This window comes from Lysinibacillus sp. NPDC048646 (assembly GCF_050272295.1).
GTDB lineage: Bacteria > Bacillota > Bacilli > Bacillales_A > Planococcaceae > Lysinibacillus.
This window is the reverse complement of the sequence record NZ_JBNNLZ010000006.1, coordinates 4317-61987: the sequence shown is the minus strand read 5'-3', so window position 1 is coordinate 61987 and position 57671 is coordinate 4317. Positions and strand designations below refer to the sequence as shown.

Genomic DNA, 57671 nt, shown 5'->3' with positions numbered 1-57671 from the left:
ATTTCGATGATACATAAGTTTTTGTACCCAACACATCGGCTCGATACCGTCCGCTGCCTCTCGAATAGTTTCAAGCCAAGCATCTACCGTAGCATGTTCAAATAAGGCTTCTGCCTGTTCATCAACATTTTTCAAATGCAATTCTACTACAGATGCACCGTATTCTTGACGATTTAGAGCTAGTGCCGCCTCACATTTTGCAAGTAATTCATTTGCATGAAAAACCCCATTACAGTCAACCTCTACTGTGTTATAGACAACTGCAGAAGTTGGCACAAACGTCAATTCAGCCGAAACTTGTGATAATGTCACATCATAAAAACCCTTGAATCCTTGCTCCTTTCGATGGCGACTTTGAATATTCCCTGGATATACGATTGGCGGCTCTTTGTGTAAAAGCTGACGCTTATGAATATGACCAAGCGCCCAGTAATGATAGTTTTTTTCTAGAAGTTGTTCTTTTTTAAATGGGGCATACACAGCATGTGTTGTATCACTAGATTCACTGCCATGCAACATGCCGATATGAATAGCATGTTGATCATTTGCATTGGGGTAACTGTCAATCATCGATTCCTTTATATGTCGTTCACCATAGCTAAAACCATATATATTGACCTGTTGACCACGTATTTTTAATTGTACAACACTCGTTTCAGCTGGTAATTCATACACATTGCTAGGTAATACGAAGCGTGTCCATGAGCCATTTAAGTGATCGTGATTACCATAGCTTAAAATAACCGGTATGTTGTGTTGAAATAGTACTTCCATCCCCTCTTGAAAACGTCTTTGTGCTTGTAAGCTGCGATGTTCCCCATCATAGAGATCACCAACAATTAGTAAAAAGTCAGGCTTCTCATCGATTGCCTTATGAATAATTTTCTCGAAAGCCTCAAATGTACTTGTACGTATTTTTTTTAGATTTTGCTCTGGTAAACCAAATAAACCCTTAAACGGGCTATCCAAATGTAAATCTGCCATATGGAAAAAACGAATTGCTGTCATCCAATCACCTCAAGTAATAGATAAATTACGCCTTGGCGCAATTATGTAAGTACAAATTAAGTAGAACTTATTATGAATATTGCCAAAAGCGAATATTTGTTCTATTTTATCATAATTCATGCTAGATGAAAAAGAATACAATGATATTTCTTCTTACTTTTATAACAATATTTCCACATTTTTTATAAATTATCAAAATATTCGCTAGTTATACCGTGAAGTTTATAATTCTTCTATGTATAATAGAAATATCTTCAAATAAAGGGTGGGGTTGAGTATGGAGAATTACCGTTTTACAGCTTTTGAAAAAACAGGGCAAACATTATTTGATGAAACGTGGACATTTGAAAACGATGAAACCGCAAAAATAAGCGGTCAACTGCAAATCGAAGAAAAAGGCGTTGCTGAAAAAACACATCGACTGGTTAATGCATCTGGTAAATTAATCTTATTCCATGTTTAAATTGGAATAAGGAAAGGCACGTAGCAAACAATGCTATGTGCCTTTTAATATTTATCATTAAAACTAAAAGTGAAGCATTAGTAAAAGATACAATTATACCACGGCATAATTGCTATTTATTTGCCTACAAAGACAGGCATTCTTTTTTCCACAAACGCATGGACTCCTTCAAGGTGATCGACTGTTTTGCGCATAGCGGATTGCCCTTCTGCTTCCATCTCTAAAATACGCTCCAATTGCGATAAATTTTGCGCATGTAGTATTTTTTTTGTAGTGATCATAGATACAATTGGAGACGCAAGCATTTTACCTACAAGTTGGTCAGCCATTGCAAAAACAGTACCCTCTGGGGCAACATAATCAATTAGGCTCGCTTCTTGGGCTTCCTTTGCTGATAGCACTTTGCCTTCCCATATCAGTTGTTTTGCCTTCACATTGCCGACACGTTCCTTCATGAAGAAATGACCACCACCATCAGGAATTAACCCAATTCCAATAAAATTCATAGCAAGTTTGCTTTTTTCGCATGCAACAACTATATCTGCTCCAAGCGCTAAGCTAAAACCTAAACCTGCCGATGCGCCATGAACTGCCGCAATCACAAGCATAGGCAGTTGGTAATAAGCCTTCACAATCCGTGTTAAATATACCATCGCTTCATTAATATCAAGTGGCTTATTTGGGTCTACCATGGCCTTTATATCACCACCAGCGGAAAAGACTTTCCCTTCACCACGAATAACTAAAACCTGTATTTCTTGCTCTTGTTGAAGTGCTTCAAAACATTCTGCTAATTCCCGCATCATTACATCATCCATCGCATTCATGGCCTGCGGTCGATTTAGCGTTAACGTAGCGCGACGCTCTAATTTTTCTAATGTAATTGTTGTAAATCCCATGTTCTACACCCCCGAATATGAATAGTCATTCACTATGTACTATTCGTGTTTTTTTTGAAAAATCCTTCTACCCTACGCAAAATAGCACTTGTTATGCTATATTTAATGACGAATAATGGATTAAAGGTGGTAAATCGTTGTGACTCAAAAGGACTATCGTGTATTACTTTTTTATAAATATATAGCAATCGAAGACCCAGTAGCATTTGCAGCAGAGCATTTAGCTTTATGCAAAGAAATCGGACTGCTCGGTCGTATTTTAGTTGGCATAGAAGGCATTAATGGCACTGTTTCTGGTACTGTAGAGCAAACAGCGGCCTACATGAATCATATGAAAGCAGATGCTCGTTTTAGCGATATTATGTGGAAGATTGATGAAGCAGAAGGACATACCTTTAAAAAAATGCATGTCCGTCATCGTCATGAAATTGTACATTTGGGCTTAGAAAATGACATTAATCCGTTAGAAATAACAGGAGATTATTTAACGCCAATGGAATTCATGACACGTATACAAGAGGACAATACAGTTGTTATTGATGCACGCAATGATTATGAGTTTGACTTAGGGCATTTCCGTGGAGCAGTGCGCCCTGATATTGAGAACTTCCGTGATTTACCTGCTTGGATGGAGGAACACAAGGAAGATTTTGCTGGCAAGAAAATATTAACTTATTGTACAGGTGGTATTCGTTGTGAAAAGTTTTCTGGCTGGTTGAAACGCGAAGGATATGGAGAAAGTGTCGGCCAATTACATGGGGGTATCGCAACTTATGCGAAAGATTCTGAGGTAAAAGGACGGCTATGGGATGGGCAAATGTTTGTCTTTGATCGCCGTCGCAGTGTACCAATTAATCAGGTAGAGCATGTAGTTGTCGGAAAAGATTACTTCACGGGCGAGCCGACAGAGCGCTATACAAACTGCGCTAACCCTGATTGCCATAGATTAATGCTGTGCGAAGAAAAACACGAAGCATTTTATATGCGTAGCTGTTCAGACAATTGCCGTCGTGCTGAACGTAACTTCTTCGTTGAGGAAAACGGATGGACAAAAGAGCAAGTTGAAGATCAGATTGCAAAGATTTCATCTACAAAATAATTGCTCACTGAGTGCAGTCTGATGATTAATAAGAAAAAGCATCTTCCTGGCGGAGATGCTTTTTTGCACTGTATATGACAACATTTGTGACAAGTATTCTATATTAGATTTAGAGCGACATACGCATCCAATTGAACTTTCAATTACTCCTTAAGAGAGAAATGGGGCGGGGCTCGGCTTACCTGAGCGATAACTTAACTTAGCTTACCTGAGCGTTACTCACCTTCACCTGAGCGGGAAACCGGCTTACCTGAGCGTTACTCACCTTCACCCGAGCGAAAACTCGGCTTACCTGAGCGTTACTCACTTTCACCCGAGCGATAACTCGGCTCACCTGAGCGGTAATCCTCTCCACCCGAGCGATAACTCGGCTCACCTGAGCGTTACTCACTTTCACCTGAGCGATAACTCGGCTCACCTGAGCGGTAATCATCTCCACCCGAGCGGGAAACTGGCTTACCTGAGCGTTACTCACTTTCACCCGAGCGATAAGATACCGCCTGCTATTACAGTTTTTATTTATCAGATGCTAAATATCGGCCAACTTGTCGGCCACTAAATAGGCATCCCCCAACAAATGTACCTTCTAACGCGCGATAGCCATGCACACCGCCCCCACCAAAGCCACTGACTTCTCCAGCTGCGTATAATCCTGGTACAGGCTCACCATCCATGCCGATTACAGCACCATCTAAATTCGTCTGTAAACCGCCTAATGTCTTACGCGTCAATATATTTAACCTCACTGCAATAAGAGGCCAATTATTGGTATCTAAAAATTTATGTGGTTTCGCAACACGAATAAATTTATCTCCTACATAATTTCTTGCACCTTGAATGGCAGTTAGCTGTAAATCCTTCGTGAACTTATTGTCCATTTCTCGGTCTCTGGCTAAAATTTGCTCCTTTATTTTCATAAAATCGAGGAGCTCATTGCCGGCAAGCTTATTCATCCCATCGACTAGTTCCTTTAAATCGTAGGCAATAACAAAATCCTCACCATGATTCTTGAAGGCTTGAATCGACTTAGGTGGGCCAGGCAATATACGTTTTAATACTTCACGAATACTTTTATTTGTTAAATCAGGATTTTGCTCAGATCCCGATAATGCAAACTCTTTTTCTATAATTTTTTCTGTCAATATAAACCACGAATAATCATAACCTATCTTCTGAATAGCTTCTAACGTACTTAACGTATCAAATCCTGGAAAATTCGGAGCCCCAAAGCGATTCCCCTCTGCATCAAACCATAAAGAAGAAGGCCCTGGCAAAATACGAATACCATGATTTGGCCAAATAGGATCCCAATTTTTCAAGCCCTCTGTATAATGCCACATGCGGTCACGATTGACGATGCGTCCACCTGCATGCTCGGTAATCTCTAACATTCGGCCATCTACATATGCAGGCACTCCACAAACCATATTTTTCGGAGGTGTGCCGAGACGCTCTGGCCAATTTTTCCGTACTAAATCTATATTTGCACCAATGCCACCACTCGCGACAATAACTGCAGTTGCTTCATACGAGAATTCACCAATACCAAGCCGGGAGCTCTTCTCTCCGCGCTGCGCAAAACTTTCGGCCAATATTGTACCACAAATGCCTGTAATTCGATTATCCTGTTGTATAAACTCATCTACACGATGTCTTGGCTTAAAGTCTAGAAGACCTGCTTTCATCGCCTTTTTTACCTTCTCAACGAAAGGCTTTACAATGCCGGGTCCAGTACCCCAAACAATATGAAACCGAGGAACCGAATTACCATGCCCCCCTGCTAATGAGCCCCCCCGTTCAGCCCAACCAACAACAGGGAAAAATTTAATGCCCAACGACTTGAGCCATTCATATTTTTCAACTGCAGCAAAATCGACATAAGCCCTCGCCCATTTCTTTGCCCATGAATCTTCATCTTCCAAACGGTCGAAGCCAGCCGTCCCTAACCAATCCTGCCATGCAAGCTCCTTACTATCCTTAATACCAAGCCTTCTTTGCTCAGGCGTATTCACCAAAAATACGCCACCAAATGACCAAAAAGCCTGACCTCCCATTGAATTTTCAGGCTCTTGATCTACTAACAGCACTTTTTTGTTCGCATCCACTAATTCACAAGCGGCAACTAGCCCCGCCAGCCCTGCACCGACAATTGCTACATCGTATTTCATGTTACACCCCCAAAAATCTAACTTTATTTACATACATTCTTCTCCTATCGTTGCTTTCCCTCCTATTTATTTCGAAAAAATGACAAAGGTGTGACAACATTAAAATGTTCGCGTTCCTAACCAAAAGAAAGTGAGTTTTATTCAGATAAACTATTTTATCCCAATTCAACCCTATGTTATTTTTATCATTCAAGTGTCGGTAAACGCCCATGCTAACCGCCTTACTAAATTTCGATAGCGCTTTCATTGTCCTCTCCCAAAAGACGAACTATTTTAATTCAATGACTAAAAATCGTTCGTGATTGGTTAATTTTCAGACTTTTGAAGTGAATTTTTTTAATCTTTTTCAGAAATATTGTTGACAAAGGTGAACAATAGGGATTATGATGTTATCAAATTTAATCACACAAAAATATAACGACGGAGACACGCTAGTCGCAAGAAAATCCAAAGAGAGCTGATGGTTGGTGTAAATCAGTGATTTCTACGATATAGTTCCACTCCTGAATAGATAAGCCGAACATCCAAAGTAAGCTTGTCCGTCACATGCACGTTACGCATATAGCTAAGACTGCAAGAAAGTGTCAAACATTTTCGGCAGTAATTAAGGGTGGTACCGCGAACCAATGTTTTTTCAGCCTTTCGCCCCTTACGACACAATGGGTGTGTTTGTAAGGCGCGGAAGGCTTTTATATTGTTTTCGAATAAGAAAGGAGATTGTTTGCATGCTATAAGATGTATCAATTTCGCAAATTTCAGACTGTCGTATATAGAAACCACCACTATCAATTTTATTTAAAAGGAGCTAATTACAATGACTACTGCTACAAAAACTATTAACGTATTTATCGCTGATCCACTAAGTGAAGATGGTATTTTCCCTCTACGCCAAGAAAAAGATTTAGATTTAAATGTTATTATCGACACAGGCCTTGCACCAGAGGAATTAATCGCAAAGATTGGTGATGTAGACGTATTACTAGTACGTTCTCAAACAACTGTGACACGTGAAGTCATCGAAGCGGCCAAGAATTTAAAATTAATCGGTCGTGCGGGTGTAGGTGTAGATAACATCGACCTTGCTGCTGCAACTGAACACGGTATTATTGTTGTCAATGCACCAGATGGTAACACAAACTCTGCTGCTGAACACACAATTGCGATGATGACTTCTCTTGCTCGTCACATTCCACAAGCGTTCAACACTCTTAAAAACGGAAAATGGGATCGCAAATCTTACGTTGGTGTTGAACTTAAAAACAAAACATTAGGTGTTGTCGGCTTCGGTCGTATCGGCGTAGAAGTAGCTTATCGTGCTAAAGGTCAACGTATGAATATTATGGCATACGATCCATTCTTAACAGATGAACGTGCAAAAGAGCTTGGTGTTACAAAGTCTACTGTTGAAGAAATTTGTGCTGCTGCTGATTTCATTACAGTACACACACCATTACTTCCTGAAACACGTAATCTCATCAATAAAGAGAAATTCGCTATGATGAAAGATGGCGTTCGCATCATTAACTGTGCACGTGGCGGTATCATCAACGAAGACGATTTATATGATGCAATCGTAGAAGGTAAAGTGGCAGGTGCAGCGCTTGACGTATTCGTTTCTGAGCCAGCAACAGATCATAAACTGCTTACTTTACCACAAGTAATTGCAACACCTCACTTAGGTGCATCAACGATTGAAGCACAAGAGTCTGTAGCAGTTGACGTATCAAATGACATCATTAAATTCTATAAAACAGGTACTGTAACAAACCCAGTAAACATGCCTTCAATTCCGAAAGAACTACTTGCACAGGTTGAACCTTTCTTCGAATTAGCAGAAAAACTTGGTTCATTCTTATCTCAAATAACGGCTGAACCAGTTAAAGAAATTAACTTATCATATGCTGGTGAAGTAGCGAACTATGATGTGCGTCCATTAACATCAAACGCATTAAAAGGTCTACTTTCTAAAAATCATGGTAATCATGTAAATGACGTAAATGCTCGTTACCTATCTGAACGTATCGGCATGAAAATTAACGAACACAAAACAACAACTGCTAAAGGCTTCACTAGCTTAATTACAATTGAAGTAAAAACAGCAAATGAAACACATACAGTTGCTGGTACATTATTAAACGGTCTTGGCGCACGTATTGTCAAAGTAGAAGATTATGTTGTTGACGTTGTACCACAAGGTCATCTTCTATATATTAAAAACACAGACAAACCAGGCGCAATTGGTCGCGTAGCAACAAAGCTTGCTGAAAAAGACATCAACATCGCAACCATGCAAGTTGGTCGTGCACAAGTTGGCGGAACAGCTGTTATGATGCTAACAGTCGATAATGTTGTTACAGAAGAAGATTTAACATTCGTTTCACAACTTGAAAACATCGACGAAGTAAAAGCGATTAACCTATAATTAATTTTAATTATTTCAGCAGAGAGTTTAGTACTCTCTGCTTTTTATTTTTGCTTAAAACTTCAAATATGAACAAACAATTAAAGAAGGTGCAGAACTCGCTTGGCTACGGCGAACTGCACGTAACCTTGCCTACGACCATTCACCAGCTTTTTTTCTATAGTAAATTTGCATGGCAGAGTACAGAGTAAATAAGCTAAAAATAATTGACGCATGTACGGTATTATTCATCAGGTAGATAAGCTTTTTTCTACATCTAATTGCAAGTACGATCGTCCAACTATGTATTGGACTTGGTTTTACTTTTCTATACATTTCGTTTAATGTACATTCTTGAATAACTGATGCTGTCCAATAACAATAATTTATTGGATGGCATTTTTGTTATGCCATAAAAAAAAGTATCCCAGAAAGTCTTCTGAGATACACCTACCGAAGTGAATGTTTGCCTCTCACTTCAATGCTATACAAATATTTTTTGCTTCCGTGAAAAATTCCAAGCTATGGTGGCCGCCTTCACGTCCTACTCCACTCTTTTTGAAACCTCCAAACGGAGCACGTAAGTCACGCACAAACCAGCAGTTTACCCAAATTGTACCTGCACGTACACCATGTGAAATGCGATGTGCACGCTGTAAATTTTCTGTCCACACTACTGCATTTAAACCGTACTCTGTACCGTTTGCAATTGCAAGTGCCTCTTCCTCTATATCAAACGGGATAATCGTAACGATCGGACCGAAAATTTCCTCTTGGCAAATGCGAGCTTGTGGATTTTCTTGTAAATAGATTGTCGGTTGCAAGTAATAACCTGTACTTAAATGTACGGGTAACTCAGGACGTTCGCCCCCGTAAATAAGTGTAGAATTTTCATATTCAGCGATGCTTAAATAGCTGGTCACCTTATTATAATGTGCTTCACTTACGACTGGTCCCATATTCGTTTTGGAGTCCTGGGGATCGCCAACAACTAATGCCGCAGCCGCTTCTTTAAAACGTGTAAGGAATTCATCTAAAATGGTACGTTGCACTAAAATACGTGACCCAGCTAGACAAACTTGACCGGAATTCATAAAGGCTGCCTGAATCGATACAGGGATGGCTTTGTCTAAATTCGCATCTTCAAAAATTATATTTGCTGCCTTACCGCCTAATTCAAACGAAACTTTTTTCAACGAATCAGCACCATTTTTCATAATCGCTTTCCCTGTCGTTGTTTCTCCCGTAAAGGAGATTAAATCGACTTCAGGATGTGTCGTCATAAATTCTCCGGCTGATTGTACCCCAAAACCATGAACAACATTGACAACGCCGTCGGGAATACCCGCCTGCTTTGCAATTTCACCAAGTAACGATACAGTTAATGGTGTAATTTCTGCCGGTTTTATTATTGCTGTGTTCCCTGAAGCTAAACATGGCCCAAGCTTCCACGTTGTTAGCATAAACGGTAAATTCCATGGTGTAATTAATGCGGCAACCCCAACTGGCTCATAGCGCGTGTAATTTAAATAAGCATCATCCATTGGGTATACCTCGCCACCTTGGTGTTCCATAAAGTCAGCAAAAAATTTCAAATTTTCTGCGGCGCGAGGAATTTCCCGTTCTAATGCTACCTGATAGGGTTTACCTACATCCAATGCCTCTAAGCGCGCTAACTCTTCCTTGCGTTCAAGGATAATCTCTGCCATTCGACGAATTTTCGCACAACGCTCAGATAATGGCATTGTACGCCAGGGTCCTCCTTCGAAAGCTTGCCGCGCTGCTTCACACGCACGATCTACATCTTCAAAGCTTGCTTCATGAACCTTTGCAATTATTTCCTGAGTTGCAGGATTTTTCACCTCGAACATTGTTTGAGAAGAAGATTCTACATATTCCCCATTTATAAATAGCTTTACTTCCCTCAATTTCGTTTGTGTATTCCCCATGATAGACCACTCCTTATTCTTCATTTTGTCGACGTTGTATGGACCTTCCTGCAATTCCCCAATGTGAACTTGGGATTTCATTTAAGCACACACGAACCGTCTCAAGTGGTGCCTCTAAGACCGATGAAACTGTTTTACTTACTTCTTCAATTAACCGTTCCTTTTGTTCAGATGTACGGCCTTCAATGAACGTTACTTGGATAAATGGCATCTCGACTTCCTCCTTATCTATGGCTCTACTTGAACTGATAATGATTCCATTCCGTCAAAGCTTACAGTAAAGCTGTCTCCTGCACGCATTGTTGCAGAGCCTGTTAACGCGCCACTTAGCACTACATCCCCCGCTTGAATGTGTTGTCCACGGGCGATTAATTTATTTGCCATCCACGCAATGGCACGTGCTGGATGCCCCATAACCGAACCAGCTGTACTCGTCGCAAATATTTCATCATTTTGCGTGAAAATACAGCCCATATTCACAAGATCCACTTCATTTACCGCATATTTTTGCGAACTCACTATGTAACGCGAGGAAGAAGAGTTATCAGCAATCACATCCGGTAAAGTAAAATTGAAATTCAAATAGCGACTATCGATAATTTCCATTGCAGGTGCAATATACTCAGTTGCTGCCAGCACCTGCGCAACAGTTACTACTGGACCAAGTAAATCCTGCTTAAATACAAAGGCAATCTCTGGCTCAATTTTTGGATGAATGAAGGATTTTAATGAGATTGGCTGTTGTGCGTCTAATGCCATGTTCGCCAATAGTACACCGTAGGAAGGCTCATGCACACCCATCATCTGCTGTTTAGCCTTACTCGTTAAGCCTAGCTTTATTCCTGAAATTTCTGTTTGCTCTTGCTTACACTTTAAGTCAATTAATTTATCTTGAATATCGTAGGCTGTTTCCACTGTTAACGTTGGATATTGATCGACAAACTTTGTGACCTCATATACATCCCGCTCTGCTTGATACAACTCATACGCAATTTGGTCCAGCGTATCGGTTTTCATCATCGCTCGTTCCCTCCATCTCTACTAGCAATATCACGAGCAATTTCTGCGATCAAATCCTCTTGCCCACCTACTGCTTTCATTTTGCCAAGCTCCACTAAAATTTCACGTTCCTCTACGTTATATTTTTTCGCTGCTTCCTGCGTAAATAATAAAAAGCTTGAATAGACACCTGCGTAGCCCATCATTAAACTAGAGCCTGTTATTTCCTGTGGGCGTGGCATAAATCGAGCAACTACGTCATTGGCAACATCTATTGTGCGATATAGATCAATCCCCGTTTCATAGCCAAGACGATTAAAAACAGCCACCATTACTTCCGTTTGTGTATTACCACTGCCAGCACCCAAACAGCGTAAACTACCGTCCACATACGTAGCACCTGCTTCGACCGCAGCCATCGTATTTGCCATGGCAAGTGATAAATTATTATGCGCATGGAAGCCAATTTCACAGGAAACATGTGATTTTAGCGCAGCTACTCGTTCCTTGACCTCATGAGGCAGCATGGCACCTGCTGAGTCCGTCACATAAATGATTTCAGCACCGTAGCTTTCAAATAATTTCGCCTGTTCTACTATGACAGACGTTGGCGCCATATGTGCCATCATTAAAAAGCCAACTGTTTTCAACCCTAACTCTCGACTTAAGTAAATATGTTGACCAGCAACATTAGCCTCGGTCACATGAGTTGCCACACGCGCCATTTTAGCCCCAGCCTTCACTGCATTTTTCAAATCTTCCTTGATGCCAATACCAGGTAAAATTAAGATCGATATAGCCGAGTCACCACACTCTTCTCGCGCCGCTTCGATTAACTTCAGTTCATCCACTTTCGAAAAGCCATATTGTAAAGAAGAACCACCTAATCCATCCCCATGTGAAACTTCGAAGTACTTCACCTTTGCTTTCCCTAAACCTCGAGCTACATCTCGTACTTGCTGCTCTGTAAATGCATGGCGCATTGAATGACTGCCATCCCGCAATGTCACATCTAAAACTGTTAGTTGTTTTGTCAAATTACTCACCTCTGTTTAGTTTGACTTTACTGTTTCTTGTAGCTGCTTCGCAATTTCATTCCCTACTTGTAGCGCTGCTGCCGTCATAATATCAAGATTTCCTGAATACGTAGGAAAGAAATCCCCTGCCCCTTCCACTTCTAAAAAGACAGTTACCTGCTTGCCATCAAAAATCGGGGCACTTGTCATGCGATATCCAGGTACATATTGTTGGACAGCCCGCACAATCTCTTCAATAGCTTCAATAATTTCTTGTTCCTTATTACCTTCATTCACTAAAACATGCACAGTATCACGCATTATAATAGGTGGCTCAGCGGGATTTAAAATAATGATGGCTTTTCCCTTTTTCGCCCCTCCTAGTTCCTCTATTGCTTTTGCGGTTGTTCGTGTAAATTCATCAATATTAGCGCGTGTGCCAGGTCCTGCACTTTTACTTGCTACTGTTGCAACTATTTCTGCATATTCAACATTAGCGACTTGATTAATGGCATAGACAATTGGAATTGTCGCTTGACCACCGCATGTCACCATATTGACATTATCGATCGTCGCATATTTTTCTAAATTGGCACATGGCACAACAAATGGGCCAATAGCAGCTGGGGTTAAATCGACCATCTTTTTGCCAAGAGCAAGCACCTTCTCACTATGCATAGCATGTGCCTTGGCAGTTGTCGCATCGAACACAATATCAAAGAGCTCCGGACATGTAACTAAACCATCGATTCCATTGGTGATAGTAGGATAACCACGATCCTTAGCACGTTGAATCCCTTCTGAAGCAGGGTCAATTCCTACCATGACACTCATGGTTAAATAATCACTGCGCTCGATTTTATACATTAAATCCGTACCAATATTACCGGAGCCTAAAATCGCAACTTTCAATTTCGCCATCTTCATTTCTCCTCCTTCAGCCTAAACGTAGCGGACACAGCACCGAGATGAGCAAACTCTGCTGTAAACGTATCTCCATCCTCAATTGTTACAGCAGCTGTTAGTGCTCCCGCCAACACAAACTCACCAGCCTGCAAACCAATATGATATTTACTAAGCTTATTGGCTAACCACGCTACTGCATGTAATGGATTGCCCATTACAGCAGCGGCAGCCGCACTATCAAACAATTCGCCATTACGATAAACATTCATGCCAATATGCGGTAAATTGACATTTGCTAATTTCGTAGGCGTTCCACCAATAATCACCATGGCAGAGGAACCATTATCTGCAACCGTATCTTCAAAACGAATTTTCCAATCGGCTATGCGACTATCAATCACTTCTAGTGCAGGGACAATATAATCTGTCGCCTCAATAACATCCTCAACTGTAATATTTGGTCCTAATAAGTCCTTCTTTAAGACAAACGCAATTTCAAATTCCAACTTTGGCTCAATGAAATGATTGAGTGAGATTGTTGCACCATCAACCTCCACCATATCCGATAAAATATGACCATAGTCTGGCTCTGTTACATTAAATTGCTGCTGCATCGCCTTACTCGTTAAGCCAATTTTCTTACCAACAATTTTCTTACCCGCTTGTTGCTTTGTAGCAATTTGATGGAGTTGAATAGCATAAGCATCATCCACAGTTATTTCTGGCACAGTCGATGTAAGTGGCTCAATAGGTCGTTTCGTTTCCTCCGCTTCCTGTAATTTCTCTGCATATAGTTGTGTATCCATAGCCTACCTCCTAGATTTGCAATGTTGTCCCTACTGCCAGTGCACCGTATTGTCCATTAAAGAATAGTAATGGCTCACCGTCTTCTATATGAACGTTCTTCACGCGACCGATAAATAATGTATGATCCCCTTCAATATACATGCTTGCTACCTCACAGCTTACCTGTGCAATAGCACCTTCGATCGTCGGCGCACCTTGTAAATCCCCGAACTTCACATGACGTTTGTCTTTGATTTGGCCGGCAAATAACATGGATAGTTCTTGCTGTTGTGCAGATAAAATATTGACAGTAAATGTTCCACTTTGCTGAATATGCTCCAGCATAGAAGCTTTCTCACCAACCGAGATGACAACTAATTTAGGAGCAAGTGAAACAGACATGAACGCATTTGCCGTCATGCCATGAATATTACCATTGCTATTTGTGGTAATTACCGTAACACCTGTTGCAAATTTCCCCATCGCATTTCTGAATAGACGATCCTCCATTACATGACCTCCTTATGATATAAAGTGAAACTTCAATCAGTGGGGGTTTTCTTCATCCCCCACTGATTGTTAGTTGAACCAATCGGGCTTTTACGGTCAGTTGATCGACCACCTAGTAAACCTCGTTCTCATCTTTCCACTTGAGGTGGGCGTTTTACTGACCGTTAATGCGGGAGAAAGCTGTCTCAAATACTCTGAAAACGTATTTCAGACAGCATTGTAGAAACTTTCATCTTATTAATTGATTTTGCTACAATCGTTACACTATTTCACAGGCACTTTTACAGCTCGATCAGGTGTACCGTATAAGAAATATTCATTCGGTAGTGGTGAGCCATACCAAATAATTGCTTCGTCAAGCTCATCCTCACGCCATGTAATCGGCTTCCAGTCAGGATCAAAAATTAGATAGCCTGAATCACCAAATAATTCAACTCGGTTTCCACCAGGCTCCATTACATACATGAAGTACGCTTGACTCACACCATGTTTACCTGGCCCTGCTTCAATTTGAATACCATTTTCCACAAAAATATCTGCTGTATCCATTAAGTGCTGCGGATAGCCATACCAAAATGCAATATGATGGAAGCGGCCACTATTGCCCGTTTGATCGTTCATTAACGCTACCTCATGTACAAGTGGACTAACACTCATCCAGGCACCAATTTCTTCGTTATTGTTCAAAACAATTTGTTCACGTAACTTGAAGCCTAAATGCTCAGACATAAACTCGCGGTTTTTTGCTACGTCTCTACACATTAAATTGATGTGGTCTAAACGACGTGCAGGAACTCCCGTTAATGGACGTTTTTGTGGACGGCTTTTTAATAATGTTTTTTGATCTTCTGCTGGTTGGAAATAATCCACTTCCCATAAAATTTCTTGATTGTGACCATCTGGTGTGACAAATTGATAGGCACGCCCATGACCTAAATCGCCATCGATCCAGCCTTTTCCGAAGCCACTCTTTTCTAAAGATGCGACCCGACGCTCCAACGCCTCTGGTGAACTTGCACGCCATGCGGAATGGCCAAGACCCGCTTCTTTACCTTCTGTAAGCTTTAATGTGTGATGATAGAAATCCTCATAACCTCGTAAATATACGGATTGCCCTTCACGTGCTGTAATTTGAAGCCCCATATAATCGGTGAAAAACTTTAAGGATTCCTCTGGCTTTGGTGTAAAAAGTTCCACATGCGCTAATTGTGCTACATCAAAATTTGACATCAAATATTCCCCCTAATTGTTTGTATTATTTATTTGTGAAATAATTCACATCGTCTGGATTAACCCAAGTTGGGTCTGTCCAACCTGTTAAATCGTAATCTGCCATACATTGCTCAGCAAACGCTATAAACTCATCTGTTTTACCGCTTCCTTGTGCACCAAACAATGTTTGTAAGCGAATATCTTCATGATTTCCTGCATAATTACGTTCATATAATTCACTACGACCACCAAATTCAGTGCCAATCGCATCCCACAAAAGTTTTATTGTTTTAATTTTTTCGAGTGCCTCGATTCCATTTGAACCACGGTAGAGCTTATCTAATGTCGGACGGAATTCCTCATTTAAGAAATCTCTTGCACTAGATGGCTGTACGATTAAGTTGCCTGCTACAATCTGTTGAATAATGCCTTTAATCTTCGGCCAGCCTTCCTGCAAAAATACGCGATAGGCTAATCCACCACTTAAATTCGGAATAACGATGCCATTTTCTTTTTTCTCAGGATTCAATGCCATCGCATCACTTAATGACCAGAACATATGACGCCAAGCGATAATTTCCCCGATATGCACCTGTACACCGCGAAATTGATCCGTGCCCGCTGTCTTTAATGCCTTCAGCAATACACCAATAATAAAATCTAATTTTACTGCTAAGCGTGTAACACCTTGGAAAGTAAATCGATTAATGAAACCGCTTTCTACAAAGAATGAAGTTGTCTTTTGCATATCTTCATAAATTAAAATATTTTCCCACGGAATCAGTGCTTGCTCGAAGACAAGTACTGCATCATTTTCATCAAAGCGGCTACTTAGCGGATAATCAAATGGAGTGCCCATAACTGCAGACGTCATTTCATAGGATGCACGGCTTATTAGCTTTACGCCGGGTGCATCCATAGGTGCGATAAAAACAACAGCAAACTTTTTATCTTTAATCGGTAGACCATACGTTCCAACAAAATTGTAATTGGTGATAGCAGAACCTGTAGCGACCATTTTTGAACCACTAACGATTAAGCCTTCGTCTGTTTCACGTTCTACTTGAATAAAAACATCACCAACTTCATGAACATCTTTATGACGATCTACAGGTGGATTCACAATTGCATGATTAAAGAACCAATTGCGTTCTTGTGACTCTTTGTACCAACGCTTTGCATTTTCTTGAAAAGGTGAATAGTATTCAGGATTCCCTCCAAGGGTCGCAAGGAATGACGCTTTATAATCGGGTGTCCGCCCCATTTGCCCATATGTAAGGCGGGCCCAAGCAACAATAGCGTCTCGTCCTTGAATTAAATCATCCGCGCTACGTGCTGCACGGAAATACTTATGTGTATAACCTCCACTGCCTGTATCTGTTTCACAAGTTAAAATATCTTTGTATTGTGGGTCATGCATGGCATCATATAAACGTGAAATCGAACGTGCAGAATTCCGAAAAGCTGGATGTGTCGTGACATCCTTTACACGTTCACCATGTAACCAAATCTCTCGATTATCCTTTAAACTTTCTAAATATTCCTGCCCTGTCAATGGCTTCGTGACTTGCTGAACTACCATTCTCTTCCCCCCTCAATTATTTTTTCTTGTTTGACATGTCTATTTAAATTTAATACTTTTAGAATTTTTAGATAATTAACAAAAAGTATAGTATTCTCTTTGTTTTCTTTAAAATTTGAAAGGAATATATGCAAAAAACAGAAAAAAGCCAGCGAATTCGCTGACTTTTTCACTTTTTATTTTCTAGTGTTTTAATTGCATAATAGATTTTCAAAGCTAATTGACATCGGAAACGTCCATCCCCTGTACGCATATCTTCTTGCAATAATGATTCAATTTTTTCCATCCGGTATCGAAAACCTGGAATAGATAAATTTAGTGCCTTCGCTGTTTTATTGACATTTCCACTATGGTTTAAAAAGACCTCTAACGTATGGACCAGTGATGCATGATTTTGTTCATCATATGTTAATAACTGACCTAACACCTCTTCATAAAACTGTAAAAGCTCTCTAGGGTTTGTCGTTTTTAAAAAAAGCATGATATGTTGAAAGTTTTCATAAATAGCAGATTGGGTCTGTCGTGGTGCCGCATATTGTAAAAATTTACAAATTAGTCTTGCCTCGTTATAACTGTTTCCGATTTCTTCGAGCTTCTCAGCATTTTTCCCTACACCAATTTGGAATATAGATTGTTTAAATCGCTCTTTTAATCGTTTCGATAATATGTTGACAAAGTCCGACATATACTCGATATTCCGCTCACAATCTTCAAGAATAAGCAGGACTTCTTGATTTTTTATAAAGCATTCTACATTTAAATACTCTGTCATTAAAAAGCTATGCAAAGTTTCCTGCTCTTCGTGCTCAGACGTTATGACAATGACACGATTGTTTTTACTTGGGTCAAAATAAAAAATATTGCGAGCTTTTTTAATGAGTGCTTCTGTGGAAGATTGTCGACTCATGACTTCATCTAGAAAATCAGATTTTCTTTTCCACTGTGATTGAGCAATCTGTATTTGAGTATATAAATAAATTGAGAAAACCGTCACAGCGCGTTCAATAATCATTTCCTGTTCGCGTTTTAAATTATTATGGCAAAGAATCACTAACGTCCCAAGTTGTTTTTTCATGGTCATTATCTCGTATTCATGTCGGAACTCTTTTTTCTTACGACTTGCTTCTATATATAGTCGCTCATCATCCTCATGCATAAAATAATAGCCTATTGGCTTCATTAAGTATCTACGTTCTATTGTTACACTGCATTGAATCGCATCACTTAACAGATGTAAGAGTTGATTTAACGTATATCCTTCTAGCATTGCATGGGTCATTTGCTTATGAATGGTATCAGAATGTACGATAGAATTATTCAGCGTTTTTAACTCATTATACGTGGCATCTAATTCGTCCGCTAAGGAAGTATCTTGAAAATATCGTAGTATATCCAATTGCTCTGGTGTGGCATGTTCCTTCGTACGAACAACAAACTTACAATAATCATCGCATTTCCCACGACACTTTTCTTCAAAAACGACAATCTCTTTAGGATAGGTTTTTGCTAAAAAACCCGCTACATAACCGATTAATGTCCAGCATACACTTTCGTCACTAAAACCAAAATGTCGGACATGCTCCTCAGCCTCATAAGAATGGAACCACTTACCTTCCATTTCGAATTTATCGTCACTTATTTCCAATACATCAATTTGTACACTTACAACTCCCTCTAAAGTATGGATAGCTGCGCCAGCCCTTATCAACTCTTTTAACTCTTTCCAATTGTACATCTTTTCAATAGAGCCACCTGCACTGTAGCCGCATGCCCAACCATAGCGTAACAAAAAACCTTTTGCTCGCTCCATATTCAATGTTTGAATAATATCACGCCTAAAAAACCCAAGTGCCTCAGCTGATTTTAAAATCATCCGATTCCCATTGAACTTTATGATGCCTGAGCGTGGATTAATATCAATAGCATTTTCAAACACTAATCGGTTTGCCTTCATCCTATACACCCCCATAAACATGCATAATCATCGCTATGTTTCAAATAGTTCTTACCTTTCTATCTTTACAACGACAACATTTGTTCATTTTTTCTAAGTCAAATAAAAGCAGAGCGTGGACATGGAATAATATAAACATCCAAAATTATCACTAGATTCAAAGTGTTTACTTTTATTATCAATAGTAGTATACATTTATTTTTCAGACAATTCTTTTTATTGAAACGGACGTACTACACTCGGGCATATTTTGATAAAAATCTAAAATATTATAATAATTTTCTAAAAAAAAATGTACTAACCCTTTTCGAATTAGTACATTTCTCTGTAATATTTTGTTATAGCTTTTTTACAAGCTCTAATAACGCTGATAAAGATTCAACTTCATAAGTCGGTGTCACAACACCGTTCAACACATCGTTTTCACGGTTAATCCAAACATTGCGCATGCCAACACGAGAGGAACCTAAAATATCAGTATTTAAGTTATCACCAACCATTATTGCCTCGTCCGCTGTGATACCAGCCTTCTCAATCACATGCTCGAAGATAGATGCATCTGGTTTACCTTTACCAAAGTCGCCTGAAATAATGACATGGTCGAAGTATGGTGCGATTTCCGGTGTAATTTCTAGCTTTAAGTTTTGTAGGCTTGGTGCACCATTTGTTAGTAAGATGAGTTGATACTTTCCTTTCAGCTCATCTAAAACTGCAAAAGTATCTTCATATAAAAAAGGTGACACTTTACGCTCTGCTACAAAACGTTCCCCTAGTTCAGCTCCTAGCTTTGGATCGTCGATACCAAGAGCCGCTAGACCCTTTGTCCATGCCTCTGTACGATAACCTGGCACGATACCTTTCATTTTTTGGAAAGAGTCAGTTGCATCATCAAATGTTCCCCAAAGGCCTTCGAATGGGTTAATGCCGATTAACACCGTATAATCATATGTTTCATAGCCTTCATAAAGCGCACGTGCTTCTTTACGCACGGCTTCTTCTAAGTCAGTTGGATTTACCGTATGTACTGTTGTTGCATACTCGCACGTTTTTTCAAATGCTGTTTTTACAGATTTTTTGTCCCATAATAACGTATCGTCTAAATCGAAAATAATTGTATTAATTGACATTGTGTCAGCTCCTAGCTTCTTTTCTACTTGAACAAAAGGCATTCATACCGCTTATTTTAGCATATTTTCAGAATTGTTAGCATGGCATTTTGTGCACATTCCTGTTCCATCAAATGTTTTGTCTTTTCAAACTGTATCTTTAAATACAAAAAATGCGAGTAAAACAGTGTAGTGTTTTACTCGCATAACATAATGCTTTAACGAGATTGATCGTAGCAGGACAAACTTGATAGAATCTCGTACTTTGCAGGAAAAGTTCTTCAACTATCATGGTGATTATTTTTTCTGCGTAATCTTTCCATCAAACTTTGAATTTCAGCCTTTTTTTGCACTGTTTCTTCTTTTAAAATTTCGATATGGAATGCGTCACCAATTTCCTCTATAAGCACTCGGTCACCAGCTTGGATTGGCTTATCAATTGCAGCGACCGAAATACTAACTTGTTCTAATTCATCTGGATATTTTATAAAAATAGCATAACCATCCTCAATTCGGTCTAAAGTGTATTTAGTCGAGCTCACTAACAATATCCCCTTTCGCATTACGTAATTGTGCAGCATCTCCATCATTTAACCAAATTTGTCTCGTCGTCCATTTTAAATAATTTTGGCCCTCACGTGCATCAGTACCACTTGTTATATAAATTGTCTTACCAGGCTGTAATGTCACATTAGGAAAATTAAAAATTTGGTTGCCCTCAATTGAAACGAGCTGCCAATCTTTCAGTGCAACCGCTTCTGTACCGCTATTTTGAATAGCTACAATTTCATTTACTAAATCTTTGCTAATCAATTCTACTTCACCATTTTGAGTTGCCGATGTTGTGGCAACTGTTCCCGACCACTCTTTCGCACTTACATCATAGTTTACCCCATCTGTTGACACGATAACGGACCCAGTCTCAGCAGTGGCATAAATTTTACTACCAATCCCTTGTAAACGCTCTACAACCTCATCATGTGGGTGCCCATATTTATTGTCCTTGCCATAGCTCAAAACAGTTACTGCTGGATGCACTGCTTGAATAAAGCTTTGCGAGCTACTCGTATTGGAGCCATGGTGTCCTGCCTTTAACACTGTCGCTTTAACAGCCTGCGCTAGCATTTCCCTTTCTAAAGCGACACCCGCATCGCCCGTCAATAAAAATGATATATCTCCATAAATAAGTTTTAATACAATGGACGCATCGTTATTATCTGATGCCGATTCATCGGCGTTTAGCACGTTTATTGCTATTTTCTCATCAAGGGCAATATGGTCGCCTGTTTTCGGCACAGTATATGGAATATTTTTCGTATCAATAAGCGTTAGCATTTCTTCAAACGTTTGTGATGTATGTATTTTGCCTGAATCGTAAAATTGCTCAATTTCAAGCGCATTCAACACAGGGATCAATCCACCAATATGGTCAGCATCTGGATGTGTCGCCACCACAATATCGAGTTTTTTCACTCCCTGCTCCTTTAAATACGAAACAACCTGCGGACCAGCACCCTTGACACCCCCGTCAACAAGCATTGTTTTGCCATTTGGTGATTCAATAAAAATCGAGTCTCCCTGACCCACATCAATAAAATGCACCCGCATTTCATGTCCTGCTATTACTGGTTTTTTCTCCGTTTCCACCGGCATCGTACAACCAGATAATAATAGAATACAAAATAACCCTAAAATAAATTTTTTCATCTACTAACTTCCCTTCTATCATTCTATTATACAAAAAGTGCCGGTTTTCTTTTTGGTATCCCCCTTATTTTTCATTTACTAGCTTCAAGATAGGTTTCAAATTCACCGCAAATATTGTTGTAGCTCCCTTGGTTTTCCAAGCCAAATAAACCCTTGCTATATTGTAGCCATGCGGATTTTTCAACTCACTATTCTTCGATTTAATTTTATAGCGCTTTTTCGCTAAGTCTTTGAACCTTTCCATTTCTCAAAAGAATGAAAAACGATAAAATTAGTTGATTGGCGTGTAGGCGGCTACTCCTTGGAGGACTAGCGAATAGCTTGAGACCCCGCAGGAGCGTTAGCGACGAGGAGGCTCAAGATTCGCCACCAGGAAAGCGTCCGCCGAAACGGCAATCAACGGCACTGAAGGCAGCTCTCTTTCCTTATTAAACTAAATATCCACCATAAAATCATCGTGACAATAATTGTTACAAGCCCTTATAGTGATGTCCCCTATTAAAATAATGCTGAACAACATTTACTCATCCTCCATTTGTGAGTAATGTTCAAATATCTTTTTTGTTTTCATGCGAATGAAGTGATACGGCTCTTGCATTGCTTGCTGCACAGTAATGCTATTATCGACTAAAGATTCGACTATAGCGAAATGCTCATGCAATGCCACTCTATCGTTTTCTTCAATAGTTCCCGACAATAAAACTGTCTGCACACCTGTTGCTTTTGCAACATTCGCCACTCCGAATGGCGCCTTTCCATGTAATGTTTGGCGATCGGATTTACCTTCACCTGTTATAACAAAGTGTGCGTCTACTAAATGCCTTTTTAACTGCACAGCATCTATGACAATATCAATTCCTGCATGAAAAGTACCATGTAAAAAAGCTATTAATGCACCACCTAGTCCCCCAGCTGCACCTGCCCCCTTATAATCATGTAAACGAATCTGATACTGTTTTTCAACAATGTCAGCAAAATGCTTTAAACAACTATCGTAATAGCTAATTTGTTGTTTCTTTACCCCTTTTTGTGGACCAAAAACTGCCGTAGCCCCATGCTCACCAATCAATGGATTATCTACATCACATGCAATAACAAAATTTGCATCAGCCAAACGCGCATCCAAGTGACTTGCATCAATTGACTTTAAATCTAATAACGCAGATACCCCATCAGCAATTGGTGTACCATCTTCTTTCTTCAATTGCAGTCCGAGCGCCTTTAACATCCCAATACCCGCATCATTCGTTGCACTGCCGCCAATGCAGATAATAAACTGTCTAAATCCTTCATCAAGAGCAGCCTTTATTAATTGACCTGTTCCAAAAGTTGTGGCTAGTTCAGGATTTTTCTCACTGTCCTGCAACAGCATAATACCGGAGGCCTGTGCCATCTCAATTACACATGTTTTATGATCACCAAGCACACCATACTGAGCTTCAATCATTCTTCCTAATGGATCAACCACATATTCCGCAATATACCGTCCTTCCGTTGCGGTAACGAGAGAAGCTAGCGTACCTTCCCCACCATCTGCTACGGGTAGAATGACTGTTTCAATCGATTGATTAACGTCAAGAATGCCTGCTTGCATCGCATTCGCAACTTCTATTGCAGATAAAGTGCCTTTATAGGAATCCGGACTTATAATGACTTTCATTTTATACCTCCATTATTTTAAAGATGCTTATTTACTTACCTGTTCCTTACGATAAACATAAAGAGCTATCGAAAAAGTAATAAACTACTTTCAGATAGCTCTTTATGTTTAAGCTTTATATAAATCATTTAACAGTTCAATCTTTTTTGCTGTTGCTTCTTCAAATGTCATTATATAGGCTGCAGGGTCCTTAGGATTATGGAACTGTGTAATCTTCCCCGTTTCGGGATGAACAAATTTCGAAGATGCCCCACAACCAATCCCTAAAATTGTCTGTACTTCCTCCATAATAACAATATTATAGATACTTTCCTCTCCCGCTTTACTGTAGCCGACATTTTCCAAATTTCCTAATATATTTTTTTGCCGATATAAATAGTACGGTACATACGCATTATCCTTCGTCCACACTTGCGCCATATGCATCATTTCTGCAACAGTATCTCGGTCAGCTACCTTGTATTTATCTTTATTGCGGGTCATTTCTGATGCTCGCTTGAATGATAGCGTATGAACAGTTAGCGACTCTGGTTGCATTTTTTCTGATTCATTCAATGAATGCTGGAATTCATAAGTTCCTTCATTAGGCAAGCCAATAATTAAATCCATATTAATGTTATTCATACCTGATTCACGTGCGAGCCAAAACGTATCAATGGTTTCTTGCACCGTATGATGTCGACCAATTGCCTTTAACGTTTCATCCGTATACGACTGAGGATTGACACTTATCCGATCAATGCCCCATTTTTTCAGCACAGCTAATTTTTCAGGTGTAATTGTATCAGGACGCCCTGCTTCAACCGTCACCTCACGAATGGTTTCAGGATGAGGGAAAGATTCATACATCGTTTGATATAATGCATCCATTTCATCTGCTTCAATAGAAGTTGGGGTACCTCCCCCCCAATAAATCGAAGTAATTTTCATATTATTTTCCGTTAGCCATTTCCCCATTTCACGCAATTCAATATGTAGCCCCTCTAAAAATGTAGCTACACGACCTTGCTTGCGGTTACTACCAATTGCATAGGCTGGGAATGTACAATACGCACATTTTGTCGGGCAAAATGGGATACCTATATAGACGCTAATCTCTTTACCGATGTTGTCTAAGTCTGGAATTGTCACTAACTGACGATCCACAATTTCCTTTAGGAGCTCAACCTTTTCCTGTGACAGACGGAAATCCCGTACAAGTACCTCCGCAATTTCTGCATTGTTCATGCCAGTCTTACGGAATTTATGGTACAGTTTCGTTGGTCGTACACCTGTTAATATCCCCCATTGTTGATGCATCCCCGAATGCTGTTCCAACACATCTAAAAATACATGTGATAATGCACGCTTCATGCGAATATTTAGTTCACGCCCCACTGCTTCAGTATCATATTTAATAGTGTAGTTATTCGTATAACGTTTGCCGTCTACCTCTAGAACAGCATTCGTATACACAGAAAAATCTGCTTCAACGCGGTACTTAAAAGAAACCGCCATATCGGCGCCATCTGCTTCAACTTTCAATTTGGAATCCTCAAAAAACAAATTCGCAATATGATTTAAAACACGAATCCAATCCTCAGGATATTTTTGATCTATGTGAATAATTTTCATCTTTTTCGCTCTCTTCTTTCAATATTCCATTTTTCAACTAAAAGACCATCATGGTATCGGTGCCATCCAGGCCGTATCACAATTAATAAATACTTACAGTCATAACGCCGAGACGTATTTCATAGCAATATTAGTTTAACAAACTTTTATAAGCTTAGGCAAAGCTACTATGTAACAACATTGCAATAACAGAATATTCTGTTATTTATAGACAAATAAACTACTTACAACTATAATTTCTATTAAAGGTGGTGTTGATAATTGATAGTGGTCCTTAAGACAAATAATTATTTTTCTTCCGTACCAAGCTTTATTCAAAAATTAGAAGTAGCTCCCCATCATTTTGATTTACAACGTTGTGATGAAAAAACACTATATATTAAAGTAGTACTGAAGTACCGTGCTCATCAAGTTCTCTGTGATTTTATTTATATTATGGATCAACAAGAGGTTTACGGAGCCATCTCTATCAATGAACATTATGCAAATGCAAAAAAGTTCATCAAACAGCATTTTGGCCATACCCTAATATATTCTGATGAATTACTATTAGCTAAAAACTTTATGGGTACAACGTTTTTTTTTAAAAGCGTCAGACAATTTGCGAAGCAATATCCAAAGTTTATAAGCAAACCATAAAAAACCATACAACATCTCAAACTTTTATATAAATCACTGGATTTTCGCCGAAAAAATAAAAAAGCACACTACTAAACTTAATTAGTAATGTGCTTTGACTCAAATATTGAACACTCTAAACAGACGTTATGCTAACTTGCATACTTTCAGATATAACTAAATAATCAGTCTGTATTTATTACTCGTAAAGCGTAAGCAAAGATTGAAATTATTTCAAATAATTCTTTACAAATTCAACAGGTACATATGTTTTTTGAGCTTCTAACAATGCTGGTGCTGCTTCTAAAGGACGTAACGCTTTATTTAAACCAAACATTTTTTCTCCACGAGTAATTGTGTATGATAAATTATCTTTCGACACAATTGCGCCATTCCCTGTAGACTCTACTGTATAGCCAAGCTTTTCTGCAATCACTCGTAATGGAACCATCTTCGTTCCATCTACTTCATAATAATCAGTCGCTATTATTTCTTCAATTTCTGCCTCTACGTTTGTCGTTTCCGTAGCATTTTGTGTCTCATTATCAAGAATAATTACTTTCGAAGGCGTTGTTTGAGCCGGGATACTTTTTGTTGAAACAGTATAGAAAACAACTAAATGTTTCTCTGCTAATTCTTTCTCTGTTACTTTCTCTCCTTTGATGTTTAAAAGCTCAGTATTTTCACCTATATTTAATTTTAAAATATCATAAGTATTTGTTAAGTCTTCAAAGAAATAATCGACTTCAACTAATCCTGCTGTCTCTGTTTCAACTATTACAACATCCGGATTCAGTTGTGGTGGATAAATTGCTTTTTGCGGCTTATTTGCAAATGTGTAAGCCACTACTTTATCGCCTTTTTTAAGCTCCACTTTTTTACCTGTATTATCAAAAACAAGTGTTTCTTTTGTTACCTCAAGAATATTCGAGTATTCCCCATCTTTTATCGTGTAATATGTAGTGTTTTCTGCAACATTCACATGATCAACTGTGCCATACGTGTTGTTAAAAATATGGACTGGATCAATTTGAATTTGTGGAACTTGCTGTTCTCCTTTTGTCGAATTACCTTCATTTGCTGAAGCAACGGGTGATACTGCTAAGCTGCTTCCAAATAATAATGCTGTCATAGCTACCGGTACAAATTTTTTCATTTTCATAAAAATCTCTCCTCATCTTAAAGTTCATGGAAGTAGTAGCTTCAAATAGGAAAAAGTTACAGATAATACAGGAAAATTTATGATGAAAAGAGCAAAATACCAATTCCCTCAGATAAATGCATTTTTGTAGGTGCATGCACGTAAAAAGGAGACCACTCACATTTTGAGAAGTCTCCGATTACTTTTAAAGTATAATGGACTGGTTCTGGCATTTTATTCACTCACTATTTCACTTAACCCTGTAATATCAATGCCTTTTAAAGCTTGCGTTGCCAGTCGATCTGCTTCTGAATTTTCTTTCCGCGATACTGGCTTGTACTCCGGCTGGATACTAAGTTCGTTTAACTTTGCGTCAATTTTATCTGCCCAATTTGATAGGTCTTTTTCTAGTGCCGGCCATTCTCCACTTAGCTGATTGATAACAACTTGGGAATCACCCACAAAGCAAATCGGTAGATGATGGACATTTAATAATTCTAGCTCCACTAAACCTAAATAAAGAGCTGCATATTCTGCCTCATTATTTGACTTGAGTTCAGTGGAATAGGCATTTCTTCTTAACCTGTACGGCTTACCATTCTGCTCGTAATAAATGACACAGCCTAAACCTGACTGTTTTGTTGTACGGTCAAAACCTCCATCAAAATAGACCGTAATATTATGTGGCTCCGTATCAACTTCTTTTAAGTAGGCCTTAAGCTCCTTAAACGACCAGTTTGTATCTTGGCGATCTATGAATTGTAGTGACTTTACACGACCTGTACGCTCCATATCCTCTGCTAATAATAAGGCTTGTGCTGCTGGCATTTCATCAGAGTGCAAAACTGTCCCCGCACCCTTTGGCGTTTTATAGACCCATTCAATTGATACATGCATGACATTCCCTCCACTATTTTGGATAACTAACTACTACCATTCATGTGACTAATTTTGCTACATTTACACTTTAGTTTTAATTACTCAAGACAACTACTGAATAAAGTTAAAACGCGCCTCAATTTACTGAGACACGTTTTATCTACTTACCTGTTATATGTGCAAATATCCGTATAATTATTCCTATAGAAGCTATTTAGCTAAATACGAAGTTAAAAATGCCTTCGCTGATAAATTTCACACTATCACCGGAAGAGCCATTACTTCCGCCGATAGATAGACAAGTTAGTTACCTTATTGAATGTCTTCATACAATGTCTGTATTGGTTTTAATAAAATGCGATTTACCTCTTCGATAACTTTGCTTACCTTCATCTCTGCCTCAAGCATAGCGGAGATTTTCTCATTTTGTTGTGCAAGCTGCGCCGTTTTTTGCGCATAGACAAGCTCATCTTCCAGTAAATCCTCACCAGCTAATTGCTTTTTCTGTAATTCAATTTGAATCTTACGGAAGTTTTTAAATACATTTAATGCTTCTTCATCTGCCTTTACGACTTCTACAGCTTCTTTTAATGTCTCAAATTCAGCTGTCTTACGGAAAGACCCCTCTAAGGCATTAATTTCATTGTAAATATTAATCATCAACATAATCCCCTTTTTAAATAAGATAGACAATTAAACCTTGCACAATCCCAATTAAACCACCAAGTACTGCACCAAGAACCGTAATCATTTTAAATTCTCGCTTTGAAATACCTAATACAAGCTCTTCTAGCTTAGATACAGGGAAAGTATCTACTTGCTCACGGACAACTTCCTGTAAATTTAAACGTTTCAGCACATCTTCTAATTTGTCTTCAGCCTGAATAAAAGCTTTTTCGATGAAACGTGGAACAACATTTTCTTTCATCCATGAACTACCATCAGGCCAATAATACGATATTGGATGATTTAAACGTTCTGCAACTGCTAATTGCTCTTTTACATAACTTTGTAAATTCGCTAAAATCGGCTCAAAGTTAATATCCTCTAGATAGTCCATAGCTGGACGATCCTTTAGTTTTTCCCATTCCTGCAGGAAAATTTTAGTTAGCAGCGAATTCGTTCCTGGAGCCTGTAAAAATTTCACAAGTTCACGTTGGACTTTGCTTACTAGTGATGAGGAGTCCCCCAAAAACATATTAATCATGCCACCTAGAGATCCTTTAGACGATAAGAAGTCATCGATCATTGCCTTTATGGTCAATTCTCCTTCTGCAGATAAAAAATAATCCTCGCCTTTTTCTAAAATATGTCCAACTGCTACTGGAATTTTTGCATCAATTGTATTTTGAATGTCCGCTGATAACAGTGTACGAATAGACCTCGTTGATAATGTATTCTTTATTGATTCAAATTGTCCCGCAACAATTGTCTCTACTTTCTGTTCAATTGTTGCTGGCATGTTTGAAAAACCAGCTAAATTCAACCAATCCTGAATCGATTTATCATCCGTAAATATAGTTTCTTCTACTTTTGATTGGACTAACTGTTCTACCTTGTCTTGAATATCCTTCGAGAAAAATTTTTTTCTAAAGGTTTCGGGCGTTAATAAATAATTTACAACTGTTAATCCAAGCTGCTTTGCTAATTCATCACGTCTTTTCGGAATAAGACCTGGTGTAAACGGCACACGCCAATTTTTAATATATATAGCTTCATGTGGTCTAAAAAGCATTTTTATAGCTAGATGATTTGTTACGCCACCAATTGCTGCCCCAATGATTGCCATAAATAATAATGTCCCTAGTAAATTGTCCATTAGCATCCTCTCATTTCAATCGTATTCACTTTAGCGTAATTTGTCGCCTTCTGCACTTATTATAGCAGAGCAATGAAAATCCACGAAAGAAATACCTCCATAAAAGTGAATAGTTGCAAAATAACCACTATCCTTGAATAATGATAACTAAATACAGATGGAAATGAGGATGTCTATGATTCAGCATTTTAGCTTTAAGCCTCTTTATGAAAACACACAACTCCCAGGCTGGGCAATATCGTTTTTCTATCAACGAGAACGCTACGCTGCAGAGTATTTAAAAGATGGTGAAATCCAATGGATTGGACCTATACCACCAAACGAAGACGATATTAAAAAAATGATTCATGAGCTAATGCTTTACCATGTTTATGATTAATAAAACAACGTTTTTTTACTCTTACATCTTTTAAATACGGATGAATTTACCTATTACCCAGACTCTAATTTTGCAAATATTGCTTATTTATATTGATATTCCTGTATGATTCTTATACATTTATTAAATAAGGTTATTCTTAAATGTTTTTTATGCAGGAGGCTATTTTCATGAGTAAAGTCACACTTTCAGATGACTTAAACAGATATAATTCAAAAGCATTAATACGTGCAAAGGTAAAGGAACTCTTTTCTGAATTTTCCGCTAAAATTTTCGAATTAGCCAATGAGGCTGGTACTATCGATAGTAAAAATTTTGAGACTCGCACTGGTTTAAGTAGTAATTTTTATAATGAATACTGCAGTCAATTAAAAGCTTTCTTTGAATCATCTACTAGCACGTTCATGGGAAAACGTTCGATAAAGAATATGTATTTATCATATAACGGACTTAACTATGTTTTAACGCAACAAGGACTTACAGAAAAAGCTCCTATCACAATCTCTACGTTTTCAGGTGTGATTCCTTTAAAAGAAACAGTACACGATGTGGAAAAAGCTTGTCTTAAATTACGTTTTCAACAACAATAAAATCGTTTATAAGTAAAATACGTCGAAACGCTATGCTCCGCTTTCAGGCAGAAAAAGAGGTTATCTCAGATGAGACAACCTCTTTTTGTTGCATATTGAAAATAATTCATTTAAAAAAATCCGCAAGTGTAGCACTCTTGAGATTTTTGACGTGTCGTTTTATATGAGATGCAAATGCTTCTTTCTCTAAACAAACTATCCTTGCTCCATTTAAAGTTAGCATATTGTATTTTGATTTTCAATCATTTGCCGTTTGAAATATTTGTTTTTTTAAAATGAATGATCTTCATCAATTCCATCGAAAAAGTAGTTGTCAATATTTGTGTTTTGCTACTAAATAATTTATGATTGAAACATCCAACAATTTTTTAAATCATAGGAGGTGTACACTTTGTTTACTTCCCTCATTTGGGCGGGGACAAAGGAATTATTTGGACGGAGACATATTGGAAATAACCATTAGGTTGGCGGCATTCGCCCTACTAATCATAATGACAGGATTTTTTGTTGCAACAGAGTTTGCTATCGTTAAAGTGAGAGCGACCCGGATAGATCAATTGCTTGCAGAAGGACATAAAAAAGCCAAAAATGCAAAACGGGTTATTTCAGATTTAGATGAATACTTATCTGCATGTCAGTTAGGTATTACCATCACTGCACTTGGTCTTGGTTGGCTTGGTGAACCTACATTTGAAATCATTTTACATCCAGTGTTTGAATTTTTAAATTTGAACGGTAGTATAACATCTATCCTTTCATTCATACTTGCATTCTCAATTGTAACTTTTATGCATGTAGTTATTGGGGAATTGGCGCCAAAAACTTTAGCCATCCAAAAAGCAGAATTTGTCACATTAAACCTTTCTGGCGCATTAATTTTATTCCACAACATTACGTATCCCATCATTAAATTGTTAAACGGCTCAGCACGTGCGTTAACAGGAATGTTTGGGCTTAAGATGATGTCAGAATCAGAAGTGGCGCATACCGAAGAAGAGCTACGAATGATTTTGTCAGATAGTTTAAAGGGTGGAGAAATTAATAACTCAGAATATGAATATGTTAACAGTATTTTCGAGTTCTCAGATCGTCTTGCAAAAGAAATTATGGTACCACGTACTGAAATCGTCGGCATTGAAAAAGAACTGACGATTAAAGAAGTATTTGATTTAATGGGCGTAGAGCAATATACTCGTTACCCAATTATTGATGGTGATAAGGACCATATTATCGGTTTAGTAAACATGAAACATTTATTAACGGCCTACATTAAAGATCCTGCAAATGGGGACAAGCCTGTGCTTGACTATATGCAGCCGATTATACGTGTTATGGAAACTACGCAAATCCATGAACTATTACTAAAAATACAGCGAGAACGTATTCATATGGCTATTTTAATGGATGAATATGGTGGAACATCAGGTTTAGTGACGATTGAAGATATTATCGAGGAGATTGTCGGAGATATCCAAGATGAATTCGATGAAGATGAAATCCCGGAAGTACAAGAAATTGCTGAAAATCATTATATTTTAGATGCAAAAATGCTACTAGAAAACGTTAATGATATGCTAAGTACTGACATAGAAGATGATGATATCGATACAATCGGTGGTTGGTTCATGACGAAACGATTTGATGCAGTTGAAGGTGATAGCATCGAGGTGCAGGGTTATGAATTTACAGCTAAAGAATTAGATGGTCACCATATACTATACTTAGAAGTTCTGAAATTACCTGAACTTGATTTAGCAAATGAAATCGAAGAATTGAAAGACACTAAATAAACATGCTATAACGACTCCCTTTCATATAAGGGGGTCGTTTTATAATGCTCGAAAGTTTTGCGAGGAGGAAACAAAATGGAGCTCTATACAAATTTACGTCAAGGGGAAAAAGGTGCTTGGTTATCCATCGGTACTTACTTAATACTAAGCTCAACAAAGCTGACAATTGGTTATTTAGGGACATCTGAAGCATTAAAAGCCGATGGACTGAACAATACTACGGATATCATCGCCTCAATTGCTGTATTAATAGGCTTACGCATCGCACAAAGACCACCCGATTCTAATCACCAATACGGTCATTTACGCGCTGAAACCATTGCATCCCTTGTTGCTTCATTCATAATGCTGGTTGTTGGCTTGCAGGTTCTTATCAATTCTTTAAAAAGTTTATGGGAGCCTAGTGGCACAACCCCCTCTTTATTAACTGCCTATGTAGCAATTGGCAGTGCCGTTGTTATGTATGTCGTCTATCGCTATAATTTAGCCTTAGCAAAGGAAATTCGTAGTGCTGCTGTAAAAGCTGCTGCCTACGACAATCGCTCAGATGCTCTCGTTAGTATCGGAACAGCCATTGGGATTTTCGGCGCTATTTTCGGCTTTCCAATTATCGATACACTGACAGCATTAGTGGTTGCCTTTCTTATTATTAAGACAGCCGTGGAAATTTTTTGGGAAGCGGTTCAAAGCCTGACAGATGCCTTTAACATTGATGAAGTTGAAACATTGTCCGTATTAATACGTAATGTGGAGGGTGTTATTGAGCTCTTGGATTTCAAAGGCCGTGCACATGGCAATATGTACTTTATCGATGTGACAGTCACTGTGAATCCTTATTTAAATGTTTTCGAAAGTCACCGTATTACAGAAGAAATCGAACATACCGTGATGCGCGAAAATCCATTTTGCCAGGTGCTCGTGCATATTGAACCACATATTGAGCAAATTCCTCCAACAAGTGAAAACAAGTCTCCTACCGAATGATGGGTAAGAGACTTGTTTTTAAATCGGTATACGATAGTTTGTCAACAAATGTTTACTTAATCGCAATATAGATATCGACTTGGGCTTCATTAGGATTAGCGCATCGTTCATTATACTTTTCAAAATCACCCGTATAAGTTCTCTCCACCTCTGAATTGGCAAACCATGCCCAAATGTCTTGCCATGCTTTAATGACAACCTCAGGTATTGGACCCTTTTCCGATGTAAAGACAAGATACTTTGCAGCTGGGACTAACTTTACCTCCATGCCTTCAGGGACTTCATCGATTGCTGATACTGCCATTCCAAGGGTCAATGAATAATGTCCATTCACATCACTCTCATAGTCAGCATACAAACCATATGTTACCGCTCGGTTGACTTGATTTGATATTTGCTGCACGACATTTTGTTCATAAAATGCAGACCATAATTGTGGTATCTTTGCTTGAGACGTACTCTCATTCGCATTACTTGTTCGTGTTGTAACCCCTACCACCTTAAAAGAGTCTTTCTCAATGACAAACGGTTCAATGCTTTCACCCTTTCTCCATCTCTTTAAGCTTGGTAAAAAGGAAGTTAACATTTGGCGTGCTTCATCTTCGGGCATACCTTCTTCCTTTAAATGGGGCACACCTATTTCAATCATTTCTTGAACTGTCAGATCAGGCTGCTTAAATGCACCTTCTCCATAACAATATGTACAATAATCTTGACTCACTTGTCCACCTTTTTCAGTACCTAATAGTGCCTCATCCACTAACGGCATTCCACAACTTTGACAATAACTTTGCATGTTTACATCCACCCTTCGTCTATTTGTCATCACTTTAACAAACCAAACATGACAACTGTATGTCATCTATTGAAAGTAAAATATATTAACTTTCATTGTCTCTATATAAATCTACAATTTCTCGGGCACGTTCTTGCACAATTTCACTGATATGAGTCGGCTTAAGAATCTTTATGCGATGACCAAAGCTGAGTAGGAAACCGTATAGCCATTCATCTTCTGGCAGGGATATATGAACACTTAAATTTTCGATATTGACGTTGTCAGCACCAAAAGTCTCTTCCATCAATGTCATAATTTTAGGATCAAATGACAATGTAAGATCAACTAAGTTTTGAGGCTGAAACCAATCTTCATTCCATGGAAGTGCCGATAAATTAACTTCCTTGCGTTCAAAAGACGTCATCTCTCTTGTTAAATTCTTCATCCTCGATATCTTAAATAAACGAAAACTTTCTCTTAATAGACAATAGCCATACACAAACCAAACTTTCCCCTTTTGAACTATAGTATGTGGCTCAATAAGTCGGTTTGATGTCTGTCCATAACCTGTAGAATAGGTAAAACTTACACAATATTCGTTTTCAATTGCTTTTTTCAAAAGCGTAATCTGTTCTTTTAAAATGACGTTGTGACCCCATGGACTAAGATCAATGAATAGTTGATCAATGGATTGCTTCACTTTCTCATCTGCAACACCCGTTAACTTTTCAAGCACTGCCTCAGCATGTGCATCTTCATAGGAGGTTAGAGCGCTCTTGATAGCAATAGAAAGGGAAGCAAGCTCTTCCTTTGTAAACACTTGCTTATCCACTCTGTAGCCATCTATTAAACTTATTCCTCCATTCACTCCTTGCTGACTTATGACAGGTACCCCAGCAAGGCTAAGCGTTTCAACATCCCGATAAATCGTACGAACAGACACTTCAAACAACTCAGCCAATTCTTGAGCTTTCACTTTTTTACGATTAATTAAAATCATTGTCATCGTTAATAAACGGTCTAGTCTCATTTCCCCACTCCTACTATTTCATGAAGAAGTCCATTAAATATATTTCCCCATAAAACACTACTATTATTTCTTATACCCATTTGTTATTAAGTATTATTTAAGTACTTTTTTAGTTTTCTTTAAGTCAAATGTACTACAATAACGCCTGATAAATTATTACAGCCACTATAGTATTTTTACAATAAAAGAAAAAAATAACTCAATAAGCTTGAACAAGTATTGAGTAAGCTATTTTTCTATTTTAACCACGCTGTTTTTCAGTTACATTAAAATAATTTGATAATAAACGCTTATACAATTAATTCAATTCTCTTACCACAACATTAAAAAATTCTATCCTCAAGAGCCTTTTCAAAAACAATGATCTAGAGTTTAATGGACTTCAATTTAATTGATTAAAGGAGATTTTGCTGTGATTAGAGCCGTTTTAATTGACAATGAACCATTAGCTTTACACTATTTTCAAAATAAACTACAAAATTTTCTACAAATCGAGGTAATCCAAACCTTTACAAGTGTAAAACTATTCCTAAATAACCTGCCATCCATGGAATTCGAGGTTATATTTTTAGAGATTAAGCTGGATGAACTGAGTGGGCTTGAGGTAGCAGATATTATAAAAACAAATCGTCCACATGTAAGTGTTATATTTATCACTTCGTATCGAGATTTTGCTATACAGGCGTATGAAGTTGGCGCTCTAGATTATTTACTAAAACCGATTAGCCATGCGCGTTTAGAAAAAACCGTATTGCGTATTGAACATGAATTTTCTATGCAAAAATTAACACAACAAGCTTCCAGTACATTGTTAAAAGTTCAATGTTTCGATCAATTTGCTGTATATAGTAATAATAGCTTGGTATCTTTCAAAACTGAAAAGACGAAAGAATTATTTTCTTATTTCATTTTGCACCCGAACATGCCCATTCATCGGGATTATCTAATCGAAATACTTTGGCCCGATTTAGATTATGTGCGGGCAAAATCTAACCTTCACACCGCCCTATCTTACTTAAGAAAAACCTTAAATAACATAGGTTATACTAACTGTATTATTTTCACAAATAAATATTATATATTTGAAAAACCTAATATTATGTGTGATTTATATGAATTCCAAAAGTATTATAATGATTTTACTAAATTAGAGTTTCCACCAATTTTTTTAATCAATCAATGCCTTACTATTTATAAAAATGGTTTATTGGTATTTGATGATTACGGATGGGCAACTACATACAAAGACAAGCACTATAAATCATACATAGATTTATTAGAAAAAGGTATTCAGGCTACCATATTAACTGAAACTGATACAGCAATTGATTATTTAAACAGCTTATTAGAGTATGATCCTTACAACGAACAAAAGCTTGAATACTACTTGCAAGTGCTAATGAATGCAGGTCACCATCAACAAGCACACAAATTATTTTTAGCCTATGAGCAAAAACTAAAAGAGGACTTGGCACTTACACCAAGCCCTACTTTAATGGAAATTTCCAACAAATTATTTCAACATAAATAAACTTTTCTTTTCATCAAAAACGACGGGCAACTACAAAATTGTAGGAACTCGCCGTTTACTATTTTTTATAGGTTTCTATTTTATAAGTCCTTATATGCCACTGCCTTCTGTCAATCCATGCTTTACGGCATATAAAGCTGCCTGTGTGCGATCTTGCACCTGTAACTTCGTGAAAATATTAGAAATATGAGTTTTAACTGTTTTTTCAGTGACAAATAAAGATGAAGCTATCTCCCGATTACTTTTCCCCTTTGTGAGCTCTGCAAGTACATCCTGCTCACGAGGTGTTAATGGATTCAACACATGTGCAGCGTTTTTTGATTCTTGTCGATCCATTTCAAGTGTAGACGTTGCTTCAGGATGTAATGTATTCTCCCCCTGCATAATTCTGCGAATCGATAAAACCAATTCGTCTGGTTCGATATCCTTTAACTGATAGCCTGCTGCTCCTGCCTCCATCGCTGGCACAACATGATCTCGGTCAGAAAAACTTGTTAACATTAAGATTTGTATTTGAGGAAACTTTGCCTTAATGCGCTTCGTTGCCTGAATACCATCCATTTCTGGCATAACTAAATCCATTAAAATAATATCTGGCTGTATACTTTCAGCTAATGCGACTGCTTCAACCCCATTTTTAGCTTCTCCAACAACTTCAATATCTTTTTGCGTCTTTAAAAAAAATAATAATCCGCGACGGACTACATGGTGATCATCTGCAATTAATACACGAATCATTTTTCTTCCCCCCTTAATATGGCAATCTGATTAACAGCTCCGTTCCTTTGCCAATTTCACTAACCCAGTCAGCAGTCCCACCAACTGATTTTGCTCGATCCTTAATTGACTGCAAGCCCATTGATAGTAATTTGGCATTTTTATCAATGACAAAGCCTCGTCCTTCGTCACGAATGACAAGCAAAATATCTGTTGCAGTGACAGTAACATAAAGTGCCACCTCTAGCACGCCAGCATGGCGACGTACATTATTGAGTGCCTCTTGCGCTACACGAAATAACGTTTCTTCAATTCGTGACGGAAATTGCAACACACCAGAAACCGTTATATGTAGCTTTAAGCCCAGCATCTCCGCATAGACTTTTATCGCCTCTAATAAACCGTTTTCTAAGCCTTTGGGGCGAAGCTGCCAAATTAGTGCACGCATTTCTGTTAAAGCATCCTGCGTTAAATGCTGAATCTCCTTAAACGTTTCCTTTACATCACGATCATTGCTCATTTCAATCCCGGCTCTCGCCGTCAATGTAACTGAAAATAGCAACTGATTAACAGAATCATGTAAGTCACGTGCTAGACGATTCCGCTCCTTTACAAGTGCCATTTCCTGCTCCTGCTTAGTTAGTAAAATGCGTTTAATAGCTGAACCCATTTGAAAGGCAACTGATTCAAGTAAAGCTAGCTCCTCCTCTGAAAAACGTATTGTATCTTTTGATGCTACATTTAAAACGCCAAAGCGCTCCTGTCCCGATTGAAGTGGTACTGTTGCGTGATGTGTGATCCCTGCGTGATCACCAACGTCTGCAGCGATAGCACTTTCAATACGTTGACATTCAATAATATTAGAAGCCTTTTTTAGTTCTTCATTGCGATAGCGGGATACACACCAACAGCCACCTTTTTTTAAATAATGACAATTTTTGTATTCCAATGCATCTGGTAAATTCTCATGGACAACAAGCTCTGACCGCCCCTTAGCATCAATAAAAAAAATCCAACCTGTTTCAAAATTGGTGCCATTTAAAAATTTTACAAGTGCGCCTTTTAGCATTGTTACAATTTCTGTTTCTTCATTTAGTAGCTCTGCGATTTCTTTTAAAATACTGATATTCGAGTGCTCGTTCTCTCTCACACATACACCTCTTTTTTTGACATTCCTAATTTTAATGATAACATTTCCAAGACAAAGGCGTCCGTTTCAGCCATTCATACTTTAGACTGAATTTCATTGGTTGGGAATGGACGACTATCTTAGCTAGATAATTTACTTCTGTATTCAGAACATCTATAATCGAACAAGTATAAGGTTTCTATTAAGGAGAGTTTTACTATGTCTAAAAAACAAGAGAATAGCCTGTTATTCATTTGGATTGTTTCTGTAGTTGCAACATTAGGTTCATTATATTTTTCAGAAATCCGTCACTATGAGCCTTGTAAAATGTGTTGGATTCAACGTATTTTTATGTATCCAATTGTCATTATGACAACCATTGCTTTTATCCAAAAGAATGCTCGTATTGCTGTAACAACAGCCGTATTTGCCATTATGGGTGGCTGTGTGTCACTATACCATTATGGTATTCAAAAACTAAGCTTCTTAGCTGATTCAGCACCTTCTTGTGGTGCAGTATCTTGTACAGGTCAATACATTAACTGGCTTGGTTTTATCACAATTCCGTTTTTAGCGCTAACTGCATTTATTTTAATTGCAGGGGCAAGCTTCTATTTAATGAAAGCTGTAAAAGAAGCAAAATAATTAATAAGAGACTATCCCATGTGGGTATAGGTACTCCAAATCGAACTATGCTTTTGTAAATGACAGGATATTCTACAAAAATTCGCGATACTCCTGCGGGACAGCGAACCAAGCAAGATTCGCAGATGCTTTAACTCCTGCGAGACTTGCGGCTCGCCCGCGGCAAGAGAGCGAATTTTTTTATATCAAAATTTTAGAAGCATACTCTAGGTAGAAAATAGATAAAGGGGCTTTTTAGCCTTCTTTGCACGGAGGAAAATAGATGTTTCACTACAAAATAAATGAAAATAATTTGACGGTTGAAGAGTTACTACGTAATCATTGGAAATTGGGAAAAAAACTAGTACATGAATTACGTATGGCGAAAGCTGTCACAACAACTGACGGCGAACCACTACAGTGGAAGGAACCACTTCAAGCAGACACAATTGTAAAATTCACATTTCCTATCCCAACTTCTAGCTATAAACCAACACCCGTGTGCGCGATTGATGTTGTATACGAGGACGACCACTGTTTGATTGTATCCAAACCAAAGGGCATGTCGACACATCCAAATGATGCACGTGATACGCATACATGTATGAACCATGTTATGGCGCATATTAAAGAGCAAGGTGGTGTTTATGCAGAGCATGTTCATCGTCTTGATCAAGGTACACAAGGCTTGCTTCTTGTTGCCAAACACCCACTCGCAAAATCGATATTTGACCGAATGATTGAAGAAAAAACAATTATTCGCATGTATGCTGCTGAGGTTCAAGGCAATCTTCGTTCTTCGTCTGGCACTATTGCAGAATCAATCGGTAAGGACCGACATCATGCAACGAGACGTGTTGTGTCAAATACAGGACAGCATGCGGTTACGCACTATGAGGTTATCGCACGCTATAAACATTCTTGTGTTGTCCACCTTATCCTCGAAACAGGACGAACACATCAAATACGTGTGCATATGGCACATATCGGTCATCCTATTATTGGTGATACAATGTACGGTGCACGCGAAACTGCTAGTGATGACTATGAGCTACACGCCATACAGTTAGAATTCGAACATCCGTTTTTAAATAAGCGCATTGTCGTAAAGGATGAAAAATAGTAACCCTTTTCTCACAGGAAAATGAGTAATTGAACAAATTATTTTGCTTTTATGGGAGCGTTAATGCTTTCTATAGAGTAGAATACTGGTCTGACATTACGCTGTCATACAGAAAGAAGCCATCTCAAATGATATTGGGACGGCTTCTTTATTTTTGATAAGAAATTTGGTTAGCGCTGATAGCGTTTGTATTGTGACTACTGAACAACAGCATATCATCCAAATCATTTTACTTATAATTCTAAAAAAGTATAAATATATGATTTGATAATTATTTCCCTAAATTTTATAGTAAATTTAATATTGATTTTCCATTATTGGTAATGACGATGGATTTTTTTCATGATAGAATAAAGTAAATTGTCAGTCATCTGACATATAATGAGGGAGGAATTCATTAATGAAATGGGTTAAAAGTATTGCAGCAACAACACTCGCTGCGAGTTTACTAGCTACACCAAGTTTTGCTGCAAAAGCTGAAGAAGCAACACCAACAGCTACGAAAGACGGTTTCAATTTAACAATTCTACACTCGAATGATACACACGCACACGTTGAAGCTGCACCACAACGCGCAACAAAGGTAAAAGAGCTACGTGCTGCAAATGCAAACTCTCTTTTATTAGATGCGGGTGACGTTTTCTCTGGTACTCTATACTTCAATCAATTCACTGGAGAGGTTGATATGAAGTTAATGAACTTAATGGGCTATGATGCAATGGTATTTGGTAACCATGAGTTCGATTTAGGGTCAAGCCCTGAAGGACATGCCGCACTTGCGAAGTTTGTAAAAGGTGCTGATTTCCCATTGTTAGGAAGTAACTTGGATTTTTCAAAGGATTCCTTATTTGATGGCTTACAATCTCAAACAATTTCTAAAGACTTCGAAAACGGTAAAATCTATAATGGTATTATTAAAGAAGTAGATGGTGAAAAAGTAGGTATTTTCGGTTTAACAACAGAAGAAACTCCTTCCATTTCAAGCGTTGCCAATGTTCAATTTGCTAACTATATCGATTCTGCGAAAAAAGCAGTAGCAGAATTTGAAAAGCAAGGTATCAATAAAATTATCGCCCTAACACACTTAGGCTTCGATGATTCAAAAGAATTTGATAATGACCAATTACTAGCCTCTGCGGTAGAAGGTATCGACGTTATCGTAGGTGGACATACACATACAAAATTAGAGAAGGCTGTAAAAGCTAATACATCATTTAAAAACCCAACGATTATCGTACAAACAGGTCAATATAGTGAAAATTTAGGCGAGCTTGATTTAACTTTCAACGATAACGGTGCAGTTGTTGAATACTTTGGACAATTACATGCATTAAATGATAAAGAAAAACCTGTAAAAGCTGACGCTGAAGCAGCAGCATTATTAGCACCATATACGGAAAAGATTACTGCAGTTAAACAACAATCTACAGGTAATACAGCGGTTTCAGTTCTTGACGGAAAACGTGGTCTTTGGGGCGTTCGTGCTGGTGAAACAAACCTAGGTAACATCATTACTGACGGTATGCTTACTGGTGCACAAAAAATTGACCCAGAAGTACAATTTGCCTTCCAAAATGGCGGAGGTATCCGTGCAAGCATTGACGCTGGGGACATTACTGTAGGTGAAGTAATGACTGTAATGCCATTCGGTAATGCACTAGGTATCGTAAAAATGACTGGTGCTGAAATCTATGAAATTGCTGAACATAGTGTGAAAGACTTCCCGAAAGAATCTGGTGGCTTCTTACACTTCTCTGGTCTACAAGTAGAATTTGACGGTAAGGCAACAGCTGGTAAACGTGTTAAATCTATTAAACTAAATGGTAAAGAACTTGATAAAGCCGCTACTTACAAAGGTGCTACAAATACTTTCACTGCTAAAGGTGGCGACGGCTTCGAAACACTTGCAAAAGTATATGCTGACGGCCGTGTAAGTGAGCCAGGTACGATTGACTATGAAATGTTTATCGATCATTTAAATACGCTTAAAAAAGTAGCTGCTAAAGTTGAAGGTCGTATTGTGGCAACTATTCCATTTACAGATGTTGCAAAAGGTTCTGAAACAGAGGGCTACGTGCGTGATCTATATTACCGTGATTTAACACAAGGCACATCAGCAACAACATATTCACCAAACGCTAATTTAACACGTGCACAAGCTGCTTCATTTATTGCGCGTGTGTTAAAACTTGAAGCAAAAGGTGCAGCTACATTCTCTGATGTAACTAGTTTAGAAGTAGCTACACAAAAAGAGATTACAGCGCTTGCTGAAGCTGGAATTGTACAAGGCCAAAATGGCAAATTCAATCCTACTGCTAAAGTAACTCGTTCTCAACTTGCATTAATGTTTGCACGTGCTTATAACGTACAGCATGATGCAAAAACTGGTTTAACAGCTGATTTCAGCGATATTTCTAAATACAATGCTGAAACACAAAACGCTATTGCACTTATGCAAGAATTACAGATTGCTAGCGGATCAAATGGCAAATTTATGCCTGGTAACAATGCTACACGTGCACATATGGCAAAAATGCTTTCTAACTACATTCCTTATGTAAAAGAATCAAAATAATGCTACACGAAAACCCGCTTCTCCAAGGTGAGAGCGGGTTTTTATCTTTATTCAGTAGAACACCTAGTCCTGTCCTGTGGCAATTAATATGTTCGAAGTAGCGTTCACAACACATGTAATAAAAAACTTGTATCCTATTGGTCCAAAACTTCAGAACGGTTGTCATGGATTATGAAAGATGATTAAAAATCAAATTTAAAGTTATCTGGGTCTTGTCCAATGCGTTCATTGCGATTTACTGAAGCCAATTGAGTCATTTGAGCTTGCGTTAATTCAAAATCAAATATCTGTACATTTTCCTCGATACGACTCGGTGTCACAGATTTTGGAATAATAATCGTATTATTTTGTAGATGCCAACGTAGGACTACCTGTGCAGCAGTCTTCCCTATTTCTTGACCAATTTCAATAATAGTTGCATGATCAAGCACATTGCCACGACCAAGCGGTGACCATGCTGTGACCGCAATGCCATGCTCAGTACAATAGGTCTTTAAAGCGTCCTGTTGAAGATAAGGATGTACCTCCACTTGATTGACCATTGGCGCAATATTTGCTTTTGCTAATAGTTTTTGTAAATGATGCTCATGATGATTTGAAACACCTGTCGCACGAATTAATTTTTCATCGTAAAGTCGCTCAATCGCTCTGTACGTTTCTTCAAATGATTCTGGCACTGCCCAATGTGTTAAATATAAATCCAAATAATCCATGTTTAACTTTTTCAGTGACACTTCAAACGCACGTAATGTCGCATCGTAGCCTTGGTCATTATTCCAAACCTTCGTAGTGACGAATATATCCTCACGTTTGATGCCTGAGTAACGAATCGCTTCGCCTACCTCTACCTCATTGCCATATAATGATGCCGTATCAATTGCTCGATAACCAACTTTAAGTGCATGATCGATTGCTTGCATTGTTTCATCACGTTCTGTCATTTTATAGACACCTAAACCAAGCCGTGGCATTTCTACACCATTTGTTAATAATTTTGTCGATTGTAAATTCAAGAACTTCAGCCCCTTTCTTTTCCTAGTTCCATTATACAAAAAATTGGATTTAAGAAAATGGAGAAGTTCCCTTCGAATATAAGATATATGAGATCCTTCGTTCCGCTGGTATTCTTCCTTACTTCGCGGGTATTTTCTTCGCTCCGCTGGTATTCTTCCTTGCTTCGCTGGTATCCTTCGTTGCTCCGCTAGTATTTTACTTTGCTTCGCAGGTATTTTCTTCGCTCCGCTGGTATTCTTCCTTACTTCGCTGGTATCCTTCGTTGCTTCGCAGGTATTCTCCCTTACTTCGCGGGTATTTTCTTCGCTCCGCTGGTATTCTTCCTTGCTTCGCAGGTATCCTTCGTTGCTCCGCTGGTATTTCACCTTGTACAGTAAATACCAATATCACGTCACCTTACTGTTTCTTGAACTTTTCTTCAGGCTCATCTACCTGAATTGGGTCTGTAATTCGATCATCCTCCGCAAGCTCTAAACCATCACGCATACGCTCCATTTGCTTGCCAAGCTCCTTCACTTCATCAAAATTACCTGCCATTGTACCATTCTCGATATTCGGAACTTTCTTCTCCATTTTCATCACCTCTTCTTTAGTTTCCCCGAAATACTAACGACTGAACCATTTCTGACATATTTTATTGTGCAATGTCGGTTTCATTTTCATAGTAAGTAAGCTATACTTAAGGGAGATTTCTTTATAAACATGAGGAGGGTTCTTCCATGAGTTTATTATTAATTCTTGGTGTTACAGCTGCTTTCTTAGCTGCTATTTTCACGGCTGGTTACGAAGGCGACTACAAAGCGGACAAATAATACCTCAAGACAATCACTAAGTATGTTCTACTGCTTAGTGATTGTCTTATTTTATAAGAAGTAGCCATTATGGTTACTTCTTTTTTTATGGGGAAAGCTAAGTGGTCTAGATTGTTCCACCATCACTTTAAGGCCCTAATACATAATTCCTTAACAACTTGGTATTAGGTGAAAACATAAATGCTTGACATTAAGTACTATATAAAATAAACTTAGTTACATAAAGTAAGTAAATGAGTAAAAATAACTTATAAACGGAGGCACATTATTATGCACTTTCATGAAAAACCAAACACATATGTAACAAATGTCGAAATTAAAGTGAGTGATTTACATCGATCGTTAAAATATTATCAAGATGTTATTGGCTTTACGGTTCTACAAATAGAGTCACATAAAGCAACTTTAACAGCTGATGGCAAAACTGCACTGCTGACAATTGTACAGCCAGAAACTGTTGAAGAAAAAACGAACTTAACAACGGGTCTATATCACTTTGCCTTACTATTACCAACACGCCGTGATTTAGCCAATATTATTACACATTTCCGTAATTCAGGTGTTTATTTTGGTGCATCTGACCACGATGTGAGTGAAGCACTTTATTTACGTGATCCAGATGAAAATGGTATCGAAGTTTATGTAGACCGTCCTGACAGTGACTGGACTTGGCAATTCGATCAAGTTCATATGGTGACGGAACCACTTAATATTTCAGCCATCTTAGAGGAAGGTGACGGCGAATGGCATGGACTTCCTGCTAATACAGTGATGGGACATATACATTTATCGGTTTCCAGTTTAACTGCCGCAGAGGAATTTTACACAAAAGGCTTAGGATTCGATATTGTCACTCGATATGGTGGTCAGGCATTATTTATCTCAACAGGTCGCTATCATCATCATATCGGTCTAAATGCTTGGTATTCTGAGGGCGCACCAAAGCTTGGTGAAAATCAAGTTGGTTTAAAAACATATACCCTTCGATTAGATAATGAGACACAAGCAGCTGAAATGAAAGAAAACTTACACGCTATCGGGGCAACTATTGTTGATATTGATGGTGGTTTCCAGACAGAAGATCCTGCTGGCAATGTTATTTTACTGAAATTCTAAGCTATCCAGCACTTTCGGAGTTTTATCCGTCACTTTCATATTCCCCAAGAAAAAAAGCAGTTCTCCTCATGAGAACTGCCTTTTTTAATGTAACCCTGGGTAACCTTGCTGTCTCAAAGCCTCATAAATAACAATCGCGGCTGTGTTCGATAAATTCAGGGAGCGTATATGTTCACTTTGGGGAATACGCAGACACATATCCCGACGTTCATAGGCAAAATCCTTTGGCAGGCCTGTCGTTTCTTTGCCAAACATAAAGAATATGTCACGTTCCTTATCACTAAAATCATGTTCAGTAAACGGCTCTTCACTATACGTTTCAATTAAATACAAATCACCGTTTTTCGAAACCTCTATAAAATCCTCGAGTGAATCATGGTATACAACATTGACACTATGCCAGTAATCTAACCCCGCACGCTTGAGCATTTTATCGTCCGTTGAAAAGCCAAGGGGACGAATTAAATGCAAAGAGGTATTTGTACCAGCACAAGTACGTGCAATATTACCTGTATTTGCTGGAATTTCTGGTTGATATAAAACGATATGCAATGGCATAACGGTACACTTCCTTAGCTAAAAAATTGTAATCCCTTATTAATTTCAATGAGTACTTCCCCGTCTTGTTCCTTGTCCTTTGCAGAGAGTAATGCCTTTTCTGCCTGCTGCCCGCCAATTTTCCCCAATGCCCATGCCGCCGTTCCTCGGATAACAGGACGTTCATCTTTTTCAAGAAGTGACACTAAATCAGGCACAGCTGTTTCTTCTTTAAAATGCGCTAGTGCCAAAATAGCATTGCGTTGAATCGGCTTTTTACCACGCCAAGAGCCTGAAACATATCCAAATTTGTCTTTAAATTCACGGTTAGAAATGGTCAACAGCGGTATCAGTAAAGGCTTTGCAATTTCTGGATCTGGCTTAAACTCTTCGTGAATCCAGTTTATCTTCCTTTTGTTTTTAGGGCACACTGTTTGGCAAGTATCACAGCCATACAAACGATTACCAATATGACTACGAAATTCATCGGGCAATGTTCCTTTGGTTTGTGTTAAAAAGGCGATACAACGTTGTGAATCAAGTTGCCCTCCCTCTATTAACGCGCCTGTTGGACAAACATCCAAGCATAAACGGCAATCCCCACATTCATCCTCCATTGGTGTATCCGGTGCAAATGGAATATTCGTAATGAGCTCACCTAGATACACATATGAACCAAATTCAGGCGTAATAATCGAGCAATTTTTCCCGCTCCAGCCAATACCCGCACGCTCGGCTGCTGCCCTATCTACAAGTGCCCCTGTATCAACCATTGATTCAATACGCACACCCTCTACTCGTTCTTCGAGCCATGCTGATAATTGTTTCAAACGCTCTCTTAACGCTGTATGATAATCGACACCCCAAGAAGCTCTACAAAAAATACCACGTCTTGAGCCTTTTTTTCCAATAGGTGCATCCTGCATACGCGATGGATACGCTACCGCTATGGCAACTATGCTTTCTGCTCCTGCTAATAGTTGAAATGGCTCAGTACGTTTTTCAATATCGCTTTCTTCAAAGCCTGACTGATAGCCAAGCTCTTGCTGACGGCGCAGTCGATTTTTTAATTCTGTAAATGGAGCTGCCGTTGTAAAGCCAATTTTATCAACGCCAATGGACATTGCATACGCCACAAATTCACGTTGTAGGTCATGTATGTTCATTTCATTTCCAACTCCTTACATGATACAATAATAGAAATAGTTAAAGTAGGTGATAATTTATGAAAGTGTCACTCAACCCAACTCTCAATACACAACATCCTGAGCTAAAAATCGGCATTATTCATTATACCAAAATTGTCGTAGCACAATCGCCCCAAATGATTAAGGGACGAATGCAATTGTATCAGGAAAATCTGTATTTAGAAATGCAGGAGACTCCTGTTACAGCACAAGCTGGCATCGCAGAATGGCGACAACTATGGAAAAAGTTTGGCGCTGATCCAAACCGATACCGTCATTCGGCAGAAAGCTTAATGCGTCGAATTAGTAAACAAAATTATGTAACACCATGCCAATCTGGTGTTGATTTAAATAATTTCTTCTCCTTGCAATATGAAATTCCAATCGGCCTTTATGATCTAGCTTATCTTAAAGGAAATGTTGAAATCGCACTTGGCAACGAAGAAACAGGATATGAAGGCTTGAACGGCCGCTATAATTCGTTAAATAATATCCTCTATAGTCGTGACGAGGAAGGTGCCTTCGGTTCACCATTCGTCGACTCTAAACGAACGGCTGTCTCAGAGACAACGACAGATGCCTTACAAATTTTCTACCTCCGTCCATCACTGTCAGACAATCAATGTGGAGAGCTTCTTGCCTCTGCAGGAAAAATGTTCAATCAAATACACGGTGGTGACTATAACACAGCTCTATTAACAAATGCAGCACCATCTACTACACTATAAAAAGGACGTGTTTTCATGATAAATCTTGCAGAAGCGGTCAAACTGAAAAGCATTTTAACAAAAAAAGTTCAGGAACTTATTAGCGAGTTACATCGTAGCGCCTTTGTAACCATCGAAAAGGGACAAGCCCCAAAAACGAGCAATCGTGCCATGACCGTTATTGAATCTGAGCTAGCTCAAGTACGTCTCGATATACGTACATTAGATCGACTAGTATATGAAGCAAATATAAAAAATACAGTAGACTTTAAAAGTGAACAATTAACGTTGGTTGAAGCAATTGAACTTGCAACACAACTTCGTGCCGAAGCTGAGCTTTGCAAGCACTTTAGTACGCATGAGAAAGAAAGTGTCCGTATGGGCTATGGTGAAAATACTATGCTCTATGAAATTGCTATGTACGAACCCGAAGAATACCGTGAACGTGCGCTTAAACTCGAAAAAGATGCACATAAGCTCTCAAATTTAGTGAATACCAAAAATTATAGCGTTGAACTTAACTTTGACGATTCTCGTTATTTCTAAGCTCGGGGCGGGCGTCTCCAAACACGATTTGATGAAAACGTTGATATACCAATATCTATAGACTTTTTCAAAGGTGTTCCAAACCAAGTGAATACCATGTATCAAAAATAGCGTTGTCGGGGGCAAGTTATTGTACTTAACAATCAAAAAAGATTGAGGCTATTTGCTTCGATCTTTTTTATTTGTAGCTCTCCTTATATAGAAGTATTATTACCTATTTTCATCATACTGTTAGTTTTTAGAACTGTAATAAATATTCTATGAACCATTATTCGTTGAACTAAAAAAAGCATCCTTTTACAGATGCTTTTTTGTTCTAGTTCGTTAAATCATAATTAATTTCATATGTTCCTAAATCTAAATCAGCAAGAAGAAAAGTTACATTATAATTAGAATCAGTATATGTATGAGTGTCTTTCTCTTCATCTATAGCTTTATCAAATTCCACTTCATTTTTATCTAAATTCAATCCTATTGCATCAATAATTGACATAGCAGATAATAATCCTTCTTCCCATTCATCTCCCTCTTCACTTACTTCGTTTATTGGGCTTCCTTCTACAGAGATATTATAGCCAATTAATTTTTTATCCTCATTATATTTAGCGACTATTTTATAATGACCCTTATATTTTTTAAAATCTGTTTCCAATAGGATTTGTGACAAAATATTTTCCTCTTTATTTAGTTCACTAGTTATTGGTTCTGGAATCTTCTCTAATTCTATTGGTTCTTCTGTATCCTGTTTATATACATCAACTCTAACATTGTATTTTTTAACAAACTTTTCTACTGTAGCTTTTGATTCAGGATCAACCTCTTCATATTTTACAGGAACAACTTTCTCTTCCTTTACGATCTCTTCTTTTTTTACATTTTCCTCTTTGTTCTTTTCTGTTCCCTCACCAGAACACCCAACTAGCATTATGGCTAGTAGTACTAATAAAACTTTCTTCATTACATTATTCCCTCCGAATGCATATCATTAAAAAATGTATGTGATTTGATTTAACAAAACACAATTATAACACAACCAGTTCCTAAATTAATATTTTATTTCCTACTATTACAATTTAGCCAAATTGAGTTCTATATTACCACTATTATAATTCGTCATTTTTTGGTATATAAAGAATTCACATTGCTTATTGAACTATCTATGACAGGTATTTTTATTTTCTTTTTTACAACTATCACTGAAAAACCAAAAGATGAAGCTGCTCACATACTTGAATTTTCAGCTCGTCATTTGAATGCCAATAGTTGAAAATGAATGCTATTGCATGAAATATGAGATTTCACAAAAGCTGATAAATCAAGGCTTTTCATATCGCTTGAAACTGTATACAATAGATTTATGGAGTCGGTGAGACTCTATACCAAGATGGGTGTGTTGTTTTTCGAAACCCTACATTTAAGTAGACAACTTTGATAAACCAATGACATGTGACCTGTTACTTTATGACCGATGACCAATAACCAACTATCGGCAAAGGCATAAATAAACCCAATCAGATGCTATTCGAAAACAACATCCCAAAAAGCTCTCTTGCACCTTGTGTGTAGGGGAGTTTTTTTATGTCTAGTTTATCCCTATCCAGGACAGAATGGATGTATACCACAGAAAGGGGTAATACCATGACAAAGCAAAATGATCCACATCTTGAAAATGACGATACATTGACAAATCGACAGGGTCACCCTATTACCAACAATCAAAATCTACGAACGGTAGGTAATCGAGGACCTGCAACACTTGAAAATTATGATTTTTTGGAGAAAATAAGTCATTTTGACCGTGAGCGTATTCCTGAGCGTGTTGTACATGCTCGTGGTGCTGGTGCTCATGGCTATTTTGAAACATATGGTGTTGTCGGCAATGATCCTATTTCTAAGTATACAAGGGCCAAGGTTTTTCAAAATAAGGGAAAACAAACGCCTGTTTTCGTTCGCTTTTCGACGGTTATTCATGGAGGGCATTCACCTGAAACCTTACGTGATCCGCGCGGCTTTGCAGTGAAGTTTTATACGGAGGACGGTAACTGGGATTTAGTCGGAAATAATTTAAAGATTTTCTTTATTCGCGATGCTATGAAATTCCCAGATATGATTCATGCTTTCAAGCCCGATCCAATTACAAATATTCAAGATGTTGAACGTTTTTTTGACTTCTGTGCAAGTTCACCGGAATCTTTCCATATGGTGACCTTTGTTTACTCTCCTTGGGGTATTCCAGCCAATTATCGAATGATGCAGGGCTCTGGGGTTAATACCTATAAATGGGTGAATAATGAAGGCAAAGCTGTACTTGTAAAGTATCACTGGGAGCCATTACAAGGCATCAAAAATTTAACCCAAAAAGAAGCAGAAGAAATTCAGATGAAAAATTTCAACCATGCCACGCAAGATTTATACGATGCAATTGACAATGGTGATTATCCTGAGTGGGAGTTAAATGTACAAATTATGGAGGATGGTCCACATCCTGAACTTGATTTTGATCCTTTAGACGATACAAAGCTTTGGCCAAACGATAAATTCCCATGGTACCCCGTCGGTAAAATGGTATTAAATAAAAATCCTGAGGACTATTTTGCAGAGGTCGAGCAGGCAACTTTCGGTACTGGTGTTCTAGTAGATGGTCTCGATTTCTCCGATGATAAAATGTTGCAGGGTCGAACATTCTCTTATTCTGACACACAGCGCCACCGTGTCGGAGCTAACTATTTACAACTGCCCATTAATGCCCCAAAGAAACGTGTAGCAACAAACCAAAATGGTGGGCAAATGCTGTATAAGCGAGATTTAGCACCAGGACAAAATCCACATATTAACTATGAGCCTTCCATGTTAAATGGCTTAAAGGAAGCATCACAAACAGCGAAAGAATATACACCACTAGTTGAAGGTCATCTCGTACGTGAAACGATTGATCGTCAAAGTAACACGAAACAAGCTGGTGAAACATATCGTAATTTTGAGCAATGGGAGCGAGATGAACTATTAGAAAATCTTATTCGTGATTTATCGAGTTGCAAAATTACTATTCAAGAAGCAATGATTGCCCTTGCAGAAGAAGCAGATGAAGAATATGGTCGTCTCTTAAAAAAAGGCCTACAAAAAGCACAAAAGGATTCTTCTACTGCAAGACCTCTTGGAAACATCGACGGTGACGATGCGCCTAACGATGCCATTAATAAAGGGCATGATGCTGAGCCATATTAAATAGAAGAAGCGTTCTGCAAGTTTAAAAATGCAGAACGCTTCTTCTATTTACTGTACACCAGGTAAAATTCGTAATACTTTTTCCTGTGCATCTAAAATTGCATCTACCCCTAATGGTATAGCAATATTCGTTGCTTCATGTCCGATGTTAAAACCAGCTACGACAGGCACACCTAGTTCAGCAAAATACTCTGTCATTAACGCTAATAGTGCCGCTTCTTCTGCTCCAGTTTGCGTAAAGGAACCAATAATAACCCCCGCCAACTGTTCGAGCTTTCGAGCTTGCTTTAATTGTTGTAGCATTGAATCGATACGAGGAATTGATTCAGCAATATCCTCTATCAATAAAATTTTACCATCTGTACGAATTTCAAACTTCGTGCCAAGAGTACTTACGAGTCGACGTAAATTGCCACCTACGATTTGACCGCGTGCAACACCTGGTGAAATCGTCGTTAGTGGTGATATCATTTCCGTATATTGTACTTCCATTGGTGTAAAGAGCTGTAAAAACATTTTCTTCGATATGTCGTCCATTTTACTTGCAGCCATTAACATCGGTCCATGGAAGGTTACTAAATCTGCAAATTCATGAATTGCACAATGCAAATATGTAAGATCTGAGAAGCCCCAGAAAATTTTTGGATTTTCTGCTAGTAGGTCATAATCGATCTTTCCTGCAATACGCGCAGAACCATAACCGCCTTTTACACAAAAAATCGCCTTCACTTCTGGATCCTTCACCATGGCATGAAAGTCTGCGAGCCGCTCCTCATCACTACCAGCTAAATAATCATGCTTAGCATGAATGGTATCGCCTATTTTATAGCGTAGGTCTAATTCATCTAGAAAGGCTAATGCTTCTCCAAGCTTTTCTGGCTCAACAAGGCTCGATAACGCTACAAGTCCAACTGTATCACCTTTGACCAAACGTGGTACTGTATTTTTCACAATACCCCCTCCTATTCTTACCCCTATTCTAGCATATGTCTGACATTGCATCATTGATTATTCATAGTATTAATGATTATAATTGACGTTAGTATTCTGACTATTCAATTAGGATTTGTCGCAATTTACTAAGTAGCTACAATGCTAACAAGGCAAGTATTTACCTCAATTTTATCCCTGTATTTGCGTCAATTTTTTCCGTAATCTTTCTTGGGGAAAAGCTTCACACGTTTTTGTTGTGGGCTAGCCGTCGTCGCAGGTGTTTTATGGACTGAAAAAAATAACAAGCGTAGACTTCAACACAAATGAAGTCTACGCTTGTTTTTCTTATTTTGTACCACCATAAATGACTGTTACATTCGGGTGATTTAACAACTGACTAGCTGGGAAATCTTCCGACACAACACCACTTTGTAATTTTTCAATTGCTTCTAACTTTTTTTCACCAAACGCAATCAATACAATTGCCTTGGCATTCATAATAGATTGAATACCCATTGTAATGGCTTGCGTTGGTACATCGGCTGGATTATCAAAATAAATGGCATTTTCAGTTCGTGTAGATTCTGTTAGTTCCACAATATTTGTTAATGATGCAAACGATGTGCCGGGCTCATTAAAGCCAATATGTCCATTTACACCAATACCTAGTAGTTGCAAGTCAAGGCCACCAGCTTCTGCTATACGCGCATCATAGGCAACACACTCAGCCGCTAAATTCGTTACTTTGCCATTTGGTAAATGAATATTTTCTTCGTTAATACCCACATGATTAAATAAATTCTCATGCATAAACGTCCAGTAACTAGCTGGACTAGATTGATCTAGACCCACATATTCATCTAGATTGAACGTTTTCACATCTTTAAAAGAAATATCTCCAGCTTGTTGACGTTTGACTAATTCCTTATACATCCCCACTGGCGAGCCCCCAGTTGCAAGCCCTAAAATACTTGTTGGCTTTGCTTGCAGCTGCTCAGTAAAAATACTTGCTGCCACTACACTCATTTCATCATATGAATTTACTTCTATCCATTTCATTGTGCTTGTCATCCATATACCTACCTTACCATCATTTTTATTAACTAAAATGGAAAATATTTTACTTATTAGTAGCTAATATATTAATATTACAAGTTATCTAACTACTTTTCTATTATTTTCTTTATCAATCTTTATGCGTGTATTCTTTTAGCAATTCGGTTATGTTAAATAGTAAGGAAGTGAGGCGATTTTTATAAATTCTCAAATACAGCAGTATTTACAGCATATTAAATTTCAAGGATCTTTAGAGCCTTCTATTAAGCTGCTAGGACACTTGCAAACATGCCATCTCCATACAATTCCATATGAAAATTTAGACGTGGCTCTGAAACATAGTATCTCCTTCGCTATCCCTGATCTTTTTCATAAAATTATTGTTCATCAACGCGGAGGTAATTGCTTTGAGCTGAATATTTTATTTAGCTGGCTACTTCGAGAACTCGGTTTCACTGTAACAAATCGTTATGCACAATTTTGGCGTAATATCGAAGACGGAACACCTCCTGAAGAAGTCCCTATGCATCAGCTACTGATTGTCACTTTTGATGGTTTACATTATATTTCTGACGTTGGTGTAGGTGCACTCGCTCCCTGTAAACCAGTACCTTTAATAGCTGGCCATCAGCATCGTGAAGGCAATGAGCTTTACAAAATTGAATGGGATGAAACATATGGCTGGATGCTTTATGAGCAAACTCCACATAAATGGCGTTTACTCTATTGCTTTACGGATGATGCAAATGATGCTAAATTTGCCCCACGGCTTTCTAAACAAGCCAACAACATTGCTATGATTCGGACCTCACGTGGTCGACACACTATGGTCAATAATGAATTTCGAATATACGAAGGTCAATCCCTAACAACCTATACAACACATAACGACAAAGAGTGGTTCCAAGCACTGAATCGTTATTTTCATATTTCTCTGTCATAAACAAGGATGCATTTATCCAATGCATCCTTGTTCGTATTAATTTGCTGTTCGCTTCAATAGCTCATAAATAACTTCCTCATTATGGAGCTCTTTAACTAAACCGATACCACCTACAAAATAATAGGTTTTCACTACATCACTATATATAAATGATTCTTCTAATATCGCGACATTTTTATAGTTGACACCACCTGCTCTAACTGTTCCATCCGTCGCTTTAACCGTAATTCGATTACCGTTTACTGGCCCATCATCATCTTCATGAACAATTACACCAATTCGCAGAGGTAATCCTATAAATAAATCATAATGCGTGCTAAAGTCAGCAGCAATTGCTTGTCCGTAAATAGTTTCATTACCATAAAGTAGTTCATCATTAAATGTCTCTTGCGTACTCATATTTATAACCGTCCAAACGTCATTTTTATTATCGTTATGGCTATATTGATATTTTAATGTATACCTAATATCCTTATCAGGTGAATAAAAGGCATACGTGTATACATACGCAGGATCCTTCAAAAAATTCACTTTCGATAGCGTTAATGCACGGGCCATAAATGCTGAAAAATGTGCACGTGTTAACGGTAAATTTGGCTTAAATGAACCATCTTGATAACCCCTTGTAATATTATTATTTGCAACCGCTAAAATTTCCTTATAGCCACTGGTCTTCTCTGTAACATCTGTAAAATCATACGGCTCTGAACCTTTTAGTTTAAATGCTCTTTGTAAAACAATCGCCATTTCCCCTCTAGAAAGAGTACCATCTGGTTTAAACTTCTTTGTTGAATCGAAAATTCCAGCATTTTGTGTAGCCGCAATTTCTTTATAATAGATATGTGTCGCTGGTACGTCCTGATATTTCGGGTTCTTTACGTTTGCTGTCTTCAATCCTAGTGCCCGTGTAATCATTACAGCTACTTGTGCCTTGGTCACATATTCATTCGGTTTAAACAGGCCATTAGGATACCCCTTGATAATTCCTCTTTCTACTAGATAATCAATTTCCGTTATTAAGACATTGTCTGATGATACGTCTTTAAAGCTTGCTGCTGCATAAACCGGTTGCATTTGTAATATCCATACTAAAAGCACTGCCACACACAGAATCTTACTAATTTTATTCATGCCATTCCCCCTATTTTTCTTTCATCCTTCTTATCCTATTCTCCTCCAACAGCACTTAGAGATAATTTCTAAAAATCACATAAAGTGAAACTTCAATCAGCGGGGGTTTTCTTGATCCCCCACTGATTGTTTGTTGAACCAATCGGGCTTTTACGGTCAGTTGATCGCCCACCTCGTTGACTCGTTGTCATCTTTCCACTTGAGGTGGGCGTCTTGTACCTGACGCTTCGCTTTCGGAACAGATAAATTACTGACCGTTAATGCGGGATAAAAATAACTTTTATTTTTATAATCTTCAAGATTAAATGAAATCCTCACACCCCTTTGTATTACTTACCCTTACCCATTGCCTTACACTTTTACGCCTATAATCGAATTTGAATTGTTTACTTCCTCCCAAGTTCTATACAATAAAAAGCACCTCTACTAGTATCTGTAGAGATGTTCCATCAACGCAATTATTATTAATTGATTTTACTAATTATTTCTTTTGAATTAAACCTATTGGCACTTTTCAAAGGGTGAAACCATTACTAACTCAGTTCACTTAATAGCTGAAATCATGGGTAACTACGCAGCTATTTAATTTTATCCCTTGTAGCGCTTTATCAATTTTTCTTGGTGGGCACTGAAAATTTCCTCAAGCGAAATATCATAGTTATTGGCAATCACAACGATATTTCCTAATACATCGCCAAGTTCTTCTACTAATTCTTGTTTATTATTTTTGTAAGAACCTACCTTTTCATCTGGTCGGTCTCTTCCAATTTCAAGTGCTCGAATCGCACGTGCTACTTCGCCCGTTTCTTCGGCTAAAAAACCAATCCGTGTAAAAATATTTAAATCAGACCACCCACGTGTTTCATAGTAATCTTTTACCCACAATTGAAATTCGTTTAATTCCATAATTTTATGCCCCATTTCCTTGTTGTATAAACTAAATTATACTATAAAAAATAGAACCTTACCTGATATGGATGATACTACCTGTATTCAAGTACAAACCAAATTTATGAGTAATTTTGTTGTGCTACGAACAAAGAAAAAAGACCTCAACATAATTGTTGAAGTCTTTTGTTTAATCATTTAATGATACCGGTGGCCGGGGTCGAACCGGCACTCCAAAGGAACACGATTTTGAGTCGTGCGCGTCTGCCAATTCCGCCACACCGGCATAATACCTTAGAGATAAAAAAAATCGGATTATCCGATTATTGTTAAAAAACTTTATGGAGGCGGCAACCGGATTTGAACCGGTGGTAAAGGTGTTGCAGACCTGTGCCTTACCACTTGGCTATGCCGCCATAAAAAGTTGGAGCGGAAGACGAGGTTCGAACTCGCGACCCCCACCTTGGCAAGGTGGTGTTCTACCACTGAACTACTTCCGCAATAAATGGCTGGGGTACCTGGATTCGAACCAGGGCGTGACGGAATCAAAATCCGTTGCCTTACCGCTTGGCTATACCCCAAAAGATAATTATATATAAAAATGGGGCGACTGATGGGAATCGAACCCACGAATGCCTGAACCACAATCAGGTGCGTTAACCACTTCGCCACAACCGCCATGACTATATTGTATGATTTTATATTAAATGGGGCGACTGATGGGAATCGAACCCACGAATGCCTGAACCACAATCAGGTGCGTTAACCACTTCGCCACAACCGCCATAATACAAATTGGCAGGGGCAGTAGGAATCGAACCCACATCAAA

Annotated in this window: 53 protein-coding genes, 7 tRNA genes, 1 pseudogene and 1 other annotated feature (2 of these 62 cut by a window edge); of the genes and pseudogenes, 18 read left to right on the top strand and 43 right to left on the bottom strand. The window is 38.3% G+C overall.

All coding sequences use genetic code 11. The features are described from left to right. Positions 1-1008, bottom strand: the 5' portion of a protein-coding gene (locus tag ACQKII_RS09085) for a metallophosphoesterase family protein (RefSeq protein WP_427458455.1). Its footprint begins 207 nt before the window's first position; only the first 1008 of its 1215 coding nucleotides appear in the window; the start codon lies at positions 1006-1008; its stop codon lies off the left edge, out of view. Between the two features lie 277 nt (positions 1009-1285). Between ACQKII_RS09085 and ACQKII_RS09080 the strand changes: the two genes are divergently transcribed. Next, complete coding sequence (locus ACQKII_RS09080; RefSeq protein WP_427458453.1) at positions 1286-1471, top strand: YhzD family protein; 186 nt, start codon at positions 1286-1288, stop codon at positions 1469-1471. A gap of 116 nt (positions 1472-1587) precedes the next feature. Here ACQKII_RS09080 and ACQKII_RS09075 read toward each other — a convergent pair whose 3' ends face one another. Further along, positions 1588-2370 carry an enoyl-CoA hydratase gene (locus tag ACQKII_RS09075; RefSeq protein ID WP_427458451.1) on the bottom strand — a complete coding sequence of 261 codons (783 nt, stop codon included), beginning with the start codon at positions 2368-2370 and terminating at the stop codon, positions 1588-1590. Positions 2371-2509: 139 nt separating this feature from the next. Between ACQKII_RS09075 and ACQKII_RS09070 the strand changes: the two genes are divergently transcribed. Further along, positions 2510-3469 carry a rhodanese-related sulfurtransferase gene (locus ACQKII_RS09070; protein WP_427458450.1) on the top strand — a complete coding sequence of 320 codons (960 nt, stop codon included), beginning with the start codon at positions 2510-2512 and terminating at the stop codon, positions 3467-3469. Positions 3470-3984: 515 nt separating this feature from the next. Here the strand turns inward: ACQKII_RS09070 and ACQKII_RS09065 are convergent. Further along, a complete protein-coding gene (locus ACQKII_RS09065; protein ID WP_427458449.1) occupies positions 3985-5637 on the bottom strand; it encodes an FAD-binding dehydrogenase in 1653 nt (550 codons plus the stop codon). Positions 5638-6045: 408 nt separating this feature from the next. Further along, positions 6046-6290, top strand: a binding site (T-box leader). A gap of 161 nt (positions 6291-6451) precedes the next feature. Between ACQKII_RS09065 and serA the strand changes: the two genes are divergently transcribed. Next, positions 6452-8059 (top strand): phosphoglycerate dehydrogenase, encoded by a 1608-nt coding sequence (gene serA / locus ACQKII_RS09060; RefSeq protein ID WP_427458448.1) that lies wholly within the window; start codon positions 6452-6454, stop codon positions 8057-8059. A 452-nt stretch (positions 8060-8511) separates the two neighbouring features. On the opposite strand, the gene ACQKII_RS09055 is transcribed toward serA, so the two are convergent. From ACQKII_RS09055 to ACQKII_RS08980, 16 genes and pseudogenes are all read right to left on the bottom strand, one after another. Then, on the bottom strand, positions 8512-9987 hold the full coding sequence (locus ACQKII_RS09055; protein ID WP_427458447.1) for an aldehyde dehydrogenase: 1476 nt from the start codon (positions 9985-9987) through the stop codon (positions 8512-8514). A gap of 13 nt (positions 9988-10000) precedes the next feature. Beyond that, positions 10001-10198, bottom strand: a complete 198-nt coding sequence (locus ACQKII_RS09050) for a 4-oxalocrotonate tautomerase (RefSeq protein ID WP_427458446.1) — start codon at positions 10196-10198, stop codon at positions 10001-10003. Between the two features lie 17 nt (positions 10199-10215). Next, positions 10216-11007: a 2-keto-4-pentenoate hydratase gene (locus tag ACQKII_RS09045; RefSeq protein WP_427458445.1), complete on the bottom strand. Its 792-nt coding sequence runs from the start codon at positions 11005-11007 to the stop codon at positions 10216-10218. Continuing rightward, entirely contained in the window at positions 11004-12032 is a 1029-nt protein-coding gene (gene dmpG, locus ACQKII_RS09040) for a 4-hydroxy-2-oxovalerate aldolase (RefSeq protein WP_427458444.1), read from the bottom strand. The genes ACQKII_RS09045 and dmpG overlap by 4 nt, the downstream gene beginning before the upstream one ends. A 6-nt stretch (positions 12033-12038) precedes the next feature. Continuing rightward, positions 12039-12923, bottom strand: coding sequence for an acetaldehyde dehydrogenase (acetylating) (locus ACQKII_RS09035; protein WP_427458443.1), 885 nt, complete (start codon positions 12921-12923; stop codon positions 12039-12041). 2 nt (positions 12924-12925) lie between these two features. Then, positions 12926-13714, bottom strand: coding sequence for a 2-keto-4-pentenoate hydratase (locus ACQKII_RS09030; RefSeq protein WP_427458442.1), 789 nt, complete (start codon positions 13712-13714; stop codon positions 12926-12928). A 10-nt stretch (positions 13715-13724) separates the two neighbouring features. After that, on the bottom strand, positions 13725-14204 hold the full coding sequence (locus tag ACQKII_RS09025) for a flavin reductase family protein (protein ID WP_427458441.1): 480 nt from the start codon (positions 14202-14204) through the stop codon (positions 13725-13727). Between the two features lie 264 nt (positions 14205-14468). Further along, positions 14469-15434 carry a catechol 2,3-dioxygenase gene (locus tag ACQKII_RS09020; protein WP_427458440.1) on the bottom strand — a complete coding sequence of 322 codons (966 nt, stop codon included), beginning with the start codon at positions 15432-15434 and terminating at the stop codon, positions 14469-14471. A 25-nt stretch (positions 15435-15459) separates the two neighbouring features. Continuing rightward, positions 15460-16998 carry a 4-hydroxyphenylacetate 3-hydroxylase N-terminal domain-containing protein gene (locus ACQKII_RS09015; protein WP_427458439.1) on the bottom strand — a complete coding sequence of 513 codons (1539 nt, stop codon included), beginning with the start codon at positions 16996-16998 and terminating at the stop codon, positions 15460-15462. 169 nt (positions 16999-17167) lie between these two features. Beyond that, a complete protein-coding gene (locus tag ACQKII_RS09010) occupies positions 17168-18952 on the bottom strand; it encodes a XylR N-terminal domain-containing protein (protein WP_427458438.1) in 1785 nt (594 codons plus the stop codon). Between the two features lie 338 nt (positions 18953-19290). Continuing rightward, on the bottom strand, positions 19291-20079 hold the full coding sequence (locus ACQKII_RS09005; protein WP_427458437.1) for an HAD family hydrolase: 789 nt from the start codon (positions 20077-20079) through the stop codon (positions 19291-19293). A gap of 260 nt (positions 20080-20339) precedes the next feature. Continuing rightward, complete coding sequence (locus ACQKII_RS09000) at positions 20340-20600, bottom strand: DUF3006 domain-containing protein (protein ID WP_427458435.1); 261 nt, start codon at positions 20598-20600, stop codon at positions 20340-20342. Next, positions 20587-21765, bottom strand: coding sequence for an MBL fold metallo-hydrolase (locus ACQKII_RS08995; RefSeq protein ID WP_427458433.1), 1179 nt, complete (start codon positions 21763-21765; stop codon positions 20587-20589). The genes ACQKII_RS09000 and ACQKII_RS08995 overlap by 14 nt, the downstream gene beginning before the upstream one ends. Before the next feature lie 64 nt (positions 21766-21829). Beyond that, a pseudogene (locus ACQKII_RS08990) lies at positions 21830-22012 on the bottom strand (IS5/IS1182 family transposase); the annotation flags it as partial. Positions 22013-22285: 273 nt separating this feature from the next. Beyond that, the gene (locus ACQKII_RS08985; protein WP_427458431.1) at positions 22286-23425 is read right to left on the bottom strand and encodes a glycerate kinase; all 1140 of its coding nucleotides are present in this window, start codon (positions 23423-23425) and stop codon (positions 22286-22288) included. Between the two features lie 108 nt (positions 23426-23533). After that, positions 23534-25039: a coproporphyrinogen III oxidase gene (locus ACQKII_RS08980; RefSeq protein WP_427458429.1), complete on the bottom strand. Its 1506-nt coding sequence runs from the start codon at positions 25037-25039 to the stop codon at positions 23534-23536. 267 nt (positions 25040-25306) lie between these two features. Between ACQKII_RS08980 and ACQKII_RS08975 the strand changes: the two genes are divergently transcribed. Further along, positions 25307-25678, top strand: a complete 372-nt coding sequence (locus tag ACQKII_RS08975; protein WP_427458739.1) for a hypothetical protein — start codon at positions 25307-25309, stop codon at positions 25676-25678. Between the two features lie 208 nt (positions 25679-25886). On the opposite strand, the gene ACQKII_RS08970 is transcribed toward ACQKII_RS08975, so the two are convergent. The 4 genes from ACQKII_RS08970 to ACQKII_RS08955 form a co-directional block, all read right to left on the bottom strand. Beyond that, positions 25887-26819, bottom strand: a complete 933-nt coding sequence (locus ACQKII_RS08970; RefSeq protein ID WP_427458427.1) for a stalk domain-containing protein — start codon at positions 26817-26819, stop codon at positions 25887-25889. 213 nt (positions 26820-27032) lie between these two features. Further along, positions 27033-27695: a ribonuclease H family protein gene (locus ACQKII_RS08965; protein ID WP_427458425.1), complete on the bottom strand. Its 663-nt coding sequence runs from the start codon at positions 27693-27695 to the stop codon at positions 27033-27035. Positions 27696-27989: 294 nt separating this feature from the next. Beyond that, positions 27990-28337, bottom strand: coding sequence for a YlbF family regulator (locus ACQKII_RS08960; protein WP_427458423.1), 348 nt, complete (start codon positions 28335-28337; stop codon positions 27990-27992). Positions 28338-28353: 16 nt separating this feature from the next. Then, positions 28354-29496, bottom strand: coding sequence for a DUF445 domain-containing protein (locus tag ACQKII_RS08955; protein WP_427458422.1), 1143 nt, complete (start codon positions 29494-29496; stop codon positions 28354-28356). Between the two features lie 175 nt (positions 29497-29671). Here ACQKII_RS08955 and ACQKII_RS08950 point away from each other — a divergent pair, with 175 nt between their 5' ends. The 4 genes from ACQKII_RS08950 (at position 29672) to ACQKII_RS08935 (ending at position 33239) form a co-directional block, all read left to right on the top strand. After that, the gene (locus ACQKII_RS08950) at positions 29672-29875 is read left to right on the top strand and encodes a YheE family protein (RefSeq protein ID WP_427458420.1); all 204 of its coding nucleotides are present in this window, start codon (positions 29672-29674) and stop codon (positions 29873-29875) included. A gap of 170 nt (positions 29876-30045) precedes the next feature. Then, complete coding sequence (locus ACQKII_RS08945) at positions 30046-30465, top strand: hypothetical protein (protein ID WP_427458418.1); 420 nt, start codon at positions 30046-30048, stop codon at positions 30463-30465. Positions 30466-30911: 446 nt separating this feature from the next. After that, a complete protein-coding gene (locus ACQKII_RS08940; protein ID WP_427458416.1) occupies positions 30912-32255 on the top strand; it encodes a hemolysin family protein in 1344 nt (447 codons plus the stop codon). Between the two features lie 75 nt (positions 32256-32330). Then, the gene (locus ACQKII_RS08935) at positions 32331-33239 is read left to right on the top strand and encodes a cation diffusion facilitator family transporter (RefSeq protein ID WP_427458414.1); all 909 of its coding nucleotides are present in this window, start codon (positions 32331-32333) and stop codon (positions 33237-33239) included. A gap of 52 nt (positions 33240-33291) precedes the next feature. On the opposite strand, the gene ACQKII_RS08930 is transcribed toward ACQKII_RS08935, so the two are convergent. Together ACQKII_RS08930 and ACQKII_RS08925 are read right to left on the bottom strand one after the other, a co-directional pair. Beyond that, a complete protein-coding gene (locus ACQKII_RS08930) occupies positions 33292-34035 on the bottom strand; it encodes an effector binding domain-containing protein (RefSeq protein WP_427458412.1) in 744 nt (247 codons plus the stop codon). A gap of 85 nt (positions 34036-34120) precedes the next feature. Continuing rightward, positions 34121-35047, bottom strand: coding sequence for a helix-turn-helix transcriptional regulator (locus ACQKII_RS08925; protein ID WP_427458410.1), 927 nt, complete (start codon positions 35045-35047; stop codon positions 34121-34123). Between the two features lie 391 nt (positions 35048-35438). On the opposite strand from ACQKII_RS08925, the gene ACQKII_RS08920 reads away from it, so the two are divergent. Then, positions 35439-36578, top strand: coding sequence for a response regulator (locus tag ACQKII_RS08920; RefSeq protein ID WP_427458408.1), 1140 nt, complete (start codon positions 35439-35441; stop codon positions 36576-36578). 90 nt (positions 36579-36668) lie between these two features. Here the strand turns inward: ACQKII_RS08920 and ACQKII_RS08915 are convergent, their stop codons facing one another. Both ACQKII_RS08915 and ACQKII_RS08910 read right to left on the bottom strand, forming a co-directional pair. Next, entirely contained in the window at positions 36669-37316 is a 648-nt protein-coding gene (locus ACQKII_RS08915) for a response regulator (protein ID WP_427458406.1), read from the bottom strand. 13 nt (positions 37317-37329) lie between these two features. Further along, entirely contained in the window at positions 37330-38445 is a 1116-nt protein-coding gene (locus ACQKII_RS08910) for a GAF domain-containing sensor histidine kinase (protein ID WP_427458404.1), read from the bottom strand. Positions 38446-38643: 198 nt separating this feature from the next. Between ACQKII_RS08910 and ACQKII_RS08905 the strand changes: the two genes are divergently transcribed. The 3 genes from ACQKII_RS08905 (at position 38644) to ACQKII_RS08895 (ending at position 42746) form a co-directional block, all read left to right on the top strand. Further along, positions 38644-39069 (top strand): disulfide oxidoreductase, encoded by a 426-nt coding sequence (locus ACQKII_RS08905; protein WP_427458402.1) that lies wholly within the window; start codon positions 38644-38646, stop codon positions 39067-39069. A gap of 262 nt (positions 39070-39331) precedes the next feature. Next, the gene (locus ACQKII_RS08900) at positions 39332-40171 is read left to right on the top strand and encodes an RluA family pseudouridine synthase (RefSeq protein ID WP_427458400.1); all 840 of its coding nucleotides are present in this window, start codon (positions 39332-39334) and stop codon (positions 40169-40171) included. Positions 40172-40571: 400 nt separating this feature from the next. Then, a complete protein-coding gene (locus tag ACQKII_RS08895; RefSeq protein WP_427458398.1) occupies positions 40572-42746 on the top strand; it encodes a 5'-nucleotidase C-terminal domain-containing protein in 2175 nt (724 codons plus the stop codon). A gap of 182 nt (positions 42747-42928) precedes the next feature. Here the strand turns inward: ACQKII_RS08895 and ACQKII_RS08890 are convergent, their stop codons facing one another. Continuing rightward, entirely contained in the window at positions 42929-43759 is an 831-nt protein-coding gene (locus ACQKII_RS08890) for an aldo/keto reductase (protein ID WP_427458396.1), read from the bottom strand. A gap of 397 nt (positions 43760-44156) precedes the next feature. After that, a complete protein-coding gene (locus ACQKII_RS08885) occupies positions 44157-44333 on the bottom strand; it encodes a hypothetical protein (protein WP_427458394.1) in 177 nt (58 codons plus the stop codon). Positions 44334-44842: 509 nt separating this feature from the next. On the opposite strand from ACQKII_RS08885, the gene ACQKII_RS08880 reads away from it, so the two are divergent. Continuing rightward, positions 44843-45688 carry a VOC family protein gene (locus tag ACQKII_RS08880; protein WP_427458392.1) on the top strand — a complete coding sequence of 282 codons (846 nt, stop codon included), beginning with the start codon at positions 44843-44845 and terminating at the stop codon, positions 45686-45688. Positions 45689-45772: 84 nt separating this feature from the next. On the opposite strand, the gene trmL is transcribed toward ACQKII_RS08880, so the two are convergent. Then, a complete protein-coding gene (gene trmL, locus ACQKII_RS08875) occupies positions 45773-46246 on the bottom strand; it encodes a tRNA (uridine(34)/cytosine(34)/5-carboxymethylaminomethyluridine(34)-2'-O)-methyltransferase TrmL (RefSeq protein ID WP_427458390.1) in 474 nt (157 codons plus the stop codon). Between the two features lie 14 nt (positions 46247-46260). Beyond that, positions 46261-47391 carry a tRNA epoxyqueuosine(34) reductase QueG gene (gene queG / locus ACQKII_RS08870; RefSeq protein WP_427458388.1) on the bottom strand — a complete coding sequence of 377 codons (1131 nt, stop codon included), beginning with the start codon at positions 47389-47391 and terminating at the stop codon, positions 46261-46263. Positions 47392-47450: 59 nt separating this feature from the next. Here queG and ACQKII_RS08865 point away from each other — a divergent pair, with 59 nt between their 5' ends. Both ACQKII_RS08865 and ACQKII_RS08860 read left to right on the top strand, forming a co-directional pair. Continuing rightward, positions 47451-48140 carry a B3/B4 domain-containing protein gene (locus ACQKII_RS08865; RefSeq protein ID WP_427458386.1) on the top strand — a complete coding sequence of 230 codons (690 nt, stop codon included), beginning with the start codon at positions 47451-47453 and terminating at the stop codon, positions 48138-48140. 15 nt (positions 48141-48155) lie between these two features. Next, the gene (locus ACQKII_RS08860; RefSeq protein ID WP_427458384.1) at positions 48156-48665 is read left to right on the top strand and encodes a hypothetical protein; all 510 of its coding nucleotides are present in this window, start codon (positions 48156-48158) and stop codon (positions 48663-48665) included. A 316-nt stretch (positions 48666-48981) separates the two neighbouring features. Here the strand turns inward: ACQKII_RS08860 and ACQKII_RS08855 are convergent, their stop codons facing one another. Further along, positions 48982-49623, bottom strand: coding sequence for a hypothetical protein (locus ACQKII_RS08855; RefSeq protein WP_427458383.1), 642 nt, complete (start codon positions 49621-49623; stop codon positions 48982-48984). A 680-nt stretch (positions 49624-50303) separates the two neighbouring features. On the opposite strand from ACQKII_RS08855, the gene ACQKII_RS08850 reads away from it, so the two are divergent. Further along, a complete protein-coding gene (locus ACQKII_RS08850; RefSeq protein WP_427458381.1) occupies positions 50304-51890 on the top strand; it encodes a catalase in 1587 nt (528 codons plus the stop codon). Between the two features lie 48 nt (positions 51891-51938). Here the strand turns inward: ACQKII_RS08850 and ACQKII_RS08845 are convergent, their stop codons facing one another. Beyond that, entirely contained in the window at positions 51939-52841 is a 903-nt protein-coding gene (locus ACQKII_RS08845; RefSeq protein WP_427458379.1) for a S66 peptidase family protein, read from the bottom strand. 107 nt (positions 52842-52948) lie between these two features. On the opposite strand from ACQKII_RS08845, the gene ACQKII_RS08840 reads away from it, so the two are divergent. Continuing rightward, complete coding sequence (locus ACQKII_RS08840) at positions 52949-53116, top strand: EamA family transporter (protein ID WP_427458737.1); 168 nt, start codon at positions 52949-52951, stop codon at positions 53114-53116. A 52-nt stretch (positions 53117-53168) separates the two neighbouring features. Here the strand turns inward: ACQKII_RS08840 and nagB are convergent, their stop codons facing one another. Continuing rightward, on the bottom strand, positions 53169-53882 hold the full coding sequence (gene nagB / locus ACQKII_RS08835) for a glucosamine-6-phosphate deaminase (RefSeq protein WP_427458735.1): 714 nt from the start codon (positions 53880-53882) through the stop codon (positions 53169-53171). A gap of 190 nt (positions 53883-54072) precedes the next feature. Here nagB and ACQKII_RS08830 point away from each other — a divergent pair, with 190 nt between their 5' ends. Continuing rightward, positions 54073-54822 (top strand): arylamine N-acetyltransferase family protein, encoded by a 750-nt coding sequence (locus ACQKII_RS08830; protein ID WP_427458733.1) that lies wholly within the window; start codon positions 54073-54075, stop codon positions 54820-54822. Between the two features lie 36 nt (positions 54823-54858). Here ACQKII_RS08830 and ACQKII_RS08825 read toward each other — a convergent pair whose 3' ends face one another. The 9 genes from ACQKII_RS08825 to ACQKII_RS08785 all read right to left on the bottom strand — a co-directional run. Next, positions 54859-55953 (bottom strand): S-layer homology domain-containing protein, encoded by a 1095-nt coding sequence (locus ACQKII_RS08825; protein WP_427458377.1) that lies wholly within the window; start codon positions 55951-55953, stop codon positions 54859-54861. Between the two features lie 588 nt (positions 55954-56541). Next, entirely contained in the window at positions 56542-56859 is a 318-nt protein-coding gene (locus ACQKII_RS08820; protein ID WP_427458375.1) for a MazG nucleotide pyrophosphohydrolase domain-containing protein, read from the bottom strand. A 187-nt stretch (positions 56860-57046) separates the two neighbouring features. Beyond that, positions 57047-57127 (bottom strand) — tRNA-Leu (locus tag ACQKII_RS08815). A 56-nt stretch (positions 57128-57183) separates the two neighbouring features. Further along, a tRNA-Cys gene (locus ACQKII_RS08810) sits at positions 57184-57257 on the bottom strand. A gap of 9 nt (positions 57258-57266) precedes the next feature. Further along, a tRNA-Gly gene (locus ACQKII_RS08805) sits at positions 57267-57341 on the bottom strand. A gap of 6 nt (positions 57342-57347) precedes the next feature. Further along, positions 57348-57422 (bottom strand) — tRNA-Gln (locus ACQKII_RS08800). 21 nt (positions 57423-57443) lie between these two features. Beyond that, positions 57444-57519: transfer RNA gene (locus tag ACQKII_RS08795), tRNA-His, on the bottom strand. Between the two features lie 30 nt (positions 57520-57549). Then, positions 57550-57625: transfer RNA gene (locus tag ACQKII_RS08790), tRNA-His, on the bottom strand. Between the two features lie 12 nt (positions 57626-57637). Continuing rightward, positions 57638-57671: transfer RNA gene (locus ACQKII_RS08785), tRNA-Trp, on the bottom strand; it runs 40 nt beyond the window's last position.

Excerpts from the sequence above, each read along its gene's own strand:
- ACQKII_RS09010 (WP_427458438.1), bottom strand. The coding sequence starts at position 18,952 with ATGAAGGCAAACCGATTAGTGTTTGAAAATGCTATTGATATTAATCCA.
- serA (WP_427458448.1), top strand. The coding sequence starts at position 6,452 with ATGACTACTGCTACAAAAACTATTAACGTATTTATCGCTGATCCACTA.
- ACQKII_RS08895 (WP_427458398.1), top strand. The coding sequence starts at position 40,572 with ATGAAATGGGTTAAAAGTATTGCAGCAACAACACTCGCTGCGAGTTTA.
- ACQKII_RS08880 (WP_427458392.1), top strand. The coding sequence starts at position 44,843 with ATGCACTTTCATGAAAAACCAAACACATATGTAACAAATGTCGAAATT.
- ACQKII_RS09045 (WP_427458445.1), bottom strand. The coding sequence starts at position 11,007 with ATGATGAAAACCGATACGCTGGACCAAATTGCGTATGAGTTGTATCAA.
- ACQKII_RS09050 (WP_427458446.1), bottom strand. The coding sequence starts at position 10,198 with ATGCCATTTATCCAAGTAACGTTCATTGAAGGCCGTACATCTGAACAA.
- ACQKII_RS08915 (WP_427458406.1), bottom strand. The coding sequence starts at position 37,316 with ATGATTCGTGTATTAATTGCAGATGATCACCATGTAGTCCGTCGCGGA.
- ACQKII_RS08970 (WP_427458427.1), bottom strand. The coding sequence starts at position 26,819 with ATGAAAATGAAAAAATTTGTACCGGTAGCTATGACAGCATTATTATTT.
- ACQKII_RS08820 (WP_427458375.1), bottom strand. The coding sequence starts at position 56,859 with ATGGAATTAAACGAATTTCAATTGTGGGTAAAAGATTACTATGAAACA.
- ACQKII_RS08900 (WP_427458400.1), top strand. The coding sequence starts at position 39,332 with ATGTTTCACTACAAAATAAATGAAAATAATTTGACGGTTGAAGAGTTA.
- ACQKII_RS09035 (WP_427458443.1), bottom strand. The coding sequence starts at position 12,923 with ATGGCGAAATTGAAAGTTGCGATTTTAGGCTCCGGTAATATTGGTACG.
- ACQKII_RS09005 (WP_427458437.1), bottom strand. The coding sequence starts at position 20,079 with ATGTCAATTAATACAATTATTTTCGATTTAGACGATACGTTATTATGG.
- ACQKII_RS08960 (WP_427458423.1), bottom strand. The coding sequence starts at position 28,337 with ATGATTAATATTTACAATGAAATTAATGCCTTAGAGGGGTCTTTCCGT.
- ACQKII_RS08985 (WP_427458431.1), bottom strand. The coding sequence starts at position 23,425 with ATGAAAGTCATTATAAGTCCGGATTCCTATAAAGGCACTTTATCTGCA.
- ACQKII_RS08955 (WP_427458422.1), bottom strand. The coding sequence starts at position 29,496 with ATGGACAATTTACTAGGGACATTATTATTTATGGCAATCATTGGGGCA.
- ACQKII_RS08855 (WP_427458383.1), bottom strand. The coding sequence starts at position 49,623 with ATGAAGAAAGTTTTATTAGTACTACTAGCCATAATGCTAGTTGGGTGT.
- ACQKII_RS08825 (WP_427458377.1), bottom strand. The coding sequence starts at position 55,953 with ATGAATAAAATTAGTAAGATTCTGTGTGTGGCAGTGCTTTTAGTATGG.
- ACQKII_RS08905 (WP_427458402.1), top strand. The coding sequence starts at position 38,644 with ATGTCTAAAAAACAAGAGAATAGCCTGTTATTCATTTGGATTGTTTCT.
- ACQKII_RS09030 (WP_427458442.1), bottom strand. The coding sequence starts at position 13,714 with ATGGATACACAACTATATGCAGAGAAATTACAGGAAGCGGAGGAAACG.
- ACQKII_RS08860 (WP_427458384.1), top strand. The coding sequence starts at position 48,156 with ATGATAAATCTTGCAGAAGCGGTCAAACTGAAAAGCATTTTAACAAAA.
- ACQKII_RS08995 (WP_427458433.1), bottom strand. The coding sequence starts at position 21,765 with ATGAAAAAATTTATTTTAGGGTTATTTTGTATTCTATTATTATCTGGT.
- ACQKII_RS08980 (WP_427458429.1), bottom strand. The coding sequence starts at position 25,039 with ATGAAAATTATTCACATAGATCAAAAATATCCTGAGGATTGGATTCGT.
- ACQKII_RS09065 (WP_427458449.1), bottom strand. The coding sequence starts at position 5,637 with ATGAAATACGATGTAGCAATTGTCGGTGCAGGGCTGGCGGGGCTAGTT.
- ACQKII_RS08885 (WP_427458394.1), bottom strand. The coding sequence starts at position 44,333 with ATGGAGAAGAAAGTTCCGAATATCGAGAATGGTACAATGGCAGGTAAT.
- ACQKII_RS08945 (WP_427458418.1), top strand. The coding sequence starts at position 30,046 with ATGAGTAAAGTCACACTTTCAGATGACTTAAACAGATATAATTCAAAA.
- ACQKII_RS08925 (WP_427458410.1), bottom strand. The coding sequence starts at position 35,047 with ATGAGACTAGACCGTTTATTAACGATGACAATGATTTTAATTAATCGT.
- ACQKII_RS08935 (WP_427458414.1), top strand. The coding sequence starts at position 32,331 with ATGGAGCTCTATACAAATTTACGTCAAGGGGAAAAAGGTGCTTGGTTA.
- ACQKII_RS09020 (WP_427458440.1), bottom strand. The coding sequence starts at position 15,434 with ATGTCAAATTTTGATGTAGCACAATTAGCGCATGTGGAACTTTTTACA.
- ACQKII_RS08930 (WP_427458412.1), bottom strand. The coding sequence starts at position 34,035 with ATGCAAAGTTATTGTCAAAGTTGTGGAATGCCGTTAGTGGATGAGGCA.
- nagB (WP_427458735.1), bottom strand. The coding sequence starts at position 53,882 with ATGAAATGGATAGAAGTAAATTCATATGATGAAATGAGTGTAGTGGCA.
- ACQKII_RS08965 (WP_427458425.1), bottom strand. The coding sequence starts at position 27,695 with ATGCATGTATCAATTGAATGGGTCTATAAAACGCCAAAGGGTGCGGGG.
- ACQKII_RS08950 (WP_427458420.1), top strand. The coding sequence starts at position 29,672 with ATGATTCAGCATTTTAGCTTTAAGCCTCTTTATGAAAACACACAACTC.
- ACQKII_RS09025 (WP_427458441.1), bottom strand. The coding sequence starts at position 14,204 with ATGGAGGATCGTCTATTCAGAAATGCGATGGGGAAATTTGCAACAGGT.
- queG (WP_427458388.1), bottom strand. The coding sequence starts at position 47,391 with ATGAACATACATGACCTACAACGTGAATTTGTGGCGTATGCAATGTCC.
- ACQKII_RS09075 (WP_427458451.1), bottom strand. The coding sequence starts at position 2,370 with ATGGGATTTACAACAATTACATTAGAAAAATTAGAGCGTCGCGCTACG.
- ACQKII_RS08865 (WP_427458386.1), top strand. The coding sequence starts at position 47,451 with ATGAAAGTGTCACTCAACCCAACTCTCAATACACAACATCCTGAGCTA.
- ACQKII_RS09015 (WP_427458439.1), bottom strand. The coding sequence starts at position 16,998 with ATGGTAGTTCAGCAAGTCACGAAGCCATTGACAGGGCAGGAATATTTA.
- trmL (WP_427458390.1), bottom strand. The coding sequence starts at position 46,246 with ATGCCATTGCATATCGTTTTATATCAACCAGAAATTCCAGCAAATACA.
- ACQKII_RS09055 (WP_427458447.1), bottom strand. The coding sequence starts at position 9,987 with ATGGGGAATACACAAACGAAATTGAGGGAAGTAAAGCTATTTATAAAT.
- ACQKII_RS08850 (WP_427458381.1), top strand. The coding sequence starts at position 50,304 with ATGACAAAGCAAAATGATCCACATCTTGAAAATGACGATACATTGACA.
- ACQKII_RS09080 (WP_427458453.1), top strand. The coding sequence starts at position 1,286 with ATGGAGAATTACCGTTTTACAGCTTTTGAAAAAACAGGGCAAACATTA.